The following is a 56,121-nucleotide window of genomic DNA, read 5'->3' as shown; positions in this document are numbered from 1 at the left end:
CCGGTTGCCGCTGTTTTTAATCTTTCCGACTCGTTCACTTCGTGATGTTGTTCACGTTGTTCCCTGTCGATGGAGCGGCATTATAGGGAGTTCTGAGCAGGCCGCAAGGGCTAATTTTAAGAAAAACCACTGTTTGCTGCATTCCACAGCAAATACACCGCTTATACCGTGTTTTACACAAACTTATCCACAGAGCAACATCTTGCTCAAATTTTACGAGCGCCGCGCAATCGTTTTCGCTACAATTTCGCGCGTCTGTTTTTACGTTCATTAAGGTAACAACTAAGAAAAATGAGATGCGAAAGGACAGTTATCTCAGTGCAAAGCCGCTCTTTTCTCAAAATTACTCTATATAAAGAGAAGAAAGCGCCTCTTGAACTCAGATAACACTCTTTACTGCGACTTCAAAGCCAAGGAAATAACCACCATGTTACAACCTCGTCCAATCCGCCGTGCCCTACTCAGCGTTTCTGATAAGGCCGGTATCGTAGAATTCGCCGAAGCTTTAGTGCAACGCGGCGTGGAATTGCTCTCTACAGGCGGAACTGCTCGCTTACTCGCTGATGCAGGCCTGCCGGTGACCGAAGTTTCTGACTACACCGGGTTCCCGGAGATGATGGATGGACGCGTCAAGACCTTGCACCCAAAAGTGCACGGCGGGATTTTAGGTCGCAGAGGCAAAGACGATGAGATCATGGCGCAACACGCCATCGCGCCTATTGATATGGTGGTCGTAAACCTTTACCCGTTTGCCCAAACCGTTGCGCGCCCAGACTGTTCATTGGAAGACGCGGTTGAGAATATTGATATCGGCGGGCCAACCATGGTTCGCTCAGCGGCGAAGAACCATAAAGACGTGGCGATTGTGGTTAAGAATGGGGACTTCGCTTCTATTATAGAAGAGATGGATAACAACGACGGCTCCCTGACGCTGGAAACCCGTTTCAACCTGGCGATTAAAGCCTTTGAGCACACCGCGGCTTACGACGGCATGATTGCCAACTACTTCGGTACTATGGTTCCGGCTTACCACGGCGAAACCGACAAGCCTTCCGGCCAGTTCCCGCGCACCCTGAATCTGAGCTACATCAAGAAGCAAGATATGCGTTATGGCGAGAACAGCCATCAAAACGCAGCCTTCTATATAGAAGAGAATGTTAGCGAAGCTTCGGTCGCCACCTCGCAGCAGCTGCAAGGCAAAGCGCTCTCTTACAACAATATTGCGGATACCGATGCTGCTCTGGAGTGTGTGAAAGAGTTTGCAGAGCCGGCCTGCGTCATTGTTAAGCACGCCAACCCGTGCGGCGTAGCCATCGGCGATTCCATTCTGGCAGCCTATGAGCGCGCCTATAAAACCGACCCGACTTCTGCTTTCGGCGGCATTATCGCTTTCAACCGCGAGTTGGATGCTGATACCGCCAAAGCCATCATCAGCCGCCAGTTTGTGGAGGTGATCATCGCCCCTTCCGTGAGCGAAGAGGCTCTGGCACTGACCGCGGCTAAACAAAACGTTCGCGTGTTAACCTGCGGACAGTGGCAAAGCCGCCAAAACGCGCTGGACTTCAAACGCGTGAATGGCGGCCTGTTAGTGCAAGACCGAGATTTGGGTATGGTTGAAGCCTCAGACCTGCGCGTGGTCTCTTCCCGCCAGCCGACTGAGCAAGAGCTGTCCGATGCCCTGTTCTGCTGGAAAGTGGCGAAGTTCGTTAAATCCAACGCCATTGTTTATGCCCGCGACAAAATGACGATCGGCATTGGCGCAGGCCAAATGAGCCGCGTCTACTCGGCGAAGATTGCCGGTATCAAAGCCGGGGATGAAGGTTTAGAAGTGGCGGGTTCCGTCATGGCGTCCGACGCCTTCTTCCCATTCCGCGATGGTATTGATGCCGCCGCTGCCGTGGGCATTACCTGCGTGATTCAGCCGGGCGGTTCAATTCGCGATGATGAAGTTATCGCCGCGGCAAACGAGCACGGTATCGCCATGCTCTTTACCGACATGCGTCATTTCCGCCATTAATTCATAGACCACGACTCATTTTTTAGCGGGCTGACTCAGCCCGCTCACCCGGAGCTTCTCATGAATATTTTAATTATTGGTAACGGCGGGCGTGAACACGCCTTAGCGTGGAAAGCCTCCCAGTCCCCACTGGCGGATAAAGTCTATGTTGCTCCAGGCAATGCGGGCACGGCATTAGAACCTCTGCTTGAGAATGTGGACATCGCCGCCACCGACGTTGCTGGCCTGCTGGCTTTCGCCCAGAGCCACAACATTGGTCTGACAATCGTTGGGCCAGAAGCGCCGCTGGTTATCGGCGTAGTAGACGCTTTCCGTGCAGCCGGTTTGAAAATCTTTGGCCCGACGCAAGAAGCGGCCCAGCTTGAAGGGTCAAAAGCCTTCACCAAAGATTTCTTAGCTCGCCACAAGATCCCAAGTGCGGATTACCAGAACTTTACCGAAGTTGAGCCAGCACTGGCCTACCTGCGCAGCAAAGGCGCGCCAATCGTCATTAAAGCCGACGGCCTTGCCGCCGGTAAAGGCGTGATTGTCGCCATGACGCTGGAAGAGGCGGAAGCCGCCGTTAACGACATGCTGGCGGGAAATGCCTTTGGCGATGCCGGGCATAGAATCGTTATCGAAGAGTTCCTCGACGGCGAAGAAGCCAGCTTTATCGTCATGGTTGACGGCAAAAATGTGCTGCCGATGGCGACCAGTCAGGACCACAAACGCGTGGGCGATGGCGATACCGGGCCGAACACCGGCGGCATGGGTGCCTATTCACCGGCTCCGGTAGTGACGGATGAGATCCACCAGCGCGTGATGGATCAGGTGATCTGGCCAACTGTGCGCGGCATGGCGGCTGAGGACAACACCTATACTGGCTTCCTGTACGCTGGTCTGATGATTTCTGCCGACGGCCAGCCGAAGGTGATTGAATTCAACTGCCGCTTTGGCGACCCAGAAACTCAGCCAATCATGCTGCGTCTGCGCTCTGACCTGGTTGAGCTGTGTCTTGCCGGTGCAGAAGGTCGTTTGGACGAAGTGACCTCAGAATGGGATCCGCGCCCTTCTCTTGGCGTGGTTCTGGCCGCGGGCGGCTATCCGGGGAACTACCACAATGGTCAGCCGATCCACGGCTTGCCGCTGGAGGAAGTGCCGGACGGTAAAGTGTTCCACGCCGGGACCCGTCTGCAGAATGAGCGCGTCGTGACCAACGGTGGTCGCGTGCTCTGTGTTACCGCACTGGGCAAAACGGTGGCCGCCGCGCAGTTACGCGCTTACCAGTTGGCGAAAGATATCAGTTGGGAAGGCAGCTTCTGCCGTAAAGATATCGGTTATCGCGCCATTGCTCGCGAGCAAGACCAGTAACCCCTGCCCCAGAACGGCAAAAGGCACGCTTCGGCGTGCCTTTCTTATTGATACAGCTTTCGCCAAGTCTCTTGGCTTATAAGTCGGACTCTTTCGGTTCCCACTTACAGAAATCTTCATTGGCCACCAGCAGCAATTCATCCCCTTCTGGCGCACTGAGCCAAGCTAGCCCAAGGCGGTCATTGGCCTGCGCGGCGCGCTTGGCTAACCAAACCTGCGAGCGAACGCTGAGGCTTAGAGTGACGGGCTGGCCCGCGCAAGAGGTAATATTGCCCTGTTTCCACTGCCCCTGAATCAGCTGGACGTTACCGGCGCGCAGCGTGTTGCTGAGTTCGAGCAACTTCGCGGCTTTATATTTGTACAGCTCGATATCATCTGACGAGAGCTTTTCCCGGCGTTCGGGGAGCTGTCTCTGCATAAAGCTGACGTGGCCTTCATTGTCGAATCGCAGCATCACTCCAAGATCGGTCTTGGTGGCGTGGGTTTCGCGCATCAGGTGCAGTTGGTCTTGCTGATATTCATAGCGGGTGATCACCGTGTCACCACCATAGTAGGGGCTGTACACGTTGACGATAGTTTGAGGGTGGTGGTCGGCATTGTCGCGACGCCATAGGCGATTAATGCCTTGGTCAGCAACATAACCACTGGCGCTGAACAGCGGCGTGGTGTCTTTGGAACTGCAACCCACCAAACCGAGTACCAGCAAAGCGGCAGCCAGTTTGGAGGTGATAAACAAAAGGGGCCGCTTAGCCGCCCCCTCGCTTATTCTTTTCACTGCAAGCAATTACTTAACAGCGTCTTTCAGAGCTTTACCAGAAACGAACGCAGGCACGTTGGCAGCTGCGATTTTGATTTCTTTACCAGTCTGTGGGTTACGACCAGTACGCTCGTTACGATGATTTACCTTGAAAGTCCCGAAACCAACCAATTGTACAGCATCACCTTCTTTCAGAGACTCGGTAATAGCAGACAGTGTAGATTCAAGAGCAACTTTGGCCTGTGCTTTGGAAAGATCAGCTTTGTCCGCAATTACATCAATCAGTTGAGTCTTGTTCATAAGTTATCCTTTACAGTGTGTTTATCGTTTGCAAAGCATCGAGTGCGACGGATATGCCGATTGACAGCACCCTCCTGCATACACGCACCGATAGCCACTTTTTTTACGCACCCCAAATGTAGACCAGACAGGGTGCGGATGTGAAGCCTTAAGGCACGACAAATCAGGCGTTAAATCACGTTTTCTTGCCTTATTGCGCTAAATTTATGCCAATGTTACTCACGGCGGCTTCACGCAGGTCAGAACGTAACCCTTTTATTAATTCAAGGTCACGCTCTTCACAGTCAGCCAACAGGCGGAAAATCTCCCATTGGATGTCCCATTCTTCCTCAACAGCAGGGATAACTTTCAGTTCTTCATCGGTCATTTCTTTGCCAGCCTGAGTCATCTCAAGCATAGCAACGGTGCGAATTGACGTTTCACTGACAGCAATCGCATGCGAGAGCGTCTCACCGCTGAGCCGCGAGTGGATCAGTTCACCTAATGCGATACAGGCGTCAATTGCTGGGTAAACGCCGTAAATATCGTAGTCTTCAGCAGAAGGCACCGCCTCCTCTAACTTCTCAAGCTGTGTGTCAAAATTGACTTTGGCGTCCTTGACGACCAGCGTTTCCCAAACCAAATCCAAGATACGACGGTACAGCTGTGGTTCGCCGAACCCGGATTGCAGACAGAACATCTGATAGTTGGGATACATACGCTCACAAAGGCTCGCCATAAACGTCAGGTGTTGCCAGCTTTCTAGCTTCTCCAGACGTAAATGTATCGGATTACGTAACATGGTTGGTTCTCGTTAACTTTTTCTGCGCAGGAGTTTACCTGAAATGATTGCAGATCCCTATGCCTTGATTCCTAAAGATTCCCGCTCAGGCGCTGCCAGCGCTGAAATGCTACCCGATTTGAGGCGACGGCGTCGGCCCAACGAGTAGGTTCAGGTAGTCGATAACCCCGCATGCATTGTTCCACCCAGAAAAAAGCAGATTCTATGCTGATGTGATTACCGGGCGAAATGAACAATGGATTACAGCGTAGTTTACTGCGCCACACCCAGCCAATTTGTTCGTCGCGGTCATACAGCGACTGTCGGCTATGCAGGGCATCTTCGAGGGGTAAAAACTTGCCGAACAGGCGACTTTTTGCCACACCAATGGTCGGCACGTCGATCATCAAACCAAAATGGCTGGCGACGCCTAAACGCCTTGGATGCGCAATGCCCTGACCGTCTACCAGCACTAAGTCAGGCTGCTGTTGAAGCTGCTGCCAGGCCTGCATCAGCGCTGGCAGCTCACGAAAAGAGAGAAAACCGGGGATATAGGGCATGGTGGTCGCGATACGGGCAATCTGGTATTCCACCAGCTCAAGGGAGGGATAACTCAGGATAGCAATCGCCGCCCGCGTCACCTCGCCCCCCTGCTCGAATCCTACGTCAGCACCGGCAATAAAGCGCGGCGTCTGAAAACCGTCCGGGTCCTGTAGGACAATATTATCCGCCAGCACCCTCTGCTCTTCTCGTAAAACTTGAGTATCAATCATTCCTATACCTTATAAGCGCTTACTGATGGAAACGGCGCGATAAGTTGTGCACGGCCTCCACGAAGACGCCGGCATTCTCAGGCGGCACGTCCTGATGAATGCCATGTCCCAGGTTGAAGACGTGACCATTACCGCTGCCGAAACCAGATAAAATCGTTTCGACTTCCTGCTCAATGCGCGCAGGCTTAGCGTAAAGCATAGACGGGTCCATGTTACCTTGCAGAGCAACTTTGTCGCCCACGCGACGGCGCGCATCGGCAATGTCCGTGGTCCAGTCCAGACCCAGCGCGTCACAGCCGGTGGCGGCCATCGCTTCCAGCCACTGCCCGCCGCCTTTGGTGAACAGCGTTACCGGCACGCGGCGTCCGTCGTGTTCACGAATCAGGCCATCAACGATTTTATGCATATAGTTCAGGGAGAATTCGCGGTAATCGCGAGGGGTCAGCACGCCGCCCCAGGTGTCGAACACCATCACTGACTGAGCGCCGGCTTTGATTTGCGCGTTGAGATACAAAATCACGCTGTCCGCCAGCTTATCCAGCAGCAGGTGCAGGGTTGCCGGTTCGGCATACATCATCTTTTTCAGTTTGGTGAAGACTTTGCTGCTGCCGCCTTCAACCATGTAAGTCGCCAGCGTCCACGGGCTGCCGGAGAAGCCAATCAGCGGCACTTCGCCTTTCAGGTTTTTGCGAATGGTGCGCACGGCATTCATCACATAGCCCAGTTCCATCTCTGGATCAGGGATCGGCAACTTTTCCACATCAGCGCGGCAGGTCAGCGGAGAAGTAAAACGCGGGCCTTCGCCAGTCTCGAAATACAGCCCCAGGCCCATGGCATCAGGAATGGTCAGAATATCGGAGAACAGGATCGCCGCATCCAGCGCATAGCGGCGCAGAGGCTGTAGCGTCACTTCACACGCCAGCTCGGCGTTTTTGCACAGCGACATAAAATCACCGGCCTGGGCGCGCGTCTCTTTGTACTCTGGCAAATAGCGTCCAGCCTGACGCATCATCCACACCGGGGTCACGTCAACGGGCTGACGCAGTAAAGCGCGCAGGTAGCGATCGTTCTTCAACTCACTCATTATTACTCATTCCTTCAATAATCTTGGCCGCACGGCATTCGTCTGGGCGGCATTGTAGCATGCCTATTATTCAGCATCGCCGTCGCGCTCGGCGCGGCACAGTACGACAGTATCTTCAATCAATCGACGGGCAATAGTGCCGACCGGCGGCAACTGCGGTAAGGCATCAAAGCGATACCAACCGGCGTTGAGCAGCTCTTTCGGGTCGTGTTTGATGTCGCCGCCGTCGTATTCCGCCATAAAGGCCATCATCAGCGAGTTCGGGAAAGGCCACGGCTGGGAGCTAACATAACGCACGTTTTTGACGCGCACATTGCTCTCTTCCATCACTTCGCGGGCCACGGTCTCTTCCAGCGTTTCGCCGACTTCGACAAACCCGGCCAGCACGGTGTGAATGCCATTGCGATGGCGAACATGCTGCGCCAGCAAAATCTCTTCACCTTTACGGATAGCGACGATAATGCAGGGAGCGATTTGCGGGTAATAGCGTTCACGGCAGTGGCTGCACAGGGCGGCCCACTCGGTTTTGCTGACCTGCATTTCATGGCCGCAATAACCGCAAAACTTATGCGAACGGTAGAACTCGGCGAGCTGCACGCCGCGCCCCACCAGCTGGAATAAGCCTTTGTCCTGATCCAGCAGTTGGCGTGCGGAGAACATATTGTTGTCCATCGCCTGACGAACCAGCCAAACCGGCGCACCCTGCCATTCGCCAATTTGTCGGCAAATTTTGCCAATCAGTGAGAATTGCGCCGCATCACCAAAAGGTAATTCGCCCTGTGGCAGCCACAGCTTGCCCTCGTGGCTGATCACCCACCAGCCGTTATGTTGGTCTGTTATCTGTAATTCCATATTGTTGTTGCATAACCTCGACGAGACTGACAATCTGGTTTTCGGAAGTTAAATATTAGTTACTTACACCCACCCGAAAAAACAGCAACTTACCATATAAAACAATAAGTTAACCGCATCACGCATCCGCATGAATCCGTATAAATCTGACCAATTGGGTCAAAATGTGGATCACTTCTTGAATTCTAACGGGTTCAGTTTAACGGCATCATTCAAGTATTCGGGCGCAAAGTGCGCATAAACCATAGTCTGTTGAATTGACGCATGGCCAAGTATTTTTTGCAGTGTAAGGATGTTGCCACCGTTCATCATAAAATGCGTAGCAAACGTGTGTCGCAAAACATGACTGGCCTGCCCGCGCGGCAGGCCGACAATGATCCGTTTGAGAACGCTCCGCATATTGTTGTAGTTAGCATCAGGAAATAAGAGCCGCCCTTTACCAGAAGTGATTTCTTCATAAAGAATCGGTGAAATAGGGACTGACCTGTTTTTGCCGTTCTTCGTATCAAAGAACGTGACCTTATGCTCAATTACCGCATCCCGCATAATGCCAGCGGCTTCGCTCCATCTTGCCCCAGTAGCTAAACATAATTTTGCGACTTTGAGGTTGTCACCGTTGAGAGCGCCAAGCAAAGGGGGGATGTCATCGCGCAAGAGGAAAGACATTGTGCTGGCGTTAACTTTAAAGAGTTCCGTATCCTTGATGGGGTTTTCGCTATGATACTGACCCGCCTTTATCAAGGCATTGAAGACGCCGCTTAATAATAATTGATATCGATTTACTGAGCTTGGCTTCGCGCCAGCCTCCAACCTTGCCGCGCGGTAGTCATTAAAAACTTTGTTATTTACTTGGTCAGCACGCGGATTACCCAAATCACTATCCAGCGTTTCCATCCGCTGCTTTACTTTCGCGCCCGACTTAAGTGTCTTGCCGTGGTATTTCCACCATAGCTCAATTAGTTCAGACAATGGTCGCTTATCGGAAGGCTTTTCAATCCATTCTTTATTATGATTTTTTGCGATTGTCCACCGCTCAAACTGGAGCGCTTCGGCTCTCGTATCAAAGCGCCGCCTCACTCTTTTGCCCTGTCGGCCCTGCGGGCGAACGTCTACAAGATACTGACCCGATTCTAATTTACTGATTGTCATAATCGTCTGGCAGTTCCCCGGTGCTAATCAAGGCTAATAGTTCATCTTCCCGTAAAATCATTGTTCCCTTTTTTCTAGCAACCTCTAATTTTTTTGGCCCGGCATTGTAGCCCCCACAAAGGAAATGAAGATTAACTGTAATATCCTTCCGAACTATCATCCCAGAAGCTGCGGCGGCAGTGGTTAACCTCTCCTTATCCTCTTTTTTGAAACCCGTAAAACAGATTTCAAGCGGACCGCTAAAATCCAAGGGTCTAAGCATTCCTGGTGATTCATATTTTTTGTGCTTCTTACGCTCAATAACGAAAAGAGGTAACTCCCTAGCGCCCGGCTCGGAAACCAAGAACTCACGAACTTTTTCGGTATAAACCTCTGCATCTTCCATGCAGCCGAAGAAACCAACCACGCGGTCTGTTCTAAAAGTTTTATAGCTACCACTCTTGCTACAGATACCTTGAATGTAGTCACCAACTTCCATTGCAGTGGATAGTGCATATGCCGAGACTTTATTCTTAGTTGTTACATAGGAGATAAAAATATCGCTCATATCAAAACGTCCTTATTTTCAATTTAAAACCACGGTGACCTTTCTGAACAAATCCCACCGCCAGACCATTTATTCATTATTTTCAATGCTATCAGCCAACCTTCTGGTCGTTTTGGCGGCTGGATGTGTTGTTTTGCCCATCAGGGGAGAGAGCCGGAGAGATCTGTCCGGCACTTTCCATTGTCTTATCCGTCATTAGCCAAAGCGTATATTTCTCAAACCTAGGGTGCTGTGTAATTTTTAAGAGCATTTCACTTCCAACAGCACGGCGATCAGTTTCATAGAACTTTTGCGCCCCTTCAGCCACCCCCGTAAGTTCTGCAAATTCTTGTCGGCTCAGCCCTTCGGCCTCCCGCACATCCCTTATTTTTTTACCAAGACTCGTTGACATGGTAGCAATTGCTCCCTATTCTTTTGCTTGAGGGGTAGCTATTGCTACCGCAATCCTAATAAGTCCGAATAAATCCGAACATGATCCAAAAGGATAAACGATGACACTCAAGAGACCCAAGCCCGTAATGGTGAAAATGCCGGATTGTCCGGTCGTTTTTTGCCTCCCTTACCCGAAATTGCCACTTTCTGCATACGCCGAAGTAACAGGGCAGACCGTGCGCACCATTCAGCAGCAGGCCAATGAAGGGAAATTAGTGCTGACCAAAAACAAGCCAGGAAGGGAGCGTCAGGTAAATATGGTTTACGAATTTCTTGAGGCATACGAAGAGGCGCAAGAAGCGCTTCGCATGAAGATTTAAGGGGGCGACATGACCCATCCAATCAAAGAAGTGAGCCGCCATTCATCCATATATCGCGGCTTCTTAATTGTCCGTCGCCCGGCAACTTTTCTAAACAAGATTACCCGCTACGAAGTGACCCTGAGTGAGCAGTCTTTTGGGTTATTCGATGCACAGGCCCAAGCGACTGACTACATAGATGAATTGCACGAGCAAAAGGAGAACGCCGCATGACAGCCCCATTTTATGCAGCCGCAAACCAGATTTTGAGAATGTACGAACGTCGCCAGTTAGTTGCCAAAGAAAAAGCCCCTGCCAATTCATCATGTGAACGCTATTGGGCATATGAGCGACTTTGTGATTTAGCAGGTGCCGCAGCTTATGCGGGTAGTAAAGAAGCTACGGTCATCAAAAACGCCGCTGAACTTTGGAAAAACTCAGAGCGTATTCCAACCCCCTTCCCTGATGATTTGCACGAGGATCACGTATGACCACTGCACAATGTCCGTCACTGGCAAACATGCTGACCAACGGTCAGCAAATTACCCACCGAGCGCATCAGCGCGGATGGATTGAAACACCAGACGGTCGCCACTTCCAACCGAAAGCCACCGAAGTGCAATTCATCAAAGGCCGCCGACTACCGTTTATGGCTCGCCAACATAACAAACCCCGCTGGTTCGCTCGGCTGATGGGTATTTTTGCTTAATGATTTATGGGAGGGCTTATGTTTCCTTCAAATAACCAGCAGGTCGAGCCATTACCTTTTAAAGACTTTCAGGTAAAGGCGCGTCGGCTTTTTAAGCGAACTGAAAACACCGCTTGCCGCCGCTTTAACGCTGGCAGTGATGATTTTAAATTCGTAGTGCTTACGCTCTCGAACCGCCGCACACCCAAGCTGTTTTCACCATCTGACATTGGTAAACCGTTTGAATCTTTCAGCGACTACCAGCGGGAAAAGATAATTGACGCAATGAACAGCCTTTCGAAGTGGGGCCATGCATTGCCTAATTTCATTTCGGCATCTGACCGAATTCTAGACATTTAAATACAGCCAAAAAACAAATAGGCGCTCACGCGTCGGGTTTTCTGCATCCAAAAATCAGCAAAAGGAACTAAATAATGATGACTTCAAAATCGGCTCAATTAAGTATCACCCTTAAATCAGTTGCCTTGATTAAGGAACTTTCATTAGGGCTTGCTCCTATTGGTTGTGTTGCTGTCAGAAATTTTTGTAATGAAATTAGCCGCACTCTTATTAATCAAGCCGGTGAAATTGACTCGCTCAACGCCCATGCTCAAAACTTAGCTACAGCCTACAACAGCTATGAAGTGCATTGGGATTCTTTGATTTTCGCGATCATGGGTGCCGATGCCAAAGCGGACATTATCGACGGTGTGGACATTGAGCGAACTACTACCGCCGCAATCGAAGCCGTTAAAAAGCTGGCGTCAGAGCGTGATGAAAATCTACGTGTCGCCGAAGCGTTTCAAGCAGCCAGCAATTTAGAATATGCGTCGATACATCGCGACTACCACAACGGTGCCCACGTTGGAAATATCCGCTATCCGTCTGAGCTTATCGAAATTTTCCGTGCTGGAATGGTCAGCAAATTAAAAGAGGACATTGAGAAAGCCCGCTCAATAGGCCGCTTCCAAGAGATATACGTCAACGTGCCTTCCGGTCATGCTGGAATTGCCTTCGACCCTAGCGCCGAATTAACCAAGTCAATCCAAGACAATGCCCGCAATCACTATCGCAAAATGATGGAATCTGAAATTAGCGACTTCGTTGCGGGCCTTGGTCACCCCGGCGAACCTACTACGCCAAAACAATTCCAAGATGTATTAATGAAACGTGTCGCATCCGTATTCACTAATGCAACGCAAACCGAGTGAAAAGCCACAACCGGGGCCGCGTGGCCCCAACTCCTGCACCACCTTTTAGCTCTGGCAAGCCTGATAGATTCGCCGGGGCTTTCGTGTGGAATAAACCTTTAGCCGCAATTGGCGTCGATATGACCCCTGCGCCAATTTCGCCCCCATCAGCACCGCTTGAGCCGCACCCAGCCGTTAACGCTCATCTCGACCGCCTGAATAAAAACGGCGTTAACGAGTTGGAAGAAGGCAGTCAGGTTTTAAGCGACCTACTCAAAACCCGCGCCGCTATTGAGCGCAGCAAATACGAGCGTGAAAAGGCGACATGGTCAGCATCGCCGGAAGGCGTGGAAGAAAGATTCCAGAAAGAACCGTTTTTCATCCGATCACCGTATCAGAATAAAATTACATGGCTTCGCGCCAATCGCGGGACAAAGCACACCAATGCGTTTTTGATGGGTACCATTAAGAATGCATTGTTGCGCCTTGATGCCGTTCGCAAATACCACGGCGTTAGCCCCGGCCATGACTCTGAATTCATCGCCTATTACCGCCCGTCATACTGCCATTTGGCCGAGTTCACCAAGCCGAGAGTCAAAACGCTGGCGAACGAAGTCGCCGGTCGTCTGAACGAAATGTTTACCACGGCCATTGAGGAGCGCGGAGGCGATGCCGCCGTCCTGCCAGATGATGAACTGCTGTTTATTTATCGCCATATGGCCGTTGAGGTTCACGCGCTGCGCGTGCGTCCACCGTACTGGAAAAAGCTTAGGCCGCTGTTTGCACCGGTCGAACTGCCACCGGAACCGCTCGACCGTGCTGTCTTTGTGTCGGCATTGTCCCGCCTGATTAATGCTGATTGGTGGGAGCATCAGTTATGGCGGCTGCGCTGTGACTGGCGCGAAAACCAACTCCGCGCTATCGGCAGCATCCACAAACGTGCGACGCCGTACATTAGCCGCGACGCGCTGGCCGACTGGTTGGAACAGCGCCGAAAGAACCGCGAGTTTTTCAAATCGCACGAACTGGACGACGGCGAAGGCAACCGTATGTCGCTCGAAGCAATGGTCGATGCCAGCATCAGCAACCCAAGCATTCGCCGGCATGAACTCATGGCCCGCATGAAAGGCATTGAGTTTATCGCCCAGTCACGCGGCGACGTTGGCGTTTTCTATACCATCACCTGCCCGTCGAAATATCACGCCACCAACGCCAGCGGTCACGGCAACCCGAAGTGGAACCACAGCGATGTGAAACAGGCCCAAAAATACCTTACTAACCTGTGGGCGCGTATTGGCTCGAAGCTAAACCGCGAAGGCTTGCGCGTTTATGGCTTCCGCGTTGCCGAACCCCATCATGACGAAACGCCCCATTGGCACTTGTTGTTATTCATGCAGCCAGAAGAACGCCAAGCGATCACCTCAATTATGCGCGGCTATGCCATTAAAGAAGACCGCGCAGAACTGGGCAAGCGCACCGGAGCACGCTTCACGGCCAAACGCTTAGACCCGAAGAAGGGCAGCGCCACGGCTTACATCGCGAAATACATTTCGAAGAACATCGACGGCTACGCTCTGGACGGTGAAAAAGACCACGACACAGGCAAGCCGCTAAAAGAAACCGCCCGTCTGGCAATGGCGTGGGCGTCCCGTCATCGCATCCGTCAGTACCAGCCGATTGGCACACCACCGGTGACGGTCTGGCGTGAGCTGCGCAAGCTGAATAACCAGCTGGTCGGCAACCTGATTAAAGCCGAAAGCTATAAACGCGGGCAAAAGCTGTTACCCGATACTGCGATGGATGCGGTGATGTCAGCAGCCGACGCCGGTTGTTTTGCTACCTACATCATGCGCCAAGGCGGCGTCCTGATTCCCCGCGACAGCTACGTCGTGCGTCTGGCCTATGAAGACTGCGAAAAGCCTAACGCCTACGGCGAGATCACCGAGAAGATTTTCGGCATTTTCTCGCCCCGATTGGGCGAGGATTCCCGCGTCTGTACGCGGTTAAAAACATGGACGATTGTCGCCAAGCAAAAGACGCAGCCCGCCGCAGAACAGCGCGACGCCATGGAGGTTTTGACCTTACCGGACGGCCCCGCCGTCCCTTGGAGTTCTGTCAATAACTCTACGGGAGAGGAAAATTTAAACACTATTCCGGGAGTTGAAGACAGAAATGTCGATGATATTGCCCCTGATTTTGAGCGGTTCACCGACAAAGACCGCCGCGCACTGCTGCGAAGGATGAGAAGCGAACCGGCAGCACCTAAAAAGCATGAAAATCCGTTCCCGGATGGGAATTCTATGCACGAAGCCTGGGCGAACGCAGAGGAAAAAGCGCAGGAAATGGCCCGAGTGCGTGAGTCAAAAATGATTAATGCCAGAAATAAGGCATCAAAAATTATCGACTCAGCCTATACGGCCGGAATTAGTATTGATGAACTGAACGCAATGTCGTTAGCCATGGGTGGCGAAATCACCTTCAACAACCGGCGTTATATTGCATCGAAAGATGGGAATTTGTTTGCGCTGGACAGAGGTAGTAAAGAGCGGTCGACAGCATTGCACCAATTTATTGGCCGCATTAAAGAAGCCACAAAAAAACCCGCCTAAGCGGGTTTTCTCATTTAAACAGCCTGCCCATTTAGCAGGTTAAGCGCGAATTGCCGTTCGTCTGGCTTCAACTGGTCTATTAAGAATTTCACCAGTTTGTTGCCGGTCAGCCCGCTGGGGCTGAGTGAATGTGAGAACGTCGCGTTAAAAACGAAGGTGTGGCCGCACTCTACCTCTGAACAGGCACAGTATAAATCGGCCAGTTTCTTGTCTTTCCAGTCAGATTTACGAATGATGGCCGGTGACCCGCATTCTGGACAATTAATTTTAAAAATGCGCATGTTTACTACCCCGCACGCCAGCGCCAACAATGGGGATGATTTTAGCGTATTTGTGCTCATTTCTCGCCCTTTTCAGCGTCAATTACTGGGATTTCAACATCAAAATTTAGATGCAGGTGCGCGGGGATCTCCTTGTCGCTGTTAATCCCGTTCATAAATTTACGCTGGAGCGGGATAACTTCGTCTTTGCGGTAGGTATTACGGGCTGTTTCGGGATTGCCCATGACCGCGCCGTTGGTGGGAATAATGCCCGCCAGTCCAGCCGGGAAGCGGTGCGCGGTGAAAATATCCTGTGCGGTAATGCCTTTCACGTTGGCAAACTCATCCTTTGCACTCACCTCGCCAACCGGCAACAGCTTCAACCCCTCCGCGCTTCCGTTGGGAATATTCACAAACATATTGCGGAAGTTACCCAGCCCCTTTGACTGCTCAATCTTTTCTTTAATTTCCGCTTCCACCTCGCCGGTGATGTTGGCGTCGTTTGCATACAGGATGAAGCCCATGTGTGCGCCGTTGTGGTAATAGCGACGACGGAAAATGGTTGATTCGCTGTTAAGCAACACCGAGTGGATGCCGCCGATATAATCCGGCAGGCCGTAAACCTGTTGGCGTGGGTCATACATTTTAAAAAACACCACGTCGCGCGGGTCATAAATCAGCGCTGGCCCTTCCTGCAACACCACGAAATCCCCATCCTTTCGACAACGCAGATAGAGCGACGGCAACGGCAGCAGGTCGATAACCTGCCCGAAGGCGTTACGAATTTTCAAGACGGCCACGTCGCCAAACAGCAGATAATCAAACGCCATTTGCTCAACCTGATCCGTTGTTAGCCCGCCGCCCAGGTAGCCACCGGCCACCATATTGCGTCGAGCGTACAGCACGCCGCCGTGCTGGCCGTTGAGGTTCGGCAACTGCGCCAGCGCCAAACGGTCAATCGGTTGCCGCCAGTGGTCATAGTCGTTGTCGTACCAGATGTTGTGATAGTCGGTACCGGTGGTAAGTATGGGTTCCGGTTCGCCGAAGGTGATAACGCTCCCTTTCCCTGGCGTGAACGTTTTGGGCGTTGCAGCGACGGCGTGCTGCTTGCGTTGCTTGCGCTTTTTGTTTGTCATGCTGCTTTTCCAAAGGCCCAGGTAGATGGGCGGTCAAATTCATAGTCCAAGGGTTCGTTAATCACGGCGTGCGAGATAGCGAAGAAAACGTCAGCGTGGCCGGTGGCCTCCGAGCGTTCGGCGACAAAGGTCAGCGCGTTGCCGCTGGCCGTGGTGGTGCGGCGTATCGCCATGAAGCTGGCCGGGATTTCGGCCCGCTCTTTTTTGGTTTCGTCCTGTGCATCTTTTGCCCACTCGATGCGCTTGCGTTCGACCGTGTCGATCATCTTCATGACCAGGCGGTTTTTACTCTCGACGCTGTATAAAATGGCGTGCGCCTCGCGCGGGGCAAACTTGGTCACCAGGTCATAAACTCCTTTCCCGATGCCGGTCGTATCAATGCCGATGTAGGTAATGTTAAAGCGGCGCATAAGCTGCTTTATCTGCTCGACCTGCCAGCTAAAATTAAGCCCCTGCCACTGGTGAATCTCCAGCACGCGGAACCGTTCGCCCTTATCAATCGGCGGGGCTACTATCACAAAGGTGGAGTTGTCCCCCGACCGCGACGGGTCAAAACCGGCCCACACTTCGCGATTGCCAAACGGTCGCGCCGCTGTCGGGTCATAGTCTCCCCAGATTTCCCGGTCGACTTCGCAGGCCACCAGGGCGGCAAGCTTGAATACCGCGTCTTTGCTGTCGACGAACTGACACATGTAGAGCATGGCGAAGGCGGTCGGGTTGTATTTGTTGCGCAGCCGCTCAATATCGACCCGCGCCCCCAACCCGCCCTTGACGGCGTCTTCCATGGTGATGACGTAACGCCAAATACCATCGGGTGATGCGCAACCCTGCTCGCGCATCGCGCTTTCTTTCGGGAATACCGCCGCTTTGCGCTTGGCGTCGTCGGCTTTCCATTCGTCGCCAGACCACACGCCGTAGGCTTGGTGCGTTTTGGCGCTGGGCGTCGAAAAATAGGTTGTACGAAATTTGTCATGCGTCGCCATGGCTGACGCCACTTCATGCAATTTGGTGAATTTGGGTATCCAGAAAACTTCGTCACCGTACAGGTGGCCGTTAAACCCCTGCGCCGTGCTGGCGTTGGTTGAGAGAAAACGCAGAATCGCGCCGTTGCTGAGTCGAATATTTTTACCGGTCAGCGTGATGCCGAAATGTAACTGTGCAAACTGGACGATGTACTCGCGGAATATTTCAGACTGTGCGCGGGAGGCTGAGAAAAAGACCTGATTGTCGCCGGTGAGGACGGCGTCTTCGAACGCTTCCCAGGCAAAATAGTAGGTCATGCCCACTTGGCGGCTTTTCAGAACAAAGCGCCAGTCTTCATCTTTATGGTCGCGACAATGTAATTGGTATTCGTACAGGTGTGTGCGTGACCACTCTTCCAGCATTTCCGGCGTGATGCTGGATATGTCATTCTTCTTATACTTACGCTTACGCCCTTCTCCTGATCCCCCTCCCTCGAAACCGCCATCGTCATAGACCGTCATGTTTTTGGCCTTAATCTCAGCCATCTTTTCAGCGTGTTTATTATTTTGGGCCATGAGTTTGACGTGTTGGGCCACCAGGTCGCGCAACTCCTCCAACTCCAGCGCGGTTTTCTTCTCGCGGTTGGTCAGTTGGTTGACGCGGCGGGCGATGGAATCTTCGATAGATTCCGCAGGCAGCAGGCCAGCCCACTGGCCCACATCGGCCCAATGGTAAATCGTGCGCGGCGGGAGGTTTAATTCCTGCGCGATATCTTTAGGTGTCCAGCGCTTAATATATAAAGCGCGGGCCGCCTCTTTTATTTCGTTCGAATATTTTGCCATACGGCTATTATGTCGAGAAAAAAGAAACGAAATTATCATTAAATATCGGCATTAAGTGGTTAAGCATTTATAACCGAACGCACCCGAAATAAAGCGGGTGCGCGATATTCCGCATTTCGTAATACTGCCCTCCACAGAATATTGCTTATTAAATTCACCGATTATTTAAGGTTTGTTATGCCGCAACCTAATTACCGTACAGATTGGCTTTGCATTGCCACGTCCGGCCAAGCCGTTGACGGTCGAACTATTGAAGCGCAATGGTTAATTGATGCGGCAGAAACTTACAGCCGCGACACCTACACCGCGCTAATTTGGCCGCACCATCCGCAGTATGAATACGCCGAGCGCGAATTCACCTGCAACCTTGGCGAAGTCGACGCATTGAAAACCGAAACCGTGGACGGCGTCGTAAAACTTTATGCCCAGCTTATTCCAAATCGTTTTCTTATTTACGCCAATGAAGACGGGCAAAAGTTATTTACCTCTGCTGAATTCATGGGCGACTTTGCGGGAAGCGGTCGTGAATATTTAATGGGCCTTGCCGTTACCGATATTCCGGCAAGCCTGGGCACTGAAAAAATCAAATTCCAGTTAGCCGGGGAAGAAAAACCCGCCGAACGCGGAAATTTAGAAACGTTCAGTCTGGGTAAATTAAAGACTCAGAAAAAAGAACCGTCTTTATGGTCGAAATTATTTTCAACCCGTAAAGAGTTTACGCCAACACCAGAACCCAACACCGACAACAAGCCCAACGAGGGCGAGGAAAAAAAGATGGATGAATTAAAAGCCCTCTTGCTGCAAATGATCCAACTCCTGAACGACGGCCAAGCCGCCGCCGAGGGAGACGGGGACAGCGACACGCCAGAACTTGCCGCCGATGAAGTGGCAGACATTGCCGACCAAATTGCCGACGCGGCGGAAGAAGTCTCCGAACTGGCCCAAGACGTTGCCGACAACCCCGAAGACGAAGTCGTCGCGGCTGAATTCAGCGTTGCAAAAGCCAACCTGGTCAAAGCCATGAAGGCGTTTAGCAACAAACCGGCACCGGCTCGCCGTCGCGAACGCCGCCAGTTCAGCGCCCGCCGCGCGGGTAAAAAAGGCCCCAAAGACGGTAAGCAAGCCGAGCTAACCAAGCTTTCCGCCCAACTGGCTGACGTCATGACCAAACTGTCGGCGCAGGAAAGCAACGGCACCCAGCGCCCTAACCGTGCGCCAGGCGGTGGCGATAAGCCGCGCGAACTCGTTTAAGCGTCAGTTACTTAGCGCCCGTTTTTTAAGGAAAACACTATGCACCAGAACCAACAGCTATCCTCGCAAGCCGAGGGGATGCTCCACAAATTCACGGCGGCCCTTGCCCGTTCGTATGGCGTACGCGGTACCGATAAGTACTTCGCGATCACCCCGCCAAAAGAAACCCTGTTGCGCGACGCGCTGCTCCAAGCATCTGACTTTTTGCGCCTCGTTAACGTCAAAGATGTTAACCAAACCACCGGGCAGGTCATTAGCACAGGCAAACCGGGCATTTATACCGGCCGTAAAAAAGGCGGTCGCTTTAGCCGCCCGCTGGGTGTGGATGGTAACGAGTACCAATTATACGAAACGGATTCCGGTTCGTATCTGGACTACAACACCCTGACCAACTGGGCAAACTCCGGTAGCGAAGACGAATTCTTCCAGCGTATTCAGGCATTCAGCAATGAGTCGTTTGCGCTCGACATGCTGCGCGTCGCTTTCAACGGTATCAGCGCCGCCGAAAATACCGACCCGGAGAAGAACCCAAACGGCGAAGACGTCAACATCGGCTGGCACAAAATCGTCAAAGACCGTTCACCGGCGCAGATTATTGCCGATACGGTCACGCTTGGCGGTGCCGGTGCTGATTTTGTTTCTCTGGATGCGGCGGTTACCGACTTGCTTCACGCCTGCATTTTAGAGCAGTACCGCAGTGACCCACGTCTTTGCGTACTGATTTCCGGTGACCTCATTGCGAAAGACGCTACCACCATGATGAACATGGTTGACCGTCCGACCGAAAAAGTGGCCGCGCAGCTAATGAACCGCCAGATTGCTGGCTTAGATGTTTACAAACCGCCATTCATGCCCGAAGGCCGTTTGATCATCACCACGCTGGAAAACCTGCATATTTACACGCAGGGCGGCACCCGCAAGCGTAAAGCCGACTGGAGCGATGACCGCAAGCAGTTTGAAAACAGCTATTTGCGCATGGAAGGCTACGCCGTTGAGCACGACGAACTTTACGCCGCGTTCGACAAAATCACCCTCGCGGAACCAGTGACCGAACCAGGCGGAGACGCATAACGATGGCTATGTCCCCCTGTCAGCGCCACCGCGCACGCATCAAGGCCGCCGAAACGCTGGACAAGCGCGAGGCGCTCACTTCATCACCGGTGAGTTTCCATTTGCAAAAACTGGAACTGGAAAGCGATGTCGCACACCTGCGCAGCCTGCCGCGCACAGAAGACCGCGTCAAGATGAAACGCGACGAACTGTTGCCGCGCTGGTTGCCGACCGTGGAAGCGTACATCGCCGGTGATAAGCGTTACGCAAATCCGGCCCTGGTGTACTGCGTGATTTGGCTGCTCGACACGGGGGAAATCGAAAAGGCGCTCGACTGGGCTGATATCGCTATCGGCGAAGGCCAAGACATGCCAGACAACTTCAAAAGCACGATGCCCGCATTTATTGCCGACACCGTGCTGGAGTGGGCGATGGTCGAGGCCGCCAGCGGTCACAGCATCGAACCGTTTTTCAGCCGGACGTTTAACAACATCCGCGACAAATGGCGGCTGCATGAAGACATCAACGCCAAGTGGTTCAAGTTTGCGGGGCTTTACCTGCTGCGAGACCACAACGGCGAACCCCGCGCCACGGCGGTGGAAGATGTCGACACGCTGGAAAAGGCCGACGAACTGCTGGCGCAGGCCGAAAAGTACAACAAAAACGCGGGTGTAAAGACCATGCGGGCGAAAATTCGCGCCCGTATTAATGGCCTCACAGCCGAGTAAAGACTACCGCAAGCCGGGGCGGGCGCGGTGGAGGCATAAGCCCGTAAGGCTTTTGGCCGTGGAAACCGTTAGCCCGCTTCTCACATGCAACAGAAGGATAGCCCCATGAGTGGCCCAAGTTTCAGCATCAGCGGCAAGCCGGTGAACTACCAGTCTGACGCGATCACCAACGGCGTGACCTTCTGGCCGGATTTGAATCTGGGCGAGTTTCAAAAGTCCCGCACCCTGCCCGCTGACCTGCCACCGGAAACCGCAGGTCTGGCGGTGCTGGCAGCGATTGCCGAGGTAAATGACAACCTCGCCGACGTGGTCAGCCACTGGACGGGCAAGGGCTTTGACCAGGCCAAAGACGTGCCGGGGGCCAAGATGGGTGACGAAAACCAGCTTACTGCCCAGTACAAAAAAGCCGTATATGCCAGGGCGAAAGCCGATTTGCTGGGTGAGTTTGCCACCATTGGCCGCCGTGAGTCGCATCCGGGCCAGGAGAGCAGCGAAACCCGCGCGGGCCTGCTGGCCGAGTCCGCATTCGTCATGCGCAACATGCTGAAACTGCCGCGCGTCGGGGTACATCTGATATGAGCCAGATAGAGAGCCTGACCGCGTTTATCACAGCCAACCTGCCGCCCGACGTCATGCAGATGTTCGAAAGCAGTCAGGACAATTGCGAACTCATGCGCAGCGGCCAGGCGCTGGGGAATAACCAGAAGCGCATCGGCGTGCTGCGTTACGACGCCACGCTGTCATGGGACCGTTTTCCGTTTCGCGTCTGTTCGCCCGGTCTGGTTTATGCCCTGGTGCTGACGTGGGTCAGTGAGCACGCCAACGAGTTTCACGACAAGTTGCAGCTACCCGACCCGACCGTCGACCCGGAGTTTGACGACGAAGGCTATTGCATCCTGCAAATCGTGGTGCCAATGGCAGACCCGATCATCCTCAGAGAAGACGAGAGCGGCGACGTTCCGGCACAGGGTAAGCGCTGGTCATTGGTTGACCCTGAAATCTGGACGGCGACGGAAGCCGAATTTATCACCCAACACGGTGGTAAGTCGTGATACGCGGCAACCTGAACCAAACGCAGCTTAAGCAGATGCGGGCAGCGCTTGCCGCCGCTGAGTTGAAGCCCAAACAGCGCCAGCGCCTGTTATGGCGTATTGCCAAACTGGGCATCATCGTGGCGGCCAAACGGAACCAGCGAAACCAGACCGCGCCAGACGGCACGCCGTGGGCACCGCGCAAGCGAGGCAAAGGCAAGATGCTGAAAGGCTTGCCCAAGCTGCTGGCCGTGCGGGAAATGCCAGAAATTCAGGGGGTGCGTATCTACCTGAAAGGCGGCAACTACCGCAACGGCACCAAGCCCATCGCGGCGGGTCTGGTCGGTGCCGCACAGCAGGACGGCGCCAACATCAAAATGAACGCCAGCGGGGCACCGCGCAAGGCGCAGGCCAACCGGCCCGCCCTGCCTCGCCAGGCTAAAAAGCTTCGCGCCCTGGGCTACAAAATGCGCCAGGGCAAAAAATGGGTAAAACCATCGAGCAAAAAAATCATGGAAACCCTGAGCATGCCCCAGGCGGGACTACTGATTAAAAAATTACGGGGCACACCGACGAAACGCACCTGGACAATCGACTTACCGGGACGCGTGTTTTTAGGGGTGAGTAACGAAGAATTTAACAAAATACTTGCGCGGCAAATGCAGGCGATCGGCTTCGGCTGGGACGTCAACGCGCAGGACATCAGAGGGTAAACCCATGACATGGCCACTCGTTAACGTCAGTCAGATTAACCGCTACAACGGCACCACGAAAGACGTCGAGCGCGTCGTTTTGTTTGTCGGCTATGGCGATACCAACGTCGGGAAAACGCAGGCAATTAACACCGCCACCGACTTAAACAAGGCGCTGGGCGACAAAGATAGCCTGTTAAAAAGCCTGGTCAGCGCGGCCAGCAATAACGCCGGTCAAAACTGGTTTGCCTACGTGCACGTTTTAGGCGCGAAGGATGAATCAAAACCCGATGATGACTGGATGGCCGCCGTCACGGCGGGCCAGAACGTGGCATCCGTCGAAGGCGTTGTCCTCGCGTTTGATATCGACCAGCAGGCAACCATCAACCGCGCCAGCGAGATGCGTAACACCCTGAAAGCCAAGTTTGGCCGCTTCGTGTGGTTCGCCCTTTCCGTGGGCGGCCCAGATACCACCGAAACGTGGCCCGCTTACCTTGTCCGTATGGCCGCGCTCCAAGACAAAATTGCCTCTCCGGGCGTGCAGCTGGTGCCCCGTCTTTGGGGTAACGAGCCGGGCGCATTAGCGGGCCGCCTGTGTAACCGTTCGGTCACCATCGCCGACAGCCCGGCGCGTGTTGCCACCGGCGCACTTACCGCGCTGGGTCGCGACGGCCTGCCCGTTGACGGCACAGGTGTAGAAATCGACCTCGCCGTATTGCAGTCGCTTGAAGCCCTGCGCTACAGCGTGCCGATGTGGTACCACGATTTCGACGGGATTTACTGGTCGGACGGTCGGACGCTCGACGTTGAAGGCGGCGATTATCAGACGATTGAGAACGTGCGCATTGTGGATAAAGCCTCGCGCAAGGTGCGTTTGCGGGCTATCCCGAAAATCGCTAACCGCTCGCTTAACAGCACGCCGGGCAGCATTGCGGCAAACGAAACGTATTTCGGCAAGCCGCTGCGCGAAATGGCGATCACCTCGCAAATCAACGGGATTGAATTCCCAGGCGAAGTGAAACCACCCAAACAAGGCGACGTTTCAATCGTCTGGACTTCATCAGTCAAGGTGCAAATTTTCATTGTGGTGCGCCCTTATGAGTCTGCGAAAGAAATCAGCATCAGTATCGAACTCGATACCTCACTGGAGAGCTAACCATGTCAGAACGCTTAAGCGGCGGCTCCTTCGATGTGAACTATGACGGCGTCATGATCCACGTTGAAAGCGCCACGGTGACCATCACCGACAACAGCGCCGCCGTGCAAACGCGCGGCGTACCCAACGGCCATGTAAAAGGGTCGGTCAGTGCCGACGTTGAACTCGAAATCGACGCGCTGAATTTCAAGAAATTCGGGGCCGTGGCGCGTGCCGCAGGCTCATGGCGCGGGATTGGGGAAAAAGACTTTCTGTTCTACGGCAACGCGGGCAACGAAGAAGAAAAAATCGAGGTATTCGGCTGCGTGCCGATGCTGACCGACGTTGTGGGCATCACCCCCAACGACGCCAAGGCGACCACCAAGAAAATCAAATTCATGGTGACCAGCCCCGATTTTATCCATATCGACGGCGTGCCTTATCTGTCTGCCCGCGATACCCGCGACTTGAAAGGGTGACGTCATGCAAGACGGTGAAACCTCACTACTAACCAAGCTGTTATTGATAGGCGCGGTTATTGGGCTGGGGCAACTGATGGCTAGCACGGAGCGCATCACGGTGCGCACCGTTCTGGGTCGCATGATTTTAGGGTCAGCGGTGGCGCCCATCGCCGGTATTGCCCTGCTGCAATTCGAAAATATGCCGGAAGTGGCCGTTATCGGTATTGCGTGCGCACTGGGCATCTTAGGCAGCGCCATCATTGAAGAATTTTTAAAACGCTGGTTAGACCAACGTCTGACCAAAAAAAGGGATGACACCCCATGACACTGAGCCAGAAACAACAGCAGTTCACGCAAATGGTCGGCCAGTTGATTGCCTGGTCGTTTGCCAACGGTTACGCCCTGACGCTGGGCGAAGCCTACCGCACCCCGGAACAGGCCAAGCTTAACGCCGCCAGCGGTGCCGGTATTGCCAACAGCCTGCACATTCAGCGCTTGGCTATCGACTTTAACCTGTTTATTGGCGGCGTTTACCAGACCGACAGCAAAGCGTTTTTACCGCTGGGCGAGTACTGGGAAAGCCTGGGCGGTAGCTGGGGCGGTCGGTTCAAGAAACCGGACGGCAACCATTTCAGCCTAGAACACAACGGGGTGCGCTAATGCGTGCCGCATGGGGGCACCTGCTGATTTTGGCCGCCGCGTTCCTTTTCGGCTGGTCGGCGCATAGCTGGCATAACGCCCAAACCGAACTGGCGGCCAATCAGTCAGCGGATGAAACCCGCCGCGTGGTGACCGAAGTCACCCGCCAGTCGGGGGAAGCGCTGGAAGCCAAAATCGCGGAGTTGAAAGCCAATGAAATTCACACCGAGCGGGAAACCCGCACGGAAGTTATTAAGCCGGTGTTTAGCAACGTTTGCGCTTCTGATGAGTATGTCCGGCTGTTCAACCAAAGCGTTGATAAAGCCGAGCGAACCCTATCAGGAAAACCAGCTAGCGCTTTGCCCGATCACGCTGCCTCGCCTTTCAGGGCCGACCGGCACTGATTTCGACGCGGCGCTGACCCGGTACCAAAACCTTTATACCGCCTGCGCGGTAAGACATAACGCCCTGGTGGGCATCATTCGACAACGTAAGGATTTAGAGCAATGAGCCAAGTAAAAAACAAAGTGATCACCCTGACCGTGGCCGGTATTGACCTGTCTTTCGAGCCGAACAAAACCGCGTTTAACGGCCTGATTAACGAAATGTCGCCAACCAACAAAATCGCGCCGATGGTCACCTATCTGGGCCGCATCGTCTCGCCGGACAGCAAAGAGGCACTTAACAAGCTGACCGACGATTACCCAGGCGTTGAAATGCAAATCGTGGAAAAGGTCAATTCGATTTACTCCCCGCAGGTTGAGATTGAAATAAAAAACTGACCGCGCGGGTGGCGGCCATTCGCGCCAACCCGTTAGAACAGTATCTCGCCCTGCGCAGTTACTACCTGCCCCACGCCGACGACAGCGAAGAGAACGTCGCCCGCGCCCTGTGGCTGGATGAATATTTTGCCCAAACCAAGGCCCATAAAACGGCCGAGGGCATAGCGATAGCCTTTAACGGAACATGACATGAGCCATTTGGATTTTACTCTTAGCCTTATCGACAAGCTGACGCGACCGCTTAAAACGGCCCAGTCGTCGCTGTCGGGCTTTGCGGAAAAATCGCAGGCGTCATTTACCAAAATCGGCATTGGCACCGCTGCAATTTGGGCGGTCGCGCAGTCCATCCGGGGCGTTGTCGCTCCCGCGTATGAAATGAGCGCGGCGCTGTCAGAAGTCGGCGCTAAAGGCGTGGCCGACGACACGCTGAAAAAGCTGTCCAGTTCCGCGCTACGTTTCAGCATGCAATACGGCAAAAGCGCGGTCGACGTGGTCAACTCCAGCTACGCCATTAAAGGGGCGATGCACGGACTCGCCGACCAGGATTTACCGCGCGTCACCGTGGCGGCCAACACGCTGGCCGCAGGTGTCAAAGCCAGCGGCGAAGAAGCCGGGGAGTATATCGGCGCGATGGCCTCGCGGTTCAATCGCGAACTGTCCAGCCTTGGACACGTCGAGTTTGCCGAGCAGTTAGCGGGTAAAACCGCGTACATGGTGCAAAACTTCGGCGTCAAAATGTCGACCATGCAGGAATTGATGGAAGGCACCAAAAACGCCGGGGCCGACTTTGGCGTCAGCATGGAAGAACAGTTCGCCGTGCTGGGCACCCTGTCGCGCACCATGGGCACCGAGTCCAGCGGCATTTACGAGCAGTTCCTACGCAGCGCCCCCGCCGCCGCGCAGAAGCTGGGCATGAGCTTTGTCGACGCCACCGGCAAGATGTTGCCTATGGGCGACATTCTGCAAAAGGTGCAGGACAAATACGGCAAGAGCATCGAAGGCAACGTCAAGGCCCAACAGGCGCTTGATGCCGCGTTTGGCGGCGGTGCCGACGTCATCAAAAAGCTGTACGGCCAGCAAAACACCCTGAACAAGAGCATTACCGAATTAGGCCGCAACGACGGCATGAAGCGGGCGCAGGAAATGGCCGAGCGCATGGCGAAGCCGTGGGAGCGTATCACCGCCTCTTTTTATGCCATTCGCGTGGCGCTGGGTAACACCCTGATGCCCATCCTCACCCCGCTGATGAACAAGGTAGCCGCAGTCGGCACCAAGTTCGCCCGCTGGCTGGAAATGTTCCCCAATATCGCCCGCTGGATGGGTTACATCACCTTGGCCGTGCTGTCGTTCGGGCTGGCCGGTGCGGCTGCCAATATCGCGATGGGTATTTTTGGTTTCACCATGATGGGGCTGAAAGGCATTGCGTTCATGCTGGGCGGTGCCTGGAAGGCGTTGACATGGACGCTTAACTTAATGCGGCCTTCTCTCTTGTTAACCCGCCTTGGTCTGGCCGGTTTGTGGATCCAGTCCAAATTACTGGCGGTCTGGACTGGCGTCTGCCGCATTGCCCTGGTGCTGTGGAACGGCGTGCTAAAAGCCGGTGCCCTGGCTATGCGCATCTATGGCGCGGCGACCATGTTCGCGGGCGTAGCAATGCAGCTTTTAACCAGCCCGATCACCCTTATTATTTTGGGCCTTGCCGCCCTGGCAATCGGCGTGTGGTACGTGATTAAGCACTGGGACAAGCTGAAAGCGGCGGTGATGGAAACCGAAGCTTTTAAGTGGGTGATGTCGGTCATTCAGGATGTCGGCCAGGTATTTGCCGACGTCTGGGCCAGCATTACAGACGGCTGGGACAAGACCGTTGCTTTCTTCACTGGGCTGTCACCGGTGACCGCGTTTGAAGGGTTTTCAGAGACTATCGGCAACATCTTTAGCAAGCTTTTCGACATCCTGAAAAATACCTTTGCGTCGACCTACAACTGGATTGTTGAAAAACTTAACAAAATCCCCGGCGTCAGCATTGACCTCAAAACCACCGGCACAACCGAAGGCGTGAAGGTGCCCGCCGCGGTCAACACCCCGGCACAGGTTGCCGTGCCGCAGCCGGTGCCCGTCGCGGTACCGGCACAAAACGCAGCGCCAAGAAGTCAGCCCAACCCGTTGGCCGTGCCTGCGCAAAATGTCATGCCGCAGGCCAGCACGTTGGCCCGCGTGCAGACAGCGCAGCCACCGATGCCGGTCAGCGCTCCAGCGCCAAGCGTGCCACAGCCCGCCGCGCCTGCGTTGAGCGGTCAATCACTGGTAACCGGCAACAGGGCGAGCACCGCCCTGCCGCGTGAAGGTTTGATGAAACAGGTTAAAACGGAAAGCAAAACCACGATTGATAGCCGCCGAACCTATGGCGACACCTACGTGAACGCACCCAACGGAATTTCACCCAGCCAGCTGGCTGAATGGCAAGAGATGCAAGCCGGATGACTGACGAACCGCTCTACATCGATTTACTGATAACTGACGGCAATTTCACGCTTAACAGCGGTAATGAGCCGCAGCTATGCAACAACCGCGTCAGCATCGGGCAAGACGTGATCCACAGCATTTTAGAAAGTGGCATCGCCGCGCTGCTGATTGGCGAACGCAGCCCAACCATGCGCGGCGACGTATTAACCCAGTTAACGCTGTTGGTTGAGAACGACGAACGCCTCATCCCCGGCACCGTGGTTATCACGGAAGAAAGCGTCTCGCGCCTGTATATCACTGCCGACACCTATGATTTCGGCCCCATCAGCACCGGTGTGAATTATGAATGAGAAACCGACCGTCGATTTTGAAAAAGTCCTACGCGATAGCGGGATGCCGACCACGGAAGCCGAAATCGCCGGAAAATTCCGCGACATCGCACGCGGTGAAAATCTGGTCACCAATACGTCGAAAATGTCGCCGTTCTGGCGGCTGATAACCAAACTCATCACCACGCCGGTGATGTGGCTGAAAGACGTGCTTGTCCAGGTCGTAATGGCAAACATGTTTGTTGCGACCGCGACCGGCCCGATGCTGCGCCTGCTCGCCTGGACGGTGAACATCGAAGCCAAACCCGCCAGCGCCGCAGCCGGTACCGTGCGTTTTTTCAAAACCACCGCCGCCAACGCCGTGACGGTTAGCGCGGGCACGCTGGTACAAACCGAGCGTATTAACGGCGTCGTCTATGTGTTGTCCGTCGCCAAAGACACCGCCATAGCCGCAGGCTTAGAAAGTGGTCTCGTGCCAGTCACCGCAACCGGCACCGGCAGCGGATACAACCTCGCGCCGGGGTATTACCGCATTTTGCCGGTTGCCGTGGCGGGAATTTCAAGCGTGGTGAACGATGACGACTGGCTGACCGTGCCCGGTGCAAATGAGGAATCCGATGATGAACTGCGCGAGCGTGCCCGAAACCAGTTCAATCTGGTCGGCAATTACCACACCGATGCGATTTATCGCAGCATGATAGCCAGCGTGCTGGGCCTGAGCGTCGACCGTATATTCTTTAAGCATGACGCCCCGCGCGGGCCGGGGACGGCAAACGCCTATTTGCTGCTCGACAGCGGCGAGATTTCGCAGCCGTTTATTGATGCGGTCAACGACTATATCAACACGCAGGGCCACCACGGCCACGGCGACGATATGCAGTGTTTTGCCCTGCCTGAGACTAAACACGCCTTGGGCGTCACGGTCTACGTGTTGAACAAAGACAACATGACCGCCGAAGCGCTGGCCGATTTAAACACCGGCGTGACCGATTTGATCCGCTGCGCATTTCGGGAAAACAGCAACTATGACGTTAAAAAGACGTGGCCGTACTCCCGCTACTCGTTTTCGAACCTTGGCCGCGAATTACACAAGGCGTTTCCCGTTATCGACTCGCTCACCTTCTCGCTGACAGACATCATCAGCGAACTGTCAGTCCCGCGCCTTTCAAGCCTGACCGTGGAGATTGCCAATGATTGATTTTAAATCGCAGTTGCGCAGCCTTCGATTGCCGTCGTGGATGGACAGAGGCGAACCGGCCAAATTACTTCGGGCCTGCATCACTTTCTGGTCAGTGGTTTACGACTGGATGACGTGGCCGCTTAAGCAATTTGACCCGCTGACCTGTGCCGAACCGCTGCTTAACCTGATTGCCTATGAGCGGGATATCACCCGTTTTAATGGCGAACCGCTGGGCCTGTTTCGCAAGCGCGTGAGCTATGCGTTTGTGAACGCCCAGGACGCGGGCGAGGTTGAAGGATTTATCGCCATTTTTGAGCGGCTAGGCATTGGCTACGTCGAACTGCTGGAGCGCCAGCCGGGCATTGACTGGGACGTCATCATCGTGCGCGTCAGCGATAACCAAATTGCAAACAACAGCGACCTTTTACTTGAAATCATCCGCAAGTATGGCCGCACCTGCCGCCGCTATCAGTTCGAAGTGATAAGCGCCATTGGCCTGGTGATGCGGGTGGGGTCATACGAAGGGGAATATGTTTGCTACACGGCGAGCCTGAACAACATAACAACAGAATCCAGCGCCACGTTTAGCGCTAGTTTGTAGGGGAATTCCATGTCACAAACCGTTATTACCAAAGCCTTTGCCGAGTGGAAAGCCCAGCAGGCTGTCGACAATAAGCCCGTTGTACTGGATGAATTCGTTTTCGCTTTCATCCCAGGGCAAGATGCTAACCAACCTATCCCCAACACCGAAGGGATGCCAGATGCTGACAAAATTGTCTATCGCCAGGCGGTAAGCAAAAGCGGCGTGGTCAACGCGAATGCCGTGGTTTATTCCGTGGTGATGGGTACCGAAGTCGGCGATTTTGATTTCAACTGGATTGGGTTAATCAATAAAGCTACCGGCATCATCGGCGCGATCACCCATGCACCGACACAACGCAAGGTGAAGAACGCCAGCGGCCAGCAGGGAAACACCCTCACCCGTTCCGTTTTGATGGAGTACGCCGGGGCGCAGGCTGAAACACAAATCACGGTACCGGCTGCGACGTGGCAGATTGATTTTACGGCCCGCATGGCCGGTATGGATGAAGCCCTGCGTCTGGCAAATCTTGATATGTATGGTGCCGGTGCCTTTTTTGATACCGGGTTTTTAGTGTCAAAAAATGGTACCCAGTTCTTTGTTACTAAGGGTTTAGCATATGTCGGCGGGCTGCGTGCCTCGCTTGAGGCAAACCAAAATATCATCGTCACCACCAAGCCGACTAAGGTCTGGATTGATGTCTGCTATACCGGCACCGTGACCAGCGCGTTTCAGACGGCCATTAAATTCACCGTGGCCCCGACGCTTTCGAACTACACCACGAACGGCGTCGCCCACTTCGTGTTTGCTTTGGCGAGTATCGACGCCGCAGGCATTATCACCGACCTGCGCCCTAAAGGGTCACTGAGCGATCAGCAGGGCAGCAAGGATTTCTTGCGCAAAGACCAGGCATTAGCCGAGCTTAAAATATTGGGTGCGGCGGCCATGTTGAACGCCCGCGATAATATTGGTGCGATGTCTAACCAGGTCTTGCCGGTCAATAGCACCATCACGCGATTAGACGACCCCGCCGTTATCAACAAAACAAACCCCGTTTCTTTATCGGGAAAGTTTGAGGATTTCCCACTGGGGCCGGACGTTGTCGCCGCCGCCCAGTTGCTGACGCTTCGCCGTGCCTGGGATGCGGGCGCGGGAGCCTATCAGCAATTGATAAATGGAAACGGTCAAGTGTTCTGGCGTATTGGGACATACATCGCCGCACAGGGCTGGAAATGGCAACTTGATAACAGCGCTTATCCATTCGGCTGGCGTCGCGTGTTCGATACCGGCAACCCGCCCACGCCTGCCGAGGTAGGCGCGTTGGCGGCAAAAGACACCGCCGTAGCTGCCACCAAATTAGCGACAGCCCGCAAAATCGCCGGTGTGAATTTTGACGGCACACAAGACATCAGCCTTAGGCCGGGCGACGTCGGTGCTTTGCCGGTTGACGCTACGGCGAAGGCGGCCAGCAAATTAGAGACGGCCCGCAAGATTGCCGGTGTGAATTTTGACGGTACTCAGGACATCAGCATAACCGCAGCTAATGTGGGCGCACTTCCCACTACGGGCGGTGACGTAGAGTACATCACCGGCGCTCGTCTCTTTGCGACTAAATCTGGTCTTTGGGAGGGGGCCGGTGGATTTGCCGCTCAATATGAAAACGGCTCTGCCCCGTTCATGGTGCCTCTCTTCAGCGCGGGAAAAGGATTTAGTCAGTACCACCCCATTGTGAAGGGCATTGTTCAGACTAAAGATTTTGGCTATGGGGCGGCGGTCAGCTTCGGCGCTCTAACATCTGGAAACGCCGAATTTCCAGTTGCAGTGATTAGCGTAACTATGGATAGCCGAGCCGGGCAGGTATGGTCATTCAATCCCGTCGACGGCTCTTTTAACAGTCCGGGTGATATAAACACGGGAAAAAACATTTCAGCCGGTGGCGGTGTTCATGCTGGAGGGGATATTACCTCGGGGGGGAATATCATTTCGGGGTCTGGTGCGGCGATGTACGAACGCAATGCAAGTGGTCTGGCTCGTGTATACAGCCCTAACAACCCACAACCTCTTCCTCATGATTTATCCATCGCAGGCAATATCAATTCGAACGAGGGCGGGATTTATGAACGGGGTCAGCGTGTTTACAGCCCTAACTATCGACCGCTACCTGCCGAAATCGGTGCAATAGCGAAAGATACGTGCAGCGTGGCGGGGTTTGCTGGAGGCGACCCGAACGCGCCATACATGCGTAATTCCAATAATAACGAAGTGGTGTCCCTGGCTCGGCAGGACTGGGCCGCACGTAATTTTGTGAGTTCTGTTCGCCTGGCTGGTCGAGCCGTTATCACTGATACCGGTGGTCGTATTGATCTGCCATCTGGCTGCGTTTATACCGGGATGTCAGGTTCGAATTACAACCCAAATACCTGGGCGGCCTATTCTGTTATGCAAATTTGGGTAAACGGCGGCTGGGTCACTATAGGAACACAATAATATGATGCATTTAACAAAAATGACGCCATACACCCCCGAGGTGAATAATTTGGGGCAAGGCGTACTGTTTCTCAAGGATGGGCAAGGCGATGATTGGTATGAAATGCAGAGATATTTTGCCAATGACACGCTTAAAATCGCTTATAACGATGCGGGGATAATCTGTTCAGCCTATGAGGATATTTCGAAACTGTGGCCGATTAACCTTTCGGTGACTGAAATCAAACTGTCAAAGGTTCCTAAAGATTTTGCGGTTGATGGCAACTGGATTTTTGACGGCACTAAAATTAAAAAGCGCACTGAAACTAAGGCTGAGGTTATCGCGCAGGCTGATGCAAAACGCGCCAACTTAATTACCCGCGCCACGGAAGTGATAGCCCCCTTACAGGATGCCGTCGAACTCGACATCGCAACGGACGAAGAGAAGGAACGCCTTAAGGCGTGGAAGATATACCGTATCGCATTGACTCGCGTTGACAGCAGCAATCCAACATGGCCCGAGGTGCCGCAGTAATGTGGCGTAAATCCGTACTCAAGATTGCTGACAACATGGCACCGCTTTCTTGCGCCATTGTTCCGGCACATCCTTGGGTTTACGGGCTGGGTCAATCCACTGATTCAGGCGGATACCTTAGCCCGGCCAATGCTCTGGCATATCTGGCTAAAAAATTGGCCGCCAGCGGCAACAGTGGCGACGTGATCGTCCTGATGATTGCCGAAAACACCCACGATGCATTTATGCAGGGGTTAAACAGTCTGGCGGCCGTCTTCCCCGCACCGGCGTTTACTCAGGTCAGCAGAATGGCAAAGGCGGCTGCCGAACTGAGCACGGTTAAAATGCAACTGCCTGGAAAACTAGCTAACGCCCTGCCCGCCGCTATCCCCTTGTCGGTATCGACCAATCGGGCCGCCGTGAATGCCCAGCGCGTGGCCGCCGCCAAGCTTGCCGCCGCAGCCAGTACCAGCACCGCAGGGTTAAAGGCGCAAATTGCCAGTTTTATGCAGGCCCGCGCCGGTTTGCTCACCAATATCAGTCAGGGACTCAGTGACCTTAAAGGGGCCAGCGCTGACGTATGGGCGTTTACGCATTCAGGGGATATGCATACCGGCGCGGTCGAATTATTGAAAAATATCCCGCAGGCCACCGCAGTGCATACCGCCGCCATGATGTTTACCGGTGATTCATTGAAAGATTTGGAGAAAATGATAAATGACCCAGGCCGTCCAACTCGCACTTGATGGCGAAGGCATCATCATGAAAAGAATGCTGGTATCGCCTTCCATGCAATTTCAGGAAAAAGACCAGTCCGGGCAGACGTCCAGCACAACCAACGCCGAACAGGGCATCAAGGCCAAAGAACTGCGCGTCACCGGCTTAGTGGCATTTGATGACCAGGCGATTTTGCAGCGGCTTTTTCAGTTGGCATCGGCAACTGAGTCCAGCGGTTCGCTAAAAAAATACCGTATCGCCAACGCGACCGCGACGGCTATCAATTTTCGCGAAGGGACGTTCACCGGCCAGATTGATGCCATTCCGCAGGAAGATATCCTCGCCTGGAACGTCAGTTTTACCCTGCGCGAAAAAAGCAGCGTCCCCGAGAAGCGCGAAGCCCGCAAAGGCAACAATACGCCCAGCACCAAGCAGACCGGCGCGGGCGGTAAAAACTCAGCCGGTGAGGACGCCGATAAAATGAGTTGGTTCGAACAAAAAGTCTTAAAACCCGTCAATGACGCGCTGGGATAACTAAAGCATGAAACCGATTAAACGCCTGTACCTTTCAACTGACCCCATCCATCTGGTCGACGTTAACGTCATGCTCGAGCTAAACGCGTGCGGTCGGGGATTTATTACAGCGCAGACCGATACCGATTACACCGGCAAAATGGTGCGTATCGATATCGGTTATGACGGTTTAGTCCTGCGCTGGTTCACCGGCTACGTGGAGCGGTCGCAGCCGTCAGAAAATGGTTCCCAGCGTCTTTTCGTTCGGGAGTTAATCGGCGTATTCGATAAACCGTGGCCGTGCTCGTTTCAGCATCCCACCTTGCGCACCATCACCGACTGGATTAGTGAGCAATGCGGCCTAAACGTCAGCCCGCCAGCGGGTGCCGACTATGCCGACAAGCCAATCCCGCATTTCACTCACAGCGGTACCGGGTACCAGTTGTTTGCCAACCTTGGCCGCGCGTTCTCCATTCCTGATTACCTGTGGTATCAGTTGCCGGACGGTGACGTCTTTATCGGCGCTGCCGCCCACAGCATGTTTGCAGGTAAGCCGGTCGACATCCCGAGCGAGTTTAGCCAGTCCAGCGCGGGCGGTAATTCGATGACCGTGCCGCTCATTCAGAGCCTGCGCCCTGGTGCTGAAGTTAACGGCCAGCGGTTAAGCCAGGTTCGATTAGAAAACGACGACATGGCGATCACGTGGCAACCGCGTAACAAGGCAACCGGCCAGCCCTTGCAAAAATCGGCAGTACAGCGCCAGGTCGAAAACGCGTTCCCCGAACTGGCATCTGGTCTGCACCTGCCCCAGTTCGCCCGCGTCGAAGCGCCGAGCGAAGACGTTTCAACCGGAAACATCGCCGACCCGTTTCGCCCACGCTATGCGGTCGATTTACAACTGCTCGACAGCGACGGTAATCCGGCGAAAGGTACGCCGGTTTATCCCGCCGTGCCCTTGCCGGTACCGATGGCCGGCAGTGAGTCCGGCATGTTCCAATTCCCACCGCCTGGCACCTTAGTGGAAGTTGGCTTCACTGGCGGGCGACCGGATAAGCCCTTTGTGCGCCAGACCATGCCGCAGGGTCAAAACCTGCCCGCCGTGAAGCCCGGCGAACAATTGCAACAGCAGCGTGAAGGGGTATCCCAGCGGATTAACGTCGCCGGTGATTGGGAACGCCAGACCGACCAGGCAATCAAAGAAACCTCAATGACGCGCGTTATTCAGGCTGATGATGAAACCCGCACGCTGGTAGTTCGCGAAACCACTATCCAGGCAACGGACAAAACCACGGTACTGGGCACGGCCACGCTGTTAGCCGGTGCCGTGGTTCACGTAGCCGAGGGCGATTACAGTATCGGCACGTCTGGGGATCTGACCATTTCCTGTAAGAACGTGAAGCGCAGCGTTAGCGCGAATCTCGAAGACACCATCACCGGCAACGCTGATGTCACTATTGGGGCTTCACTGACTGAAAAGATAACCGGCATCCGTCGAAGCGTCGCCCAGGCACAGCAACTGATTGCGCCAACGGTTAAACTGGGTACCGACGCAATTAACGTCCTCACCTTGCTGACCGACACGCTCGACGTCGTCAACGAGTTGGCAACGCTTGCCGCAAACCATACGCACCCCAACACCGGCACCAGCCAGCAGTCGGGCGAGTTCTCCAAAACGGCAGCGAAAACGAGCACATTGAAAACCAAATATGGGCCGTTGATCGCCTGACGAAAAGCCCCGCAGAAACACCCCTCGCTAAAACGATCTGTAACGCCCACCATTGAACGCAACACCCCAAGGCCGACACCGTTCGGCCTTTTTTGCGTTCGTCTTACCACGCCCCACAGCGCTAACAGAAACACGCAGACGGAAGCGCATACCAGACGGAAACGGCGCTACACCGCACCCGCCTGCACTATTTGGATCATAAAAATTTTGCAAAGGAATTTTTGCGCAAACCCTACCGCCAGCCCGCGCAGCGTCTGGGGTTGTTGCTTCGGTAAGGTTTTGCACATGTCGCCAACTTTTGCAGCCGTTTGCAAAAATCAGGGCCAGCGCCAAAACCAACCTATTGTTTAAGTTGATGTTTTAAAAGGATCTCCGGCGCTTTCCGTCTGGATCGCATCGGTAAGTTAAGGGCAGAAAAATAAGAGGGGTGATCATTACTCGTAGCAGGCGTGGCGCGGCTTGCGGGCGAATTTTCAGCAAGCATACATTTTGCAAAATATCGCACGTTCGGATCCGTTACCGATCTCGCTATCCGTTATGAATAGTTCGTTATCCGTGGTCATTTGGCGGCATTCCGTGATGATTTCGCCGCAATGATGAAGGAAAGCAAACCAAGCGCGTTACATGCTTTGACGGCACGATATACAACGCCTAGTATGAAATTAGATTGTTTTTTATCTGAGGTCATTTTGTGGACATGCAAAATAACATTTAAATATAAAACAACAATTTAAACACGTATAAAAGTTCAATATTAGTAACCTTTAACCTTTTGGTTACTTTTCTCTCGCTCACGGAGTCAACCATGCTAAATCGTCTGGAAAGACTGACCCAACGCGTTGGTGGCAGTAACGAGTTAATCGATCAGTGGCTTCATGCGCGCAAAGAACTCTTAGTCTCCTATTGCACGCTTGTTGGACTGAAACCGAACAAAGAAAAGCATACCCCGCTAAACGAAAAAGCGCTGGATAACTTTTGCCACAACTTGGTGGATTATCTCTCAGCCGGCCATTTCCACCTTTACCACCGTATTATCGATGAAGTTGAAGGTATCGACAGCCCAAAACAGCTGATTGCGTCGAAAATCTATCCAGCCCTTGAACTGAACACCGAAGCTATCATGGCTTTCCATGACAGTTATACCGAAACAGATATCACCGATGACAACGCCTTTGCTTTCCACTATGCGCTTTCCGATATCGGCGAAGCCTTAGATGCGCGCTTTGTCCTTGAAGATCAGCTAATTACCTTAGCATTCGAACCTTCACAAGATGTGTTACCACCCGTTGCAAACGATCAGGTGCTCGAGCGCCCGGCGTAATTTCGAAACAATCGATTAACCTATTTCAACATTAAATAACCCTATCTGGGTTGTAGTTTATTTTTCAGCCCCCTATATTGGGGCTTCTTGTCGGAGTGCCTAGCGCATGATGTTCCTCACGGACGTTACGCCAGGCTGAGACCGTTAATTCGGGATCCGCGGAACCTGATCGGGTTAATACCCGCGAAGGGAACAAGAGTAATGTCATGCGTTTAGCCTCATTCTGGCCCTGCATCGCCACGGCCTTTGGCGGCTAAATCGACCGTTTTTACTCCTGCCGTAAACCTCCAGACAAGCAATTTTCCATCACGTAACGTTTTTTATCATGAAAAACACGAGGAATTTGCTATGTCGAGCATTCAGTCAAACACCCCTAAAAAGCCCGGAAACCGTCGCGAGCAGCGCGCCGGAGCTCAAGATTTTATCGACAGCCTGCAGGGCGTCGCCTTCCCAAACTCCAAGCGGATTTATCTACAAGGCGAGCGCGCCGACGTGCGCGTACCGATGCGCGAGATCCAACTCAGCCCGACGCTCATTAGCGGCACCAAAGACAACCCGCGCTATGAGGAAAACGAGGCCATTCCGGTGTATGACACCGCCGGGCCTTATGGCGATCCCGAGGCGACGATTGATGTCCACGCCGGTCTGGAGAAGCTGCGCGCGGGCTGGATTGCTTCACGCAACGATACCGAAGAGCTACCACAGGTAAGCTCCGGCTTTACCCAGCAGCGTCTGGCCGATGACGGGCTGGACCACCTGCGCTTCGAGCATTTGCCTCGCCCGCGCAAGGCATTGGCGGGTAAAAATGTCACCCAGCTGCACTATGCCCGCCAGGGGATAATCACCCCGGAAATGGAGTTCATCGCCATCCGCGAAAACATGGGCCGTGAGCGAATTCGCGGTGAAGTGTTGCGCCAGCAGCATCCGGGCGAGAGCTTTGGTGCTCACCTGCCCGCCAATATCACGCCGGAATTTGTGCGTCAGGAAGTGGCCGCAGGCCGGGCGATTATCCCCGCCAACATCAACCATCCAGAGTCCGAACCGATGATTATCGGCCGCAACTTCTTGGTGAAAGTGAATGCTAACATCGGCAACTCGGCGGTGACTTCCTCTATCGAAGAAGAGGTGGAAAAACTGGTGTGGTCCACCCGCTGGGGCGCGGACACCGTAATGGACCTGTCCACCGGCCGCTATATCCACGAAACCCGCGAATGGATTTTGCGTAACAGCCCAGTGCCTATCGGCACAGTGCCGATCTACCAAGCCTTGGAAAAAGTGAACGGTATCGCCGAAGACCTGAACTGGGAAATGTTCCGCGACACCCTGCTGGAGCAGGCGGAGCAAGGCGTTGACTACTTCACCATCCACGCGGGCGTGCTGCTGCGCTATGTGCCAATGACCGCCAAACGCCTGACCGGCATTGTGTCGCGCGGCGGCTCAATCATGGCGAAATGGTGCCTGTCGCACCATAAAGAGAGCTTCCTGTTTGAGCATTTCCGCGAAATTTGTGAAATCTGCGCCGCCTATGACGTCTCTCTGTCGCTGGGCGATGGCCTGCGTCCGGGTTCTATTCAGGATGCCAATGACGAAGCCCAGTTCGCCGAGCTGCGCACCTTGGGCGAGCTGACCAAAATCGCCTGGGAATATGATGTTCAAGTGATGATTGAAGGGCCGGGTCACGTGCCGATGCAGATGATCCGCCGCAACATGACGGAAGAGCTGGAGCACTGCCACGAGGCACCGTTCTACACGCTGGGGCCACTGACCACCGACATTGCGCCGGGCTACGACCACTTCACCTCGGGTATCGGGGCGGCGATGATCGGCTGGTTCGGCTGCGCCATGCTGTGTTACGTCACGCCGAAAGAGCACCTCGGCCTGCCGAACAAAGAGGACGTGAAGCAAGGCTTGATCACCTACAAGATTGCCGCCCACGCGGCGGATCTGGCGAAAGGTCATCCGGGCGCGCAGATCCGCGATAACGCCATGTCCAAGGCGCGTTTTGAATTCCGCTGGGAAGATCAGTTCAATCTGGCTCTCGACCCCGCCACGGCGCGGGCCTACCACGACGAAACCCTGCCGCAGGAGTCAGGCAAAGTCGCTCACTTCTGCTCTATGTGCGGCCCGAAATTCTGCTCAATGAAAATCACCCAAGAAGTGCGCGATTACGCAGCCACCTTGGAAACTCAGGCCCTGCCTATCGAGATTGTGCAAACCGGCATGGCGCAAATGTCGTCTGAGTTCCGTTCACGCGGCAGCGAGCTTTACCACCCGGCCGACAGCTTCAGCGCGGAGGCCGGCAAATGAGCGCGCTAACCCACGCCTTCCCCGCCGTTCCTTTCCGTCTGGGGCTTTACCCGGTGGTAGACAGCGTTGAATGGATAGCCCGCCTGCTGGAGGCAGGCGTTAAAACTATTCAGCTGCGGGTCAAAGACCTGCCTGACGAAGAGGTCGAACCGGCCATTATTCAGGCCATCGCATTGGGCCATCAGCATCAGGCGCAGCTGTTTATTAATGACTATTGGCGTCTGGCGGTGAAGCATCGGGCCTACGGCGTGCATCTCGGGCAGGAAGATCTCGACACTGCCGACCTTGCGGCAATTCACGCCGCCGGGCTGCGTTTGGGGGTTTCGACCCATGACGATGCCGAGCTGGCGCGCGCCGTGGCGGTGAAGCCTTCTTATATCGCCCTCGGCCATATTTTCCCGACGCAAACCAAAGAGATGCCTTCCGCGCCGCAGGGCTTGCAGGAGCTGGAGCGCCACATCAGGCAGCTCGACGGCAGCTTCCCCACCGTGGCGATTGGCGGCATTAGCATCGACAAAGCGCCGTCGGTGTTAGCCACCGGCGTCGGCAGCATCGCGGTGGTCAGCGCCATTACGCAGGCGGCGGACTGGCGCAAGGCAACCGCGGAACTTCTGGCGCTCTGCGCCAGTGAAGAGGCTGATGATGCTCAATGATCAATCCTTTATGCGTTACAGCCGCCAGCTGCTGCTCGAGGAGTTTGGCCCCGACGGGCAGGAGAAAATAGACGCCGCCAAGGTGCTGATTGTCGGCCTTGGCGGGCTAGGCTCTCCCGCCTCGCTCTACCTTGCGGCGGCTGGCGTCGGCAAACTGACGCTGGCGGATGACGACGCACTGCATATTTCGAATTTGCAGCGGCAGGTTATCTATCGCAGCGCCGACGTGGATAAGCCCAAGGCGGCGGTCGCCAAGCGCGAGTTACTCAGGCTGAACCCGGAGTGTGAAATCGTGGCAATCGAGCAGCGGCTGGAGGGTCAGCCCCTCACCGAGGCGGTGCGCGCTGCGGATCTGGTGCTGGATTGCAGCGACAACATGGCCACTCGACACGCCATCAATCAGGCCTGCGTTGAGAATCAAAAAACCTTGATTAGCGGCAGCGCGGTGGGCTTTAGCGGCCAGCTGCTGGTGCTCGAACCGCCTTATTCTCACGGCTGCTACGCCTGCCTCTACCCCGACCACCACACGCCGGTGCGCAATTGCCGCACCGCCGGGGTGCTCGGCCCGGTGGTCGGAGTGATTGGCACGCTGCAAGCCTTAGAAGCCTTGAAAATTATCGCCGGGCTCGGCAGTTCGCTGAGCGGAAAATTACGCTTATTCGACGGCAAACAGCAAAGCTGGCGGACGGCCCAACTCACGCGCTCAGACCTTTGCGCGGTATGTGGAGCTAAACCGTGAAGCTGATGATAAATAATGAACCTCACCATTTCGCCGCGCCTCTCACCCTGCTGGACCTACTTGAACAGCTGAATCACTCGCAGGAGGGCAGCGCACTGGCGGTTAATCAGGTGATTATTCCTCGCCACAACTGGTCTTCGCACATGTTGACCGACGGCGACAATATCTTGCTGTTTCAGGCCATCGCTGGAGGATGACATGTTAAAGATTGCTGATATGACTTTTACCTCGCGTCTGTTTACCGGAACCGGAAAGTTCGCCAGCGCGTCGCTGATGCAGCAGGCCCTTGCCGCGTCGGGCTCGCAGCTGGTGACCATGGCGATGAAGCGCGTGGACCTGCGCCGCGGCGGCGACGACATTCTTGCGCCGCTGCAAAAGCTGGGCGTCAAACTGCTGCCGAACACCTCGGGGGCGAAAACGGCTGAAGAGGCGATTTTTGCCGCCCAGCTGGCGCGAGAAGCGCTGGGCACTCATTGGGTGAAACTGGAAATTCACCCGGATGTGAAATACCTGCTGCCGGATGCCGTTGAAACCCTGAAAGCGGCAGAAACGCTGGTAAAACAAGGCTTTGTGGTGTTGCCTTATTGCGGTGCCGACCCGGTGCTGTGTAAGCGTTTGGAAGAAGTGGGCTGCGCGGCGGTCATGCCGCTTGGCGCGCCAATTGGCTCCAATCAGGGTTTGATCACCCGCGAGTTCCTGCAAATCATCATCGAACAGGCCCGCGTGCCGGTGATTGTGGATGCCGGAATTGGTACGCCAAGTCAGGCGGCGGATGCGCTGGAAATCGGCGCGGACGCGGTGTTGGTCAATACGGCGATTGCCGTCGCGGGCGACCCAATCGCCATGGCGCAGGCTTTCAAACTCGCGGTAGAAGCCGGCGCGCTGGCCCGCCACAGCGGTCTCGGCGGCAAACACCGCACGGCGTCGGCCTCCAGCCCGCTCACCGGATTCCTTTCTGCTTCGGCTGAGAGTGCCACATCATGAGTACTTTTACCCAAGTCTGGGAAACCCTCGACTGGGATGACCTGTCGTTGCGGATTAATAGCAAAACAGCTGGCGATGTCGAGCGCGCGCTTGGTAAAACGAAAATCAGTCGCGATGATTTTATGGCGCTGATCTCCCCCGCCGCGCTGCCCTATCTCGAGCAGATGGCGCAAAAGGCGCAGGCGCTGACTCGCCAACGCTTCGGCAACACGGTGAATTTCTTCGCCCCGCTCTACTTATCTAATCTTTGCGCCAACGAATGCACCTACTGCGGCTTCTCAATGAGTAACCGCATCAAGCGCAAAACGCTGGATGAAGAAGAGATTGACCGCGAGTGTGACGCCTTAAACAGCTTAGGTTTCAAGCACCTGCTGCTGGTGACGGGTGAGCATAAAAGCAAAGTGGGAATGGACTACTTCCGCCAGCATTTCCCGGCGATTCGTCAGAAATTCGATTCCCTGATGATTGAGGTTCAGCCGCTGTCGCAGGATGAATATGCCGAACTGAAAACGCTGGGGCTGGACGGCGTGCTGGTGTATCAGGAAACCTATCATGCGCCGACCTACGCCCTGCACCACCTGCGCGGGCAGAAGCAAGACTTTTTCTGGCGGCTGGAAACGCCGGACAGGCTGGGCCGAGCAGGCGTGGATAAAATCGGGCTGGGCGCCCTTTTCGGCCTCTCCAACAACTGGCGGACCGACAGCTATATGGTGGCGGAGCACCTGTTTTATTTGCAACAAACTTACTGGCAGACGCGCTACTCCGTGGCTTTCCCACGATTGCGCCCCTGTGCGGGAGGGATTGAGCCTGCGTCGATCCTTGAAGAGAATCAGCTGGTGCAGCTGATCTGCGCTTTTCGGCTATTTACGCCGGATGTCGAACTTTCGCTTTCCACCCGCGAATCGCCTTACTTTCGCGATCACGTGGTGCCGCTGGCGATCAACACGGTCAGCGCAGGATCTAAAACACAGCCCGGCGGCTATGCCGATGATGACCATCCCGAGCTGGAGCAGTTTGCTCCGCACGATAACCGTTCGCCAAAACGCGTGTCCGAGGCTCTGACGCTGGCTGGGTTGCAGCCGGTGTGGAAAGACTGGGACAGTTTCCTTGGACGCGCCTCGCAACAAAATGCTGATTCGCTGAGAGCCAAAACTATTATCTGAATAGGGATCGGGAGGCTGATAACCGGCCCTCGCCGATAAAAGTGGCAAAGGATAAGGTGTCTTTGCCGCGACAATTGTGCCGTGGCCGGAGCCAGCCATCCCGGCTCCGCCTCCCAAAAGCCGCCCTAAACTGGTCTCATCCCCGGTTCAGGGCGGTACCTCTTTGCCCAGCCACCAGCAAATTTTCCTTCTAGAGTGCGCTTTCAACAGGCAAAAAAAAACCGCCCCCGAAGGAGCGGTTTTCACGCAGTCTGCTATCAAAAACGATTACTCGTCGTTGTTACCAAAACCGGCGTTCAGCAATTCAGCCAAGTTAGCCGTTGCTTCGTCCGCGCTAACCTGCGGAACAACAGGCACTTCGCCCTGTGCTTTACGGCGAGCACGATCCTGATGATAAGCGTAACCGGTACCGGCTGGGATCAGACGGCCAACGATGACGTTTTCTTTCAGGCCGCGCAGTTCATCACGTTTACCCGCAACAGCGGCTTCGGTAAGAACGCGCGTCGTTTCCTGGAACGATGCAGCGGAGATGAAGGACTCGGTCGCCAAGGATGCCTTGGTGATACCCAGCAGGTCACGGGTGTACGTGGCCGTGATTTTGCCTTCAGCTTCCAACTGACGGTTAGCGATTTTAACGCGAGACATTTCTGCCTGCTCGCCTTCCAGGAAGTCGGTGCCACCAGCGCTAACGATGGTGCCTTTACGCAACATCTGACGAACGATAACTTCGATGTGTTTATCGTTAATCTTAACGCCTTGCAGGCGGTAAACTTCCTGCACTTCGTTGGTGATGTAACGGGTAACCGCATGAACACCACGTAAACGCAGAATGTCGTGTGGAGATTCTGGGCCGTCAGATACAACGTCACCACGTTCCACAACTTCGCCTTCGAACACGTTCAGCTGACGCCATTTCGGGATCATTTCTTCGTAAGCATCGCTGCCATCCAACGGAGAAATTACCAGACGACGCTTGCCTTTGGTCTCTTTACCGAAGGAGATGATCCCGCTGATTTCAGCAAGGATTGCAGGCTCTTTCGGACGACGCGCTTCGAACAAGTCAGCAACGCGTGGCAGACCACCGGTGATGTCCTTGGTACCGCCGGATTCCTGAGGAATACGCGCCAAGGTGTCACCTGGGTGAATCTGAGTACCATCTTCCAGCTGTACAATTGCTTTACCTGGCAGGAAGTATTGAGCAGGCATATCAGTACCTGGGATCAATACGTCGTCGCCTTTGGCGTCAACAATTTTCAGTGCCGGACGCAGGTCTTTACCGCTACCAGTACGCTCTGCAGAATCCAGAACAACCAGTGAAGACAAACCAGTCAAATCATCGGTCTGGCGGGTAATGGTCTGGGTATCAACCATATCAGCGAAGCGAATGAAACCGCCCACTTCACTGATTACAGGCATGGTGTGCGGATCCCAGTTAGCTACGGTTTCGCCGCCGTTAACTGCCTGACCGTCACCTTTGCCCATGATGGAACCGTAAGGCACTTTATAGCTTTCTTTGGTACGACCAAATTCGTCGATCAATTTCAGCTCGGTGTTACGAGAAGTGATAACCAGTTTGCCGTTAGCGTTAGTAACGTGCTTGTGGTTGCTCAGCTTAATCGTACCGGTGTTTTTCACCTGAATGCTGGATTCTGCTGCCGCACGAGATGCAGCACCACCGATGTGGAACGTACGCATCGTCAGCTGAGTACCCGGCTCACCGATGGACTGTGCTGCGATAACACCTACTGCTTCACCTTTGTTGATGATGTGACCACGTGCCAAGTCGCGACCGTAGCAGTTTGCACACACACCAAAATCGGTTTCACAGCTTACGACTGAACGTACTTTCACGCTGTCGACTGAGTTCTCTTCTAACAGATCACAGGTCTTCTCGTGAAGCAGGGTGTTACGTGGAACCAGAATATCCGCCGTACCCGGCTTAAGGATATCTTCAGCAGTTACACGACCCAGAACGCGTTCGCGCAGTGGTTCTTTAACGTCGCCACCTTCGATGACCGGAGTCATCATGATGCCTTCGTGAGTACCACAGTCGTCTTCGGTCACTACCAGGTCCTGTGCCACGTCAACCAGACGACGGGTCAGATAACCGGAGTTCGCAGTTTTCAATGCTGTATCCGCCAAACCTTTACGAGCACCGTGGGTCGAGATGAAGTACTGGAGTACGTTCAGACCTTCACGGAAGTTCGCGGTGATTGGCGTTTCAATGATGGAACCATCTGGCTTAGCCATCAGGCCACGCATACCGGCCAGCTGACGAATCTGTGCAGCGGAACCACGCGCACCGGAGTCGGCCATCATAAAGATGCTGTTGAAGGAAACCTGCTGCTCAACAACACCGTCACGGTTGACGACGTCTTCAACAGACAAGTTTTCCATCATTGCCTTAGCAACACGTTCGTTAGCTGCGGCCCAGATATCGATCACTTTGTTATAGCGTTCGCCAGCGGTTACCAGACCAGACTGGAACTGCTCCTGGATCTCAGCAACTTCGGTTTCTGCTTCTTCAATGATCTCTGCTTTCTTCGCAGGGATAACCATGTCATCGATACCTACTGACGCGCCTGAACGGGCAGCGTAAGCAAAACCGGTGTACATGATCTGGTCAGCAAAAATAACGGTCGGCTTCAGGCCCAAAATGCGGTAACAGGTGTTCAGCATTTTGGAGATAGCTTTTTTACCCAACGGCTGGTTAACGATAGAGAACGGCAGACCTTTAGGTACGATCATCCAGAGGATCGCACGGCCAACCGTAGTATCGATAATGGTCGTTTGGTGTACAGACTCGCCTTCAGTGTTTTTGATTTCTTCTGTAATACGCACTTTGACACGCGCATGCAGAGAAGCCAGACCGGCGCGGTAAATGCGCTCAGCTTCTTTAGGGCCAGTCAGAACCATGCCTTCGCCTTTGGCGTTAACACAGTCACGGGTCATGTAGTACAGACCCAATACAACGTCCTGAGAAGGAACGATGATTGGCTCGCCGTTCGCTGGTGACAGGATGTTGTTGGTAGACATCATCAACGCACGCGCTTCCAGCTGGGCTTCCAGCGTCAACGGTACGTGAACAGCCATTTGGTCACCATCGAAGTCGGCGTTATATGCCGCACAAACCAGCGGGTGCAGCTGGATTGCTTTACCTTCGATCAGAACCGGTTCAAACGCCTGGATACCCAAACGGTGCAGGGTTGGTGCACGGTTCAGCAGTACCGGGTGTTCGCGGATAACTTCGTCCAGGATGTCCCAAACGACAGCTTCTTCGCGCTCAACCATTTTCTTAGCAGCTTTGATGGTGGTCGCGAGGCCACGCAGTTCCAGCTTGCCGTAGATGAACGGTTTGAACAGTTCCAGAGCCATTTTCTTCGGCAGACCACACTGGTGCAGACGCAGGTATGGACCTACGGTGATAACGGAACGACCAGAGTAGTCGACACGTTTACCCAGCAAGTTCTGACGGAAACGACCTTGTTTACCTTTAATCATGTCTGCCAGAGATTTCAGCGGACGCTTGTTAGAGCCGGTGATAGCACGACCGCGACGGCCGTTATCCAGCAAAGCATCTACCGCTTCTTGCAGCATACGTTTTTCGTTACGTACGATGATGTCAGGCGCAGCCAAGTCCAGCAGGCGTTTCAGACGGTTGTTACGGTTGATAACGCGACGATACAGATCGTTCAGATCTGACGTTGCGAAACGACCGCCGTCCAACGGAACCAATGGACGCAAGTCTGGCGGCAGTACTGGCAACACGGTCAGGATCATCCACTCTGGCTTGTTACCAGATTGAACGAACGCTTCCAGCAGCTTGATACGCTTGGTCAGTTTCTTACGCTTGGTTTCGGAGTTGGTTTCGTTCAACTCTTCACGCAGCTGTTCGCACTCGGCTTCCAGATCCATGTTTTTCAACAGGGCTTGGATAGCTTCTGCGCCCATCTTGGCGTCGAATTCATCACCAAACTCTTCCAACGCGTCAAGATACTGCTCTTCAGTCAGGATCTGGCGTTTTTCGAGGTTGGTCATACCGCCTTCGATAACCACATAGGATTCGAAGTACAGTACACGTTCGATATCACGCAGTGGCATATCCAGCAGCAAACCGATGCGCGATGGCAAAGATTTCAGGAACCAGATGTGTGCAGTTGGAGATGCCAGTTCGATGTGGCCCATACGCTCACGGCGTACTTTAGTCTGGGTCACTTCAACGCCGCACTTCTCACAGATCACGCCGCGATGTTTTAAACGCTTGTACTTACCGCACAGGCATTCGTAATCTTTTACTGGTCCGAAAATACGGGCACAGAAAAGGCCGTCACGCTCTGGTTTGAACGTACGGTAGTTAATGGTTTCTGGCTTCTTAACTTCACCAAAAGACCAAGAACGGATCATGTCTGGCGATGCCAGAGCAATTTTGATCGCATCAAACTCTTCGGTTTTAGTTTGCGCTTTCAGAAACTTTAGTAAGTCTTTCACGGATTGGCTCCCGTCGGGTTAGACCTGTTAGGCACCTGTTGTCTATTGATAAACAGGCAGGTGCCCCTGTGATCATTGCGAATTCGAGTACTTACTCGTCTTCCAGCTCGATGTTGATACCCAGAGAGCGGATCTCTTTCAACAGTACGTTGAAGGACTCCGGCATGCCTGGTTCCATCCGGTGATCGCCATCGACGATGTTTTTATACATCTTCGTACGGCCGTTCACGTCATCGGACTTAACAGTCAGCATCTCTTGCAGGGTATATGCGGCACCGTATGCTTCCAGTGCCCACACTTCCATCTCACCGAAGCGCTGACCACCGAACTGAGCTTTACCACCCAGCGGCTGCTGAGTAACAAGGCTATAAGAACCGGTAGAACGCGCGTGCATCTTATCGTCAACCAGGTGGTTCAGTTTCAGCATGTACATGTAGCCGACAGTAACCTGACGCTCAAACTGCTCGCCGGTACGGCCGTCAAACAGTGTGATCTGACCAGAGGTTGGGATTCCGCCCATTTCAAGCAGCTGCTTGATCTCGGTCTCTTTCGCACCGTCGAAGACTGGCGTTGCGATTGGCATGCCTTTCTTCAGGTTTTCAGCCAGACGAAGTACTTCGTCATCGCTAAAGGTGCTCAGATCCACTTTCTGACGAACATCGTCGCCCAGGTCATACGCTTTCTGGATGAACTCGCGCAGCTTGGAAACTTCTTCATGTTTCTTCAGCATCGCATTGATTTTTTCACCAATGCCTTTCGCGGCCATACCCAAGTGGGTTTCCAGAATCTGACCAATGTTCATACGAGATGGAACGCCCAACGGGTTCAGTACGATGTCTACCGGCGTGCCGTTTTCATCGTAAGGCATATCTTCGATCGGGTTGATCTTGGAGATAACACCTTTGTTACCGTGACGACCAGCCATTTTGTCACCCGGTTGAATCTGACGTTTAACGGCCAGATACACTTTGACGATTTTAAGCACGCCTGGTGCCAGGTCATCGCCTTGGGTGATTTTACGACGCTTCGCTTCGAGTTTTTTCTCAAACACGGATTTCAGTTCGTCGTACTGTTCGGCCAGCTGTTCCAACTGGTTTTGTTTTTCTTCGTCGGTCAGAGACAGTTCGAGCCAACGATCGCGTGGCAATTTGCCCAGCTTATCGGCTTCAACACCGCCAGCAACCAATGCTGACTGGATACGCGCAAACAGGCCAGCTTCAAGGATCTGCAACTCTTCAGTCAGGTCTTTCTTAGCCTGCTTCAGCTGCATCTCTTCGATTTCCAACGCACGCTTGTCTTTTTCCACGCCATCGCGGGTGAAGACCTGCACGTCGATAACCGTACCTGAAACGCCGTTTGGTACACGCAGAGAAGAGTCTTTAACGTCAGACGCTTTCTCACCGAAGATAGCGCGCAACAGCTTCTCTTCTGGCGTCAGCTGGGTTTCACCTTTCGGCGTTACCTTACCAACCAGAATGTCGCCGCCGGTTACTTCAGCACCGATATAAACGATACCGGATTCGTCCAGTTTAGAGAGTGCAGCTTCGCCCACGTTCGGGATATCAGCCGTGATCTCTTCAGGCCCCAGTTTGGTGTCGCGGGACACACAAGCCAGTTCCTGGATATGGATGGTGGTGAAGCGGTCTTCTTGAACGACACGCTCGGAGACCAAGATGGAGTCTTCGAAGTTGTAACCGTTCCAAGGCATGAACGCGACACGCATGTTCTGACCCAGTGCCAGTTCGCCCAGATCTGTAGATGGACCATCTGCCAGCACGTCGCCGCGCTCGATTGGCTCACCCAGATTCACACACGGCATCTGGTTGATGCAGGTGTTCTGGTTAGAACGGGTGTACTTAGTCAGGTTGTAAATGTCGATACCTGCTTCGCCTGGGTACATCTCATCTTCGTTAACACGAATAACGATACGGGATGCATCCACGTACTGAACAGTACCACCACGCTTGGCTACGGCAGTAACACCGGAGTCAACCGCTACAGCACGTTCCATACCGGTACCAACCAGCGGCTTATCAGCACGCAGAGTAGGAACCGCCTGACGTTGCATGTTCGCACCCATCAATGCACGGTTGGCGTCATCGTGTTCCAAGAATGGAATCAGAGAAGCACCAACGGATACGATCTGCTGGGTAGAAACGTCCATGTAGTCAACTTGGTCGCGGCTGAACAGGCTTGATTCGCCTTTGCTACGACAAGTGACCAAGTCTTCCAGGAAGCGGCCTTCGTCATCCAAGTTGGAGTTCGCCTGAGCGATAACGAAGTTGCCTTCTTCAATGGCAGACAGATAGTTAATTTCATCAGTCACCACGCCTTCACGCACACGGCGGTAAGGGGTTTCCAGGAAACCATACTCATTGGTCTGTGCATAAACAGACAAGGAGTTGATCAGACCGATGTTTGGACCTTCTGGCGTTTCGATTGGACATACGCGACCGTAGTGAGTCGGGTGTACGTCTCGAACTTCAAAGCCAGCACGCTCACGGGTCAAACCGCCCGGGCCCAAAGCAGAGATACGACGTTTGTGCGTGATCTCAGACAACGGGTTGTTCTGGTCCATAAATTGGGACAGCTGGCTTGAGCCGAAGAACTCTTTCACCGCAGCCGAAATCGGCTTAGCGTTGATCATGTCCTGAGGCATCAGAGTGTCGAGATCGCCAAGAGACAGACGCTCTTTAACAGCACGCTCAACACGAACCAAGCCTACGCGGAATTGGTTTTCAGCCATCTCACCGACAGAACGAATACGACGGTTGCCCAAGTGGTCGATATCGTCCACTTCGCCCTGGCCGTTACGAATGCCGATCAGTTTTTTCATTACCTGAATGATGTCGTCTTTGCTCAGGATGCCTGAACCTTCGATTTCATCACGCAGCAGAGAACGGTTGAACTTCATACGACCAACAGCAGACAGGTCGTAACGATCTTCAGAGAAGAACAGGTTCTCAAACAGGCTTTCAGCAGCTTCGCGAGTTGGCGGCTCACCAGGACGCATCATGCGGTAGATCTCAACCAGTGCGCTCAAGCGATCGCTGGTTGGGTCGACGCGAATGGTCTCGGACATGTACGCGCCATGGTCGAGGTCATTGGTGAACAACGTTTCGATGGTTTTGTGACCGGATTGGCTCAATTTAGCCAGTAAATCCAGAGACAATTCCATGTTCGCAGGAACAATCAGCTCACCGGTATTAGTGTCGATGTAGTCTTTAGCAACTACTTTTCCTGCGATGTATTCAACAGGAACTTCGATGCGCTGAATGTCGTCTTTTTCAAGCTGACGAATATGACGAGCAGTTATGCGGCGGCCTTTTTCTACATAGACTTTGCCGTCAGCTTCGATATCAAAGGAAGCTGTTTCACCGCGCAGGCGCTCAGGTACCAGTTCCATCTGCAACTTGTTGTCGCGGATCTGGTAAGTCACCTTGTCAAAGAACAGGTCAAGGATCTGTTCAGTGGTGTAGTTTAATGCACGCAGAATGATGGTCGCAGGCAGTTTACGGCGACGGTCAATACGTACAAACAGGTTATCTTTCGGGTCGAACTCGAAATCTAACCATGAACCGCGGTAAGGGATAATACGTGCGTTATAAAGCACTTTACCCGATGAGTGGGTTTTACCCTTATCGCTGTCGAAGAATACGCCCGGACTACGGTGCAGCTGAGATACGATAACCCTCTCAGTACCGTTAATCACAAAGGTACCATTTTCGGTCATGAGCGGAATTTCGCCCATATAGACTTCTTGTTCCTTGATGTCTTTGACCGTACCTTCTGGTGCTTCACGCTCATAGATCACCAGACGCAGTTTCACGCGCAGTGGCGCGGAGAACGTCACACCACGAATCTGGCATTCTTTAACGTCGAATACAGGCTCACCAAGACGGTAGCTAACGTATTGCAGCTCAGAGTTACCGCTGTAGCTCTTGATAGGGAATACAGAACGGAATGCAGCTTCCAGACCGTACTGGCCTTCCGGATCTTGCTCGATAAACTTCTGGAACGAGTCAAGCTGGATAGAAAGGAGATATGGAATATCCAGAACTTGTGGACGTTTACCAAAATCCTTACGAATGCGTTTTTTCTCGGTATAGGAGTAAACCATAGGGTTCCTCAGCTCGCTGATCAGTGACCCAATCTTGTCTGCCCTGAGAAGGACAGTTCATGCAACACCGTTTATGTCGACCGAAAAGCAGAGACGCTTTCCGCAATACCCGTTTCTATCACTCTTAAATCATTTCGTTGTGCATTATCTGTGGATGAGCCACAGCAAGGGGCATCAATATATTAAGTCGTCTATAGAAAGAGATATTAGAGTAGTTCAGTGTTCAAACAGTGTGAAACACCACTGACACTCTATAGCGCAAAAAGGCTGGTGACTAAAAAGTCACCAGCCATCAGTCTGTTAGGACAGACTGCACTCCGGGAAGTTAAACTTACTTAACTTCAACAGAAGCACCAGCTTCTTCCAGAGATTTTTTCAGTGCTTCAGCGTCGTCTTTGCTGATGCCTTCTTTCAGAGCTGCTGGAGCAGACTCTACCAGGTCTTTAGCTTCTTTCAGACCCAGGCCAGTAGCGGTACGTACTGCTTTGATAACAGCAACTTTGTTAGCGCCAGCAGCAGTCAAGATAACGTCGAATTCAGTTTTCTCTTCTACAGCTTCAGCAGCAGCAGCTGGGCCAGCAACGGCAGCAGCAGCAGAAACGCCGAATTTCTCTTCCATAGCGGAGATCAGTTCAACGATTTCCATTACAGACAGAGCTGCAACGCCTTCAATGATTTGTTCTTTAGTGATAGACATTTAATTGTTCCTAGAATTCAGAAATAGTTTATACGTAAGCATTTGAACGAGAAAAGAAAGGCTGATTAAGCAGCTTCTTTCTGATCGCGTACTGCAGCCAGAGTGCGAACCAATTTGCCAGCAGCGGCTTCTTTCATGGTTGCCATCAGGCGTGCGATTGCTTCATCGTAAGTAGGCAGAGTTGCCAAGCGGTCGATTTGAGCCGCAGAGATAAACTCACCTTCAAAGGCCGCAGCTTTAACCTCGAATTTTGCATTCGCTTTAGCGAAATCTTTGAACAAACGAGCAGCAGCGCCCGGGTGTTCAGAAGAAAATGCAATCAAGGTAGGACCGACAAACGTGTCTTTCAGGCACTCGAACTGAGTACCTTCAACGACGCGGCGCATCAGGGTGTTACGAACAACACGCATGTAAACGCCAGCTTCACGACCTGCTTTACGCAGTTCAGTCATTTTATCTACAGTTACGCCACGGGAATCCGCAACAACCGCAGACAGCGCGCCTTTGGCTACTTCCATGACTTCAGCAACAATCGCTTGTTTGTCTTGAAGATTTAATGCCATTAGCTTTTTGCTCCTGGATTTAGCCGGGGAAAATCCCCGGAACTCACATCACCTATAACCGAGATCGGAGATAGGCGTACAAACACGGTGAGCAGAGAATCCAGCAAAGACTATTCAAGTTCTTCATACTTTCTTTAAACAAAGAAAGACAAAGAAAAATTTTCTTCAGGCTCTGTCACCGTCTACGCAGGAAGGATTAAGTCCCTTGCGGGACACCTGCGGTCTTGGACGGAGGCCTGGATAGGCCAGGCTCCAACCGAAAAATTCTTGGTTTCGCGTTAACGAAACAACGGGCCATAGATTCTAGACAAATCCATCGCCCGCGTAAAGCGATAAACGTCAGCAGTTAATTAGTTAACTGTTGCGCTCAGGCCGCTTTGATCAATTGCAAGACCAGCGCCCATGGTAGTGGACAGGCTTACTTTCTTGATGAAAACGCCTTTAGCCTGAGAAGGCTTCGCCTTTTTCAGTGCAACCAACAGAGCTTCCAGGTTTTCTTTCAGCTTGTCGGATTCGAAATCAACCTTACCAATAGTGGTATGGATGATACCGTTTTTGTCGTTACGGTAACGAACCTGACCTGCTTTAGCGTTCTTAACCGCTTCAGCAACGTTAGGAGTTACAGTACCAACTTTCGGGTTAGGCATCAGACCACGTGGGCCCAGAACCTGACCTAATTGACCTACAACGCGCATTGCATCTGGAGAAGCAATAACAACGTCAAAGTTCATTTCGCCTTTCTTAATCTGATCAGCCAGATCTTCCATACCTACCAGCTCAGCGCCTGCAGCTTTAGCAGCTTCAGCGTTTGCACCTTGGGTGAAGACAGCAACGCGAACAGAACGACCGGTGCCGTTAGGCAGAACGGTAGCACCACGAACGTTTTGGTCAGATTTACGTGCATCGATACCGAGGTTAACGGCAACGTCTACACTTTCAACGAATTTAGCAGTGGCCAGCTCTTTGAGCAGAGCAACAGCTTCGTTAATGTCGTACTGTTTAGTAGCATCAACTTTGTCACGGATCACGCGCATGCGCTTGGTCAGCTTAGCCATCTATTAATCCTCCACTACCAGGCCCATGGAACGAGCAGTACCTTCGATAGAGCGCGCCATGGCCTCTACGTCAGAACCAGTCATGTCCGCAGCTTTGGTTTCTGCGATTTCACGAACCTGAGCAGTCGTTACTTTACCCACTTTGTCTTTGTTCGGCTTGCCGGAACCAGACTTGATACCAGCCGCTTTCTTCAACAGCACAGCTGCTGGAGGCGTTTTGGTAACGAAGGTGAAAGAACGGTCAGAGTAAACGGTAATGACAACAGGGATCGGCAGGCCTTTCTCAACGCTTTCAGTCTTAGCGTTGAATGCCTTACAGAATTCCATGATGTTAACACCTTGCTGACCCAGTGCCGGACCTACCGGTGGACTTGGGTTAGCCATACCAGCTGCAACTTGCAGCTTGACGTAGGCTTGTACTTTCTTGGCCATTTAAATTTCCTCAGTTGGGTAATATCGCCTGTTTGAAGAGGCTCCCCGTTATTTGCAGTACTTTTCTGTGCAGAGGCTGCACAGAAAAACAAAAGGCGCGAAATTATAGTTTAATTTCGCGCCCTGCACAACATCTGTTCGAACCGATGTTGAAAGAGTTATTAACCCTTTTCGACCTGACCGAAGTCCAGCTCAACAGGCGTTGCACGCCCGAAGATAGAAACAGACACTTTCAGGCGGCTTTTTTCGTAATCCACTTCTTCCACAACACCGTTAAAGTCAGCAAACGGACCGTCGTTAACACGGACCAACTCACCTGGTTCAAACAGCGTTTTCGGCCGTGGCTTATCGCCGACTTGTTGCAGGCGATTCATAATAGCGTCAACTTCTTTATCGCTAATAGGCGCCGGACGGTCAGAAGTACCGCCAATGAAACCCATTACGCGAGGAACGCTACGCACTAAGTGCCAGCTGGCGTCATTCATCACCATTTGAACAAGCACATAACCTGGGAAGAATTTGCGTTCACTCTTGCGACGCTGACCACCACGGATTTCAACAACTTCTTCCGTAGGAACCATGACTTCGCCGAACAGCTCTTCCATGTCGTGCAATTTGATGTGCTCACGCAGCGATTGTGCTACGCGGCCTTCAAAGCCGGAAAACGCCTGAACGACGTACCAACGTTTTTTAGGTGCTTCAGACATTTAGAACCTCAAGCCAGTAATAAAAGATACCAAGCGAACCAGAATACCATCTAGTCCCCACAGAATCAGTGACATAACGGCAGTTACCGCAGCAACGATCAGTGTGGTATGCAATGTTTCCTGGCGCGTAGGCCAAATTACTTTACGTACTTCGGTACGCGCTTCGCGCGCAAACGCAACTGTCGCTTTGCCTTTAGTCGTCAATAATGCCACTGCACCAGCGATAGCAATGATGACAACAACTGCCAGCGCACGTAACGGCAGGCTGTATGCACGGTAATAATAGTTACCGACAATAGCTACGACCAACAAAACGGCAACAACTAACCATTTTACCGCTTCCAGGCCGCGCCCGCTCCCTTGAGCCTCGGTATTCGCACTCATAAACCAACCCGTCACAATGATTCAGAACAAACAACTTTGCCTCGCATTGCGAGGCAAACCAAACCGATCGATGCTCTACAGTGAGCGCAACTCGGTGTTTTACGCTATATCTCAGAGCCTATCTCACCAATGATTATGACGTATAAATCGCTGATGAGATAGGTTCTAGCGCCACAGCGTAGAAAAGGGCATCGAATGATGCCCTTTTAGTGTGCATTGCGTCAACGTAAAGTGACAAAAAAG

The 56,121-nt window shown here is 53.5% G+C and carries 59 protein-coding genes and 1 riboswitch; of the genes, 39 read left to right on the top strand and 20 right to left on the bottom strand.

Going from position 1 to position 56,121, the window contains the following annotated elements:
• The 3 genes from ACT3RT_RS21430 to purD all read left to right on the top strand — a co-directional run.
• Positions 1 to 274: hypothetical protein (locus ACT3RT_RS21430; protein ID WP_496203709.1), on the top strand; the 274-nt coding region annotated here is incomplete at its 5' end.
• A gap of 153 nt (positions 275 to 427) precedes the next feature.
• Positions 428 to 2,017 carry a bifunctional phosphoribosylaminoimidazolecarboxamide formyltransferase/IMP cyclohydrolase gene (gene purH / locus ACT3RT_RS21425; RefSeq protein WP_353500615.1) on the top strand — a complete coding sequence of 530 codons (1,590 nt, stop codon included), beginning with the start codon at positions 428 to 430 and terminating at the stop codon, positions 2,015 to 2,017.
• 60 nt (positions 2,018 to 2,077) lie between these two features.
• Positions 2,078 to 3,367 carry a phosphoribosylamine--glycine ligase gene (gene purD / locus ACT3RT_RS21420; protein ID WP_496203708.1) on the top strand — a complete coding sequence of 430 codons (1,290 nt, stop codon included), beginning with the start codon at positions 2,078 to 2,080 and terminating at the stop codon, positions 3,365 to 3,367.
• A gap of 76 nt (positions 3,368 to 3,443) precedes the next feature.
• On the opposite strand, the gene ACT3RT_RS21415 is transcribed toward purD, so the two are convergent.
• From ACT3RT_RS21415 to ACT3RT_RS21375, 9 genes are all read right to left on the bottom strand, one after another.
• Complete coding sequence (locus ACT3RT_RS21415) at positions 3,444 to 4,103, bottom strand: DUF1481 domain-containing protein (RefSeq protein WP_437341984.1); 660 nt, start codon at positions 4,101 to 4,103, stop codon at positions 3,444 to 3,446.
• Positions 4,104 to 4,151: 48 nt separating this feature from the next.
• Positions 4,152 to 4,424 carry a nucleoid-associated protein HU-alpha gene (hupA, locus tag ACT3RT_RS21410; RefSeq protein ID WP_013577396.1) on the bottom strand — a complete coding sequence of 91 codons (273 nt, stop codon included), beginning with the start codon at positions 4,422 to 4,424 and terminating at the stop codon, positions 4,152 to 4,154.
• A gap of 190 nt (positions 4,425 to 4,614) precedes the next feature.
• Complete coding sequence (locus tag ACT3RT_RS21405) at positions 4,615 to 5,205, bottom strand: YjaG family protein (protein ID WP_034795037.1); 591 nt, start codon at positions 5,203 to 5,205, stop codon at positions 4,615 to 4,617.
• A 71-nt stretch (positions 5,206 to 5,276) separates the two neighbouring features.
• Entirely contained in the window at positions 5,277 to 5,957 is a 681-nt protein-coding gene (gene nfi / locus ACT3RT_RS21400; protein WP_496203707.1) for a deoxyribonuclease V, read from the bottom strand.
• 19 nt (positions 5,958 to 5,976) lie between these two features.
• On the bottom strand, positions 5,977 to 7,041 hold the full coding sequence (gene hemE, locus ACT3RT_RS21395) for a uroporphyrinogen decarboxylase (protein ID WP_486034134.1): 1,065 nt from the start codon (positions 7,039 to 7,041) through the stop codon (positions 5,977 to 5,979).
• A 66-nt stretch (positions 7,042 to 7,107) separates the two neighbouring features.
• Complete coding sequence (gene nudC / locus ACT3RT_RS21390) at positions 7,108 to 7,893, bottom strand: NAD(+) diphosphatase (protein ID WP_485904184.1); 786 nt, start codon at positions 7,891 to 7,893, stop codon at positions 7,108 to 7,110.
• A gap of 171 nt (positions 7,894 to 8,064) precedes the next feature.
• Positions 8,065 to 9,042 carry a phage integrase gene (locus ACT3RT_RS21385; RefSeq protein WP_496203706.1) on the bottom strand — a complete coding sequence of 326 codons (978 nt, stop codon included), beginning with the start codon at positions 9,040 to 9,042 and terminating at the stop codon, positions 8,065 to 8,067.
• A complete protein-coding gene (locus ACT3RT_RS21380) occupies positions 9,029 to 9,589 on the bottom strand; it encodes a BRCT domain-containing protein (protein WP_353500609.1) in 561 nt (186 codons plus the stop codon). The genes ACT3RT_RS21385 and ACT3RT_RS21380 overlap by 14 nt, the downstream gene beginning before the upstream one ends.
• A gap of 91 nt (positions 9,590 to 9,680) precedes the next feature.
• Entirely contained in the window at positions 9,681 to 9,980 is a 300-nt protein-coding gene (locus tag ACT3RT_RS21375) for a helix-turn-helix domain-containing protein (RefSeq protein WP_353500608.1), read from the bottom strand.
• 100 nt (positions 9,981 to 10,080) lie between these two features.
• On the opposite strand from ACT3RT_RS21375, the gene ACT3RT_RS21370 reads away from it, so the two are divergent.
• From ACT3RT_RS21370 to ACT3RT_RS21340, 7 genes are all read left to right on the top strand, one after another.
• Positions 10,081 to 10,341, top strand: a complete 261-nt coding sequence (locus tag ACT3RT_RS21370) for a hypothetical protein (RefSeq protein ID WP_353500607.1) — start codon at positions 10,081 to 10,083, stop codon at positions 10,339 to 10,341.
• A gap of 9 nt (positions 10,342 to 10,350) precedes the next feature.
• The gene (locus tag ACT3RT_RS21365) at positions 10,351 to 10,554 is read left to right on the top strand and encodes a hypothetical protein (RefSeq protein ID WP_353500606.1); all 204 of its coding nucleotides are present in this window, start codon (positions 10,351 to 10,353) and stop codon (positions 10,552 to 10,554) included.
• Positions 10,551 to 10,811 carry a hypothetical protein gene (locus ACT3RT_RS21360; protein WP_353500605.1) on the top strand — a complete coding sequence of 87 codons (261 nt, stop codon included), beginning with the start codon at positions 10,551 to 10,553 and terminating at the stop codon, positions 10,809 to 10,811. The genes ACT3RT_RS21365 and ACT3RT_RS21360 overlap by 4 nt, the downstream gene beginning before the upstream one ends.
• Positions 10,808 to 11,029, top strand: coding sequence for a phage filamentation protein Fil family protein (locus tag ACT3RT_RS21355; protein WP_496203705.1), 222 nt, complete (start codon positions 10,808 to 10,810; stop codon positions 11,027 to 11,029). Before ACT3RT_RS21360 ends, ACT3RT_RS21355 begins: the two co-directional genes overlap by 4 nt.
• An 18-nt stretch (positions 11,030 to 11,047) precedes the next feature.
• Positions 11,048 to 11,368 carry a hypothetical protein gene (locus ACT3RT_RS21350; RefSeq protein WP_353500603.1) on the top strand — a complete coding sequence of 107 codons (321 nt, stop codon included), beginning with the start codon at positions 11,048 to 11,050 and terminating at the stop codon, positions 11,366 to 11,368.
• Positions 11,369 to 11,442: 74 nt separating this feature from the next.
• Positions 11,443 to 12,219: a hypothetical protein gene (locus ACT3RT_RS21345; protein WP_496203704.1), complete on the top strand. Its 777-nt coding sequence runs from the start codon at positions 11,443 to 11,445 to the stop codon at positions 12,217 to 12,219.
• An 83-nt stretch (positions 12,220 to 12,302) separates the two neighbouring features.
• Positions 12,303 to 14,807, top strand: a complete 2,505-nt coding sequence (locus ACT3RT_RS21340; RefSeq protein ID WP_496203703.1) for a replication endonuclease — start codon at positions 12,303 to 12,305, stop codon at positions 14,805 to 14,807.
• Between the two features lie 14 nt (positions 14,808 to 14,821).
• Here the strand turns inward: ACT3RT_RS21340 and ACT3RT_RS21335 are convergent, their stop codons facing one another.
• The 3 genes from ACT3RT_RS21335 to ACT3RT_RS21325 are packed head-to-tail and all read right to left on the bottom strand — an operon-like array spanning position 14,822 to position 18,008.
• Positions 14,822 to 15,088, bottom strand: a complete 267-nt coding sequence (locus ACT3RT_RS21335) for an Ogr/Delta-like zinc finger protein (protein WP_208950143.1) — start codon at positions 15,086 to 15,088, stop codon at positions 14,822 to 14,824.
• A gap of 56 nt (positions 15,089 to 15,144) precedes the next feature.
• Positions 15,145 to 16,203 (bottom strand): phage portal protein, encoded by a 1,059-nt coding sequence (locus tag ACT3RT_RS21330; protein ID WP_496203702.1) that lies wholly within the window; start codon positions 16,201 to 16,203, stop codon positions 15,145 to 15,147.
• On the bottom strand, positions 16,200 to 18,008 hold the full coding sequence (locus ACT3RT_RS21325; protein ID WP_496203701.1) for a terminase large subunit domain-containing protein: 1,809 nt from the start codon (positions 18,006 to 18,008) through the stop codon (positions 16,200 to 16,202). Before ACT3RT_RS21325 ends, ACT3RT_RS21330 begins: the two co-directional genes overlap by 4 nt.
• 177 nt (positions 18,009 to 18,185) lie before the next feature.
• On the opposite strand from ACT3RT_RS21325, the gene ACT3RT_RS21320 reads away from it, so the two are divergent.
• From ACT3RT_RS21320 to thiH, 29 genes are all read left to right on the top strand, one after another.
• Entirely contained in the window at positions 18,186 to 19,259 is a 1,074-nt protein-coding gene (locus ACT3RT_RS21320; protein ID WP_496203700.1) for a GPO family capsid scaffolding protein, read from the top strand.
• 39 nt (positions 19,260 to 19,298) lie between these two features.
• Positions 19,299 to 20,330: a phage major capsid protein, P2 family gene (locus ACT3RT_RS21315; RefSeq protein ID WP_496203699.1), complete on the top strand. Its 1,032-nt coding sequence runs from the start codon at positions 19,299 to 19,301 to the stop codon at positions 20,328 to 20,330.
• A 2-nt stretch (positions 20,331 to 20,332) separates the two neighbouring features.
• Positions 20,333 to 21,037, top strand: coding sequence for a phage terminase small subunit (gpM, locus tag ACT3RT_RS21310; protein WP_496203698.1), 705 nt, complete (start codon positions 20,333 to 20,335; stop codon positions 21,035 to 21,037).
• Between the two features lie 105 nt (positions 21,038 to 21,142).
• The gene (locus tag ACT3RT_RS21305) at positions 21,143 to 21,616 is read left to right on the top strand and encodes a head completion/stabilization protein (RefSeq protein ID WP_496203697.1); all 474 of its coding nucleotides are present in this window, start codon (positions 21,143 to 21,145) and stop codon (positions 21,614 to 21,616) included.
• A complete protein-coding gene (locus tag ACT3RT_RS21300) occupies positions 21,613 to 22,089 on the top strand; it encodes a phage tail protein (RefSeq protein WP_353500594.1) in 477 nt (158 codons plus the stop codon). Before ACT3RT_RS21305 ends, ACT3RT_RS21300 begins: the two co-directional genes overlap by 4 nt.
• Before the next feature lie 35 nt (positions 22,090 to 22,124).
• Positions 22,125 to 22,781, top strand: a complete 657-nt coding sequence (locus ACT3RT_RS21295; RefSeq protein WP_496203710.1) for a hypothetical protein — start codon at positions 22,125 to 22,127, stop codon at positions 22,779 to 22,781.
• 4 nt (positions 22,782 to 22,785) lie between these two features.
• Complete coding sequence (locus tag ACT3RT_RS21290) at positions 22,786 to 23,916, top strand: DUF2586 domain-containing protein (RefSeq protein ID WP_496203696.1); 1,131 nt, start codon at positions 22,786 to 22,788, stop codon at positions 23,914 to 23,916.
• 2 nt (positions 23,917 to 23,918) lie between these two features.
• On the top strand, positions 23,919 to 24,374 hold the full coding sequence (locus tag ACT3RT_RS21285; RefSeq protein WP_353500592.1) for a phage protein: 456 nt from the start codon (positions 23,919 to 23,921) through the stop codon (positions 24,372 to 24,374).
• A 4-nt stretch (positions 24,375 to 24,378) separates the two neighbouring features.
• A complete protein-coding gene (locus ACT3RT_RS21280; RefSeq protein ID WP_496203695.1) occupies positions 24,379 to 24,681 on the top strand; it encodes a holin in 303 nt (100 codons plus the stop codon).
• Positions 24,678 to 25,016 (top strand): M15 family metallopeptidase, encoded by a 339-nt coding sequence (locus tag ACT3RT_RS21275; protein ID WP_496203694.1) that lies wholly within the window; start codon positions 24,678 to 24,680, stop codon positions 25,014 to 25,016. Before ACT3RT_RS21280 ends, ACT3RT_RS21275 begins: the two co-directional genes overlap by 4 nt.
• A complete protein-coding gene (locus ACT3RT_RS21270) occupies positions 25,016 to 25,399 on the top strand; it encodes a hypothetical protein (RefSeq protein ID WP_496203693.1) in 384 nt (127 codons plus the stop codon). Before ACT3RT_RS21275 ends, ACT3RT_RS21270 begins: the two co-directional genes overlap by 1 nt.
• A 102-nt stretch (positions 25,400 to 25,501) precedes the next feature.
• On the top strand, positions 25,502 to 25,777 hold the full coding sequence (locus ACT3RT_RS21265) for a putative phage tail assembly chaperone (protein WP_496203692.1): 276 nt from the start codon (positions 25,502 to 25,504) through the stop codon (positions 25,775 to 25,777).
• 8 nt (positions 25,778 to 25,785) lie between these two features.
• Complete coding sequence (locus ACT3RT_RS21260) at positions 25,786 to 25,965, top strand: DUF6890 family protein (protein ID WP_496203691.1); 180 nt, start codon at positions 25,786 to 25,788, stop codon at positions 25,963 to 25,965.
• Position 25,966: 1 nt separating this feature from the next.
• Entirely contained in the window at positions 25,967 to 28,258 is a 2,292-nt protein-coding gene (locus ACT3RT_RS21255) for a phage tail tape measure protein (RefSeq protein WP_496203690.1), read from the top strand.
• Entirely contained in the window at positions 28,255 to 28,590 is a 336-nt protein-coding gene (locus ACT3RT_RS21250; RefSeq protein ID WP_496203689.1) for a DUF2590 family protein, read from the top strand. Before ACT3RT_RS21255 ends, ACT3RT_RS21250 begins: the two co-directional genes overlap by 4 nt.
• Positions 28,583 to 29,767, top strand: coding sequence for a baseplate J/gp47 family protein (locus tag ACT3RT_RS21245; protein ID WP_496203688.1), 1,185 nt, complete (start codon positions 28,583 to 28,585; stop codon positions 29,765 to 29,767). The genes ACT3RT_RS21250 and ACT3RT_RS21245 overlap by 8 nt, the downstream gene beginning before the upstream one ends.
• Positions 29,760 to 30,350, top strand: a complete 591-nt coding sequence (locus ACT3RT_RS21240; RefSeq protein WP_496203687.1) for a hypothetical protein — start codon at positions 29,760 to 29,762, stop codon at positions 30,348 to 30,350. The genes ACT3RT_RS21245 and ACT3RT_RS21240 overlap by 8 nt, the downstream gene beginning before the upstream one ends.
• A gap of 9 nt (positions 30,351 to 30,359) precedes the next feature.
• The gene (locus ACT3RT_RS21235) at positions 30,360 to 32,816 is read left to right on the top strand and encodes a phage tail-collar fiber domain-containing protein (RefSeq protein WP_496203686.1); all 2,457 of its coding nucleotides are present in this window, start codon (positions 30,360 to 30,362) and stop codon (positions 32,814 to 32,816) included.
• A 49-nt stretch (positions 32,817 to 32,865) separates the two neighbouring features.
• Positions 32,866 to 33,330, top strand: a complete 465-nt coding sequence (locus ACT3RT_RS21230) for a tail fiber assembly protein (RefSeq protein WP_496203685.1) — start codon at positions 32,866 to 32,868, stop codon at positions 33,328 to 33,330.
• The gene (locus ACT3RT_RS21225) at positions 33,330 to 34,055 is read left to right on the top strand and encodes a hypothetical protein (protein WP_496203684.1); all 726 of its coding nucleotides are present in this window, start codon (positions 33,330 to 33,332) and stop codon (positions 34,053 to 34,055) included. The genes ACT3RT_RS21230 and ACT3RT_RS21225 overlap by 1 nt, the downstream gene beginning before the upstream one ends.
• Positions 34,027 to 34,560 (top strand): baseplate complex protein, encoded by a 534-nt coding sequence (locus ACT3RT_RS21220; protein ID WP_353500579.1) that lies wholly within the window; start codon positions 34,027 to 34,029, stop codon positions 34,558 to 34,560. The genes ACT3RT_RS21225 and ACT3RT_RS21220 overlap by 29 nt, the downstream gene beginning before the upstream one ends.
• 7 nt (positions 34,561 to 34,567) lie before the next feature.
• Positions 34,568 to 36,265, top strand: a complete 1,698-nt coding sequence (locus tag ACT3RT_RS21215; protein ID WP_496203683.1) for a hypothetical protein — start codon at positions 34,568 to 34,570, stop codon at positions 36,263 to 36,265.
• A gap of 805 nt (positions 36,266 to 37,070) precedes the next feature.
• Positions 37,071 to 37,586, top strand: coding sequence for a sigma D regulator (rsd, locus tag ACT3RT_RS21210; RefSeq protein ID WP_485904185.1), 516 nt, complete (start codon positions 37,071 to 37,073; stop codon positions 37,584 to 37,586).
• An 81-nt stretch (positions 37,587 to 37,667) separates the two neighbouring features.
• Positions 37,668 to 37,795, top strand: a riboswitch (TPP riboswitch).
• A gap of 139 nt (positions 37,796 to 37,934) precedes the next feature.
• A complete protein-coding gene (gene thiC, locus ACT3RT_RS21205; protein ID WP_496203682.1) occupies positions 37,935 to 39,893 on the top strand; it encodes a phosphomethylpyrimidine synthase ThiC in 1,959 nt (652 codons plus the stop codon).
• A complete protein-coding gene (gene thiE, locus ACT3RT_RS21200) occupies positions 39,890 to 40,546 on the top strand; it encodes a thiamine phosphate synthase (RefSeq protein ID WP_353500575.1) in 657 nt (218 codons plus the stop codon). The genes thiC and thiE overlap by 4 nt, the downstream gene beginning before the upstream one ends.
• Positions 40,536 to 41,285: a HesA/MoeB/ThiF family protein gene (locus ACT3RT_RS21195; RefSeq protein ID WP_353503873.1), complete on the top strand. Its 750-nt coding sequence runs from the start codon at positions 40,536 to 40,538 to the stop codon at positions 41,283 to 41,285. The genes thiE and ACT3RT_RS21195 overlap by 11 nt, the downstream gene beginning before the upstream one ends.
• Positions 41,282 to 41,482 carry a sulfur carrier protein ThiS gene (thiS, locus tag ACT3RT_RS21190; RefSeq protein WP_496203681.1) on the top strand — a complete coding sequence of 67 codons (201 nt, stop codon included), beginning with the start codon at positions 41,282 to 41,284 and terminating at the stop codon, positions 41,480 to 41,482. Before ACT3RT_RS21195 ends, thiS begins: the two co-directional genes overlap by 4 nt.
• A gap of 1 nt (position 41,483) precedes the next feature.
• Complete coding sequence (locus ACT3RT_RS21185; protein WP_353500573.1) at positions 41,484 to 42,269, top strand: thiazole synthase; 786 nt, start codon at positions 41,484 to 41,486, stop codon at positions 42,267 to 42,269.
• On the top strand, positions 42,266 to 43,432 hold the full coding sequence (gene thiH, locus ACT3RT_RS21180) for a 2-iminoacetate synthase ThiH (RefSeq protein WP_485904190.1): 1,167 nt from the start codon (positions 42,266 to 42,268) through the stop codon (positions 43,430 to 43,432). Before ACT3RT_RS21185 ends, thiH begins: the two co-directional genes overlap by 4 nt.
• Positions 43,433 to 43,699: 267 nt before the next feature.
• Here thiH and rpoC read toward each other — a convergent pair whose 3' ends face one another.
• From rpoC to secE, 8 genes are all read right to left on the bottom strand, one after another.
• Positions 43,700 to 47,920 carry a DNA-directed RNA polymerase subunit beta' gene (gene rpoC / locus ACT3RT_RS21175; protein WP_353500572.1) on the bottom strand — a complete coding sequence of 1,407 codons (4,221 nt, stop codon included), beginning with the start codon at positions 47,918 to 47,920 and terminating at the stop codon, positions 43,700 to 43,702.
• Positions 47,921 to 48,011: 91 nt separating this feature from the next.
• Positions 48,012 to 52,040 carry a DNA-directed RNA polymerase subunit beta gene (gene rpoB, locus ACT3RT_RS21170; RefSeq protein ID WP_034795009.1) on the bottom strand — a complete coding sequence of 1,343 codons (4,029 nt, stop codon included), beginning with the start codon at positions 52,038 to 52,040 and terminating at the stop codon, positions 48,012 to 48,014.
• 331 nt (positions 52,041 to 52,371) lie between these two features.
• Positions 52,372 to 52,737, bottom strand: a complete 366-nt coding sequence (gene rplL, locus ACT3RT_RS21165) for a 50S ribosomal protein L7/L12 (RefSeq protein WP_034795006.1) — start codon at positions 52,735 to 52,737, stop codon at positions 52,372 to 52,374.
• A 65-nt stretch (positions 52,738 to 52,802) separates the two neighbouring features.
• Positions 52,803 to 53,300, bottom strand: coding sequence for a 50S ribosomal protein L10 (gene rplJ / locus ACT3RT_RS21160; protein WP_034795004.1), 498 nt, complete (start codon positions 53,298 to 53,300; stop codon positions 52,803 to 52,805).
• Positions 53,301 to 53,650: 350 nt separating this feature from the next.
• Positions 53,651 to 54,355, bottom strand: a complete 705-nt coding sequence (gene rplA, locus ACT3RT_RS21155) for a 50S ribosomal protein L1 (protein ID WP_034795001.1) — start codon at positions 54,353 to 54,355, stop codon at positions 53,651 to 53,653.
• Between the two features lie 3 nt (positions 54,356 to 54,358).
• Positions 54,359 to 54,787 carry a 50S ribosomal protein L11 gene (gene rplK, locus ACT3RT_RS21150; RefSeq protein WP_034794998.1) on the bottom strand — a complete coding sequence of 143 codons (429 nt, stop codon included), beginning with the start codon at positions 54,785 to 54,787 and terminating at the stop codon, positions 54,359 to 54,361.
• 161 nt (positions 54,788 to 54,948) lie between these two features.
• Positions 54,949 to 55,494, bottom strand: a complete 546-nt coding sequence (gene nusG, locus ACT3RT_RS21145; RefSeq protein WP_009639145.1) for a transcription termination/antitermination protein NusG — start codon at positions 55,492 to 55,494, stop codon at positions 54,949 to 54,951.
• Positions 55,495 to 55,878, bottom strand: a complete 384-nt coding sequence (gene secE, locus ACT3RT_RS21140; RefSeq protein WP_034794996.1) for a preprotein translocase subunit SecE — start codon at positions 55,876 to 55,878, stop codon at positions 55,495 to 55,497.
• Positions 55,879 to 56,121 lie beyond the last annotated feature (243 nt).

It is taken from the genome of Ewingella sp. AOP9-I1-14, from assembly GCF_052375995.1.
Classification (GTDB): Bacteria; Pseudomonadota; Gammaproteobacteria; order Enterobacterales; family Enterobacteriaceae; genus Ewingella; species Ewingella allii.
Note: the sequence above shows the minus strand (reverse complement) of the source record. Positions and strands in the feature narration are given on the sequence as shown.

Excerpts from the sequence above, each read along its gene's own strand:
- rplL (WP_034795006.1), bottom strand. The coding sequence starts at position 52,737 with ATGTCTATCACTAAAGAACAAATCATTGAAGGCGTTGCAGCTCTGTCT.
- rplK (WP_034794998.1), bottom strand. The coding sequence starts at position 54,787 with ATGGCCAAGAAAGTACAAGCCTACGTCAAGCTGCAAGTTGCAGCTGGT.
- ACT3RT_RS21365 (WP_353500606.1), top strand. The coding sequence starts at position 10,351 with ATGACCCATCCAATCAAAGAAGTGAGCCGCCATTCATCCATATATCGC.
- ACT3RT_RS21240 (WP_496203687.1), top strand. The coding sequence starts at position 29,760 with ATGATTGATTTTAAATCGCAGTTGCGCAGCCTTCGATTGCCGTCGTGG.
- hemE (WP_486034134.1), bottom strand. The coding sequence starts at position 7,041 with ATGAGTGAGTTGAAGAACGATCGCTACCTGCGCGCTTTACTGCGTCAG.
- ACT3RT_RS21280 (WP_496203695.1), top strand. The coding sequence starts at position 24,379 with ATGCAAGACGGTGAAACCTCACTACTAACCAAGCTGTTATTGATAGGC.
- thiH (WP_485904190.1), top strand. The coding sequence starts at position 42,266 with ATGAGTACTTTTACCCAAGTCTGGGAAACCCTCGACTGGGATGACCTG.
- ACT3RT_RS21355 (WP_496203705.1), top strand. The coding sequence starts at position 10,808 with ATGACCACTGCACAATGTCCGTCACTGGCAAACATGCTGACCAACGGT.
- ACT3RT_RS21295 (WP_496203710.1), top strand. The coding sequence starts at position 22,125 with ATGCGGGCAGCGCTTGCCGCCGCTGAGTTGAAGCCCAAACAGCGCCAG.
- ACT3RT_RS21265 (WP_496203692.1), top strand. The coding sequence starts at position 25,502 with ATGAGCCAAGTAAAAAACAAAGTGATCACCCTGACCGTGGCCGGTATT.
- ACT3RT_RS21235 (WP_496203686.1), top strand. The coding sequence starts at position 30,360 with ATGTCACAAACCGTTATTACCAAAGCCTTTGCCGAGTGGAAAGCCCAG.
- ACT3RT_RS21405 (WP_034795037.1), bottom strand. The coding sequence starts at position 5,205 with ATGTTACGTAATCCGATACATTTACGTCTGGAGAAGCTAGAAAGCTGG.
- ACT3RT_RS21330 (WP_496203702.1), bottom strand. The coding sequence starts at position 16,203 with ATGACAAACAAAAAGCGCAAGCAACGCAAGCAGCACGCCGTCGCTGCA.
- ACT3RT_RS21290 (WP_496203696.1), top strand. The coding sequence starts at position 22,786 with ATGACATGGCCACTCGTTAACGTCAGTCAGATTAACCGCTACAACGGC.
- gpM (WP_496203698.1), top strand. The coding sequence starts at position 20,333 with ATGGCTATGTCCCCCTGTCAGCGCCACCGCGCACGCATCAAGGCCGCC.
- hupA (WP_013577396.1), bottom strand. The coding sequence starts at position 4,424 with ATGAACAAGACTCAACTGATTGATGTAATTGCGGACAAAGCTGATCTT.
- rsd (WP_485904185.1), top strand. The coding sequence starts at position 37,071 with ATGCTAAATCGTCTGGAAAGACTGACCCAACGCGTTGGTGGCAGTAAC.
- ACT3RT_RS21215 (WP_496203683.1), top strand. The coding sequence starts at position 34,568 with ATGAAACCGATTAAACGCCTGTACCTTTCAACTGACCCCATCCATCTG.
- ACT3RT_RS21255 (WP_496203690.1), top strand. The coding sequence starts at position 25,967 with ATGAGCCATTTGGATTTTACTCTTAGCCTTATCGACAAGCTGACGCGA.
- ACT3RT_RS21250 (WP_496203689.1), top strand. The coding sequence starts at position 28,255 with ATGACTGACGAACCGCTCTACATCGATTTACTGATAACTGACGGCAAT.
- ACT3RT_RS21285 (WP_353500592.1), top strand. The coding sequence starts at position 23,919 with ATGTCAGAACGCTTAAGCGGCGGCTCCTTCGATGTGAACTATGACGGC.
- ACT3RT_RS21300 (WP_353500594.1), top strand. The coding sequence starts at position 21,613 with ATGAGCCAGATAGAGAGCCTGACCGCGTTTATCACAGCCAACCTGCCG.
- ACT3RT_RS21345 (WP_496203704.1), top strand. The coding sequence starts at position 11,443 with ATGATGACTTCAAAATCGGCTCAATTAAGTATCACCCTTAAATCAGTT.
- rpoB (WP_034795009.1), bottom strand. The coding sequence starts at position 52,040 with ATGGTTTACTCCTATACCGAGAAAAAACGCATTCGTAAGGATTTTGGT.
- nudC (WP_485904184.1), bottom strand. The coding sequence starts at position 7,893 with ATGGAATTACAGATAACAGACCAACATAACGGCTGGTGGGTGATCAGC.
- rplA (WP_034795001.1), bottom strand. The coding sequence starts at position 54,355 with ATGGCTAAGCTGACCAAGCGCATGCGCGTGATCCGTGACAAAGTTGAT.
- ACT3RT_RS21185 (WP_353500573.1), top strand. The coding sequence starts at position 41,484 with ATGTTAAAGATTGCTGATATGACTTTTACCTCGCGTCTGTTTACCGGA.
- nusG (WP_009639145.1), bottom strand. The coding sequence starts at position 55,494 with ATGTCTGAAGCACCTAAAAAACGTTGGTACGTCGTTCAGGCGTTTTCC.
- purH (WP_353500615.1), top strand. The coding sequence starts at position 428 with ATGTTACAACCTCGTCCAATCCGCCGTGCCCTACTCAGCGTTTCTGAT.
- ACT3RT_RS21270 (WP_496203693.1), top strand. The coding sequence starts at position 25,016 with ATGCGTGCCGCATGGGGGCACCTGCTGATTTTGGCCGCCGCGTTCCTT.
- ACT3RT_RS21380 (WP_353500609.1), bottom strand. The coding sequence starts at position 9,589 with ATGAGCGATATTTTTATCTCCTATGTAACAACTAAGAATAAAGTCTCG.
- nfi (WP_496203707.1), bottom strand. The coding sequence starts at position 5,957 with ATGATTGATACTCAAGTTTTACGAGAAGAGCAGAGGGTGCTGGCGGAT.
- ACT3RT_RS21225 (WP_496203684.1), top strand. The coding sequence starts at position 33,330 with ATGTGGCGTAAATCCGTACTCAAGATTGCTGACAACATGGCACCGCTT.
- ACT3RT_RS21335 (WP_208950143.1), bottom strand. The coding sequence starts at position 15,088 with ATGCGCATTTTTAAAATTAATTGTCCAGAATGCGGGTCACCGGCCATC.
- ACT3RT_RS21350 (WP_353500603.1), top strand. The coding sequence starts at position 11,048 with ATGTTTCCTTCAAATAACCAGCAGGTCGAGCCATTACCTTTTAAAGAC.
- ACT3RT_RS21385 (WP_496203706.1), bottom strand. The coding sequence starts at position 9,042 with ATGACAATCAGTAAATTAGAATCGGGTCAGTATCTTGTAGACGTTCGC.
- ACT3RT_RS21375 (WP_353500608.1), bottom strand. The coding sequence starts at position 9,980 with ATGTCAACGAGTCTTGGTAAAAAAATAAGGGATGTGCGGGAGGCCGAA.
- secE (WP_034794996.1), bottom strand. The coding sequence starts at position 55,878 with ATGAGTGCGAATACCGAGGCTCAAGGGAGCGGGCGCGGCCTGGAAGCG.
- ACT3RT_RS21370 (WP_353500607.1), top strand. The coding sequence starts at position 10,081 with ATGACACTCAAGAGACCCAAGCCCGTAATGGTGAAAATGCCGGATTGT.
- thiE (WP_353500575.1), top strand. The coding sequence starts at position 39,890 with ATGAGCGCGCTAACCCACGCCTTCCCCGCCGTTCCTTTCCGTCTGGGG.
- ACT3RT_RS21275 (WP_496203694.1), top strand. The coding sequence starts at position 24,678 with ATGACACTGAGCCAGAAACAACAGCAGTTCACGCAAATGGTCGGCCAG.
- ACT3RT_RS21195 (WP_353503873.1), top strand. The coding sequence starts at position 40,536 with ATGCTCAATGATCAATCCTTTATGCGTTACAGCCGCCAGCTGCTGCTC.
- ACT3RT_RS21245 (WP_496203688.1), top strand. The coding sequence starts at position 28,583 with ATGAATGAGAAACCGACCGTCGATTTTGAAAAAGTCCTACGCGATAGC.
- ACT3RT_RS21305 (WP_496203697.1), top strand. The coding sequence starts at position 21,143 with ATGAGTGGCCCAAGTTTCAGCATCAGCGGCAAGCCGGTGAACTACCAG.
- rplJ (WP_034795004.1), bottom strand. The coding sequence starts at position 53,300 with ATGGCATTAAATCTTCAAGACAAACAAGCGATTGTTGCTGAAGTCATG.
- ACT3RT_RS21220 (WP_353500579.1), top strand. The coding sequence starts at position 34,027 with ATGACCCAGGCCGTCCAACTCGCACTTGATGGCGAAGGCATCATCATG.
- purD (WP_496203708.1), top strand. The coding sequence starts at position 2,078 with ATGAATATTTTAATTATTGGTAACGGCGGGCGTGAACACGCCTTAGCG.
- ACT3RT_RS21315 (WP_496203699.1), top strand. The coding sequence starts at position 19,299 with ATGCACCAGAACCAACAGCTATCCTCGCAAGCCGAGGGGATGCTCCAC.
- ACT3RT_RS21325 (WP_496203701.1), bottom strand. The coding sequence starts at position 18,008 with ATGGCAAAATATTCGAACGAAATAAAAGAGGCGGCCCGCGCTTTATAT.
- ACT3RT_RS21360 (WP_353500605.1), top strand. The coding sequence starts at position 10,551 with ATGACAGCCCCATTTTATGCAGCCGCAAACCAGATTTTGAGAATGTAC.
- ACT3RT_RS21320 (WP_496203700.1), top strand. The coding sequence starts at position 18,186 with ATGCCGCAACCTAATTACCGTACAGATTGGCTTTGCATTGCCACGTCC.
- thiC (WP_496203682.1), top strand. The coding sequence starts at position 37,935 with ATGTCGAGCATTCAGTCAAACACCCCTAAAAAGCCCGGAAACCGTCGC.